The sequence below is a fragment of the Pseudomonas marvdashtae genome (assembly GCF_014268655.2).
Lineage (GTDB): Bacteria > Pseudomonadota > Gammaproteobacteria > Pseudomonadales > Pseudomonadaceae > Aquipseudomonas > Aquipseudomonas marvdashtae.
The window spans coordinates 170917-226939 of the sequence record NZ_JABWQX020000002.1 but is presented as its reverse complement, the minus strand read 5'-3'; the positions used below and the strand labels follow the sequence as shown (position 1 = coordinate 226939).

The window sequence follows — 56023 nt, the reverse complement described above, 5'->3', positions numbered from 1 at the left end:
CTTTCCGCGTTTCCGCGAAATCGCCGATAAAGTCGGTGCCTACCTGTTCGTCGACATGGCCCACGTTGCCGGTCTGGTCGCCGCGGGCGTCTATCCGAACCCCGTACCGTTCGCCGACGTTGTCACCACTACCACCCACAAGACCCTGCGCGGTCCACGTGGCGGCCTGATCCTCGCCCGTGCCAACGCCGACATCGAGAAGAAGCTGAACTCCGCTGTCTTCCCAGGCGCGCAAGGTGGTCCGCTGGAGCACGTGATCGCAGCCAAGGCGATCTGCTTCAAAGAGGCCCTGCAGCCTGAGTTCAAGACTTACCAGCAGCAAGTGGTGAAAAACGCCAAGGCCATGGCCGGTGTATTCATCGAACGCGGCTTCGACGTGGTGTCCGGTGGTACTGAGAACCACTTGTTCCTGCTGTCGCTGATCAAGCAGGACATCTCCGGCAAAGACGCCGATGCGGCGCTGGGCAAGGCGTTCATCACCGTGAACAAGAACTCGGTGCCAAACGATCCACGCTCCCCGTTCGTCACCTCGGGCCTGCGCTTCGGCACCCCGGCCGTGACCACTCGCGGCTTCAAGGAAGCCGAGTGCAAGGAACTGGCCGGCTGGATCTGCGACATCCTGGCTGACCTGAACAACGAAGCGGTGATCGACACCGTGCGTGAGAAGGTCAAGGCTATCTGCAAGAAGCTGCCGGTTTACGGCGCTTGATCTAGCCCGTCCAACCGATAAAAAAAGACCCACATCGAAAGGTGTGGGTCTTTTTTATTGGCGCAGGGAAACATGTCCAAATAACAAGCCCGCGCCCGCACGCCTGGATATAAGGCGAGCCGCGTACTTTCAGTCTGCCCACATATCTTTGGTCAAAGCAGGATTGCTTCAAAACCCGCACGGATTTTCTCTTCGGGCAGTTCATCGGCTATGAACACAATCACGCTTTCCCGAGCTTCGCCTGGCGCCCATTCGGTGTCCCAGTCGAAACCGTACAGCTTGAGTACCCCTTGGAAAACGAGTCGACGAGGTTCACCTGCGATGTTCAGTACACCCTTGTAGCGCAGCAATTGTTTGCCGTGCTCTTCCAGCAGCTGGTTCATGAACTCGCTGAGCTTGTCGATATCCAGCGCCTTGTCGGTGCGCAGCACGAGGCTGCTGATTCGATCGCCCGTGGTTGCCTTGCCAACCGGACGAAGACTGAACCCGGCGCCCAGGTCCGCGTTGAGATTGAATCCTCGGATGTCGAGCAGTTCGGCCAAGTCGATGTTGCCGTGTTCTACGACCCGGATCGGCGCCCGTCGGTTAATGCGCGTCAACCGCTCGCCAAGTGCCTTGACCTGAGCCGCATCCACCAGATCGGTCTTGCTCAGGAGCAACCGGTCGGCAAATCCGACCTGGGCCTGGGCGATGGCCTGGGTCAGGTGGATTTCGGCGTGGGCCGCGTCCACCAAGGTCAGAATGCCGTCGAGGATATAGCGCTCGCGCAGATCCTCGTCGATGAAAAAGGTCTGGGCCACGGGTGCCGGGTCGGCCAGTCCCGTGCATTCGATCACCAGGCGATCGAAGTGGATTTCCCCGCTGTCCAGCCGTTCCAGCAGTAGATAAAGGGCCTTGGTCAGGTCGGTGTGAATCGTGCAGCAGACACAACCGTTGGCCAGGGTCATGACTTGCACCGGCTCGTCACCCAGTAGCTGGGTGTCGATCCCGGCGTCGCTGAATTCGTTTTCGATCACAGCGATTTTCAGGCCGTGCTCGGCCTTGAGCAGATGGCGCAGCAAGGTGGTCTTGCCTGCACCGAGGAATCCGCTGAGGATCGTGACCGGGATGGGAGAGGACAAACTGGATCTCCTGTTCAGAAGTTAATGAAGGGGCACAAAACAACTGTGGGAGCGAACAGTTCGCTCCCACAGTCATCACCTCAACTCAACAACACTTGGGCCCACCCTTGCCACCGTAACGGGCCTCCTGGCGTTCTCGGAAGAACGCCTCGTAGTCCATCAGCGGTTTGTCCGGGTGCTTGGTTTGCATGTGCTCGACGTAGTTGTCGTAGTCGGGCATGCCGACCATCAGGCGCGCGGCCTGACCGAGGTATTTACCGAGGCGACTCAAGTCATTGAACATCGTTGCAATCCTCGATCAAGCGTCCGGCAGGGCCTGGAATGGCGCTTCTTTGTCCGTGCGTTCTTTCGTGCCCCAGGCGGCGATGCCGACCTTGAGCGCGTAGAACAGGATGCTGAAGACCACAAGCAGGAACAACACCGTCAGCGTTGCGTTGGTGTAGGCGTTGAACACCACGTGCTGCATCTGCTCGATGCTCTTGGCCGGGGCCAGGATCTGGCCGGCGGCCAGGGCATCGTTGTATTTGCGCGCCAGGGCCAGGAAGCCGATCGCCGGGTTGGCGTCGAACAGCTTGATCAGGCCCGCGGTGGTGGTGCAGATCAGCAGCCAGGCCGCCGGCAGCAGCGTGACCCAGACGTAGCGCTGGCGCTTCATCTTGATCAGCACCACGGTGGCGAGCATCAGGGCGATACCGGCCAGCATCTGGTTGGAGATGCCGAACAGCGGCCACAAGGTGTTGATGCCGCCCAGCGGATCGATCACGCCCTGGTACAGCAAGTAACCCCACAGCGCGACGCAGCCGGCGGTGGCGATCAGGTTGGCGGTCCAGGATTCGGTGCGCTTGAGGGCCGGCACGAACGAGCCCAGCAGATCCTGCAGCATGAACCGCCCGGCACGGGTGCCGGCGTCTACTGCCGTGAGGATGAACAGCGCTTCGAACAGGATCGCGAAGTGGTACCAGAACGCCATGGTGTTCTCACCCGGCAGTACCGAGTGGAGGATCTGCGCGATACCCACCGCCAGGGTCGGCGCACCGCCGGCGCGGGCCAGGATGGTGGTCTCGCCGATGTCCTTGGCCACCGCTTGCAGCGCCTCGGGGGTGATTGCAAAGCCCCAGCCGCTGATGGTTTGCGCCACGGCCACCACGTCACCGCCGACGATCGCCGCCGGGCTGTTCATGGCGAAGTACACGCCCGGCTCGATCACCGAAGCGGCGACCATCGCCATGATCGCCACGAACGACTCCATCAACATGCCGCCGTAACCGATGTAGCGGGCGTTGACTTCGTTATCCAGCATCTTCGGCGTGGTGCCGGAAGAGATCAGCGCATGGAAACCCGAGACCGCGCCGCAGGCAATGGTGATGAACAGGAACGGGAACAACCCGCCCTTCCACACCGGTCCCGTGCCGTCGGTGAACTGGGTCAGCGCCGGCATTTTCAGCTCGGGCATGGTGACCAGGATGCCGATCGCCAGGGCGATGATGGTACCGATCTTGAGGAACGTGGACAGGTAGTCCCGCGGCGCCAGGATCAGCCAGATCGGCAACACCGCAGCGACGAAGCCATAGCCGATCAGCATCCAGGTGATTTGCACGCCGGTGAAGGTGAAGGCCTTGGCCCAGACCGGGTCCGCGGCAACCTGGCCACCGAGCCAGATCGAGCCCAGCAGCAACAGCACGCCGATGAGGGAGATTTCACCGATGCGGCCCGGGCGGATGTAGCGCATATAGATGCCCATGAACATCGCGATCGGGATGGTCGCCATCACCGTGAAAATGCCCCACGGGCTCTCGGCCAGGGCCTTGACCACGATCAGCGCCAGCACCGCGAGGATGATGATCATGATCAGGAAGCAGCCGAACAGCGCGATGGTGCCGGGGATGCGGCCCATTTCCTCGCGCACCATGTCGCCCAGGGAGCGACCGTTGCGGCGGGTGGACAGGAACAGGACCATGAAGTCCTGCACCGCACCGGCCAGCACCACGCCGGCGATCAGCCAGAGCGTGCCGGGCAGATAGCCCATCTGCGCCGCCAGCACCGGCCCGACCAGCGGACCCGCGCCGGCAATGGCCGCGAAGTGGTGGCCGAAAAGAATGTGTTTGTTGGTCGGGACAAAGTCCAGGCCATCGTTGTTGAGCACGGCGGGCGTGGCCCGGCGCGCATCGAGTTGCATTACGTTGTTGGCGATGAAGAGGCTGTAGTAGCGGTAGGCGACCAGGTAAATGGCCACGGCTGCGACGACGATCCAGAGGGCGTTGATCGGCTCTCCGCGGCGCAAGGCGACGACGCCCAGGGCGCACGCCCCTACGACGGCCAGCAGTAGCCAGGGTACATGGCGTAGCAGGCTATTATTGTTGTTCATTTTTATATTCCAGCCAGGTTGGACAGAAAGACAGACAGCCGGAGTTTAGCGCTAACAGGCGTAAAGGCCATACCCCGACATTCGTCTGTCACCGGCCGGACGGGCACGATGGCCTGCCCATAGGGTCTATAGTCAGTGAATCTCCAGAGGGAATACGTAATGAGCGAACGCCGCCGCTTCGTACGAATCGAGTTCCATGCCAAGACCGAACTGAGCCAAGGGCCGTTCATCTGGCCGGTAAAGCTGCTGGATTTGTCCCTCAAGGGGCTACTGATCGAAAAGCCCGAACCCTGGCTCGGCAAACCCGAAGAGCCGTTCATGGCCGACATACATCTAAGCCCTGAAGCTGAAGTCAAGATGGAGGTCCGGTTGACTCACGACGACCATGGCCACTTGGGTTTCGTCTGCGAACACATCGACTTGGATTCCATTGCACATTTGCGCCGATTGGTAGAGCTCAACTTGGCCGACCATGACGAGCTGGAGCGGGAGCTGGGGGCGTTGATCCAGATCTGAATCAACGTGCTCCCCTTGTGTTACTCGAACAACGCATCCAACGCTTGTTCCAGCCGCGTCACGGCAATGATCTGCAACCCCGCCGGAGCTTCCTTCGGCGCGTTGCCCTTGGGCACGATGGCGCGCTTGAAGCCATGCTTGGCCGCTTCCTTGAGCCGCTCCTGACCACTAGGTACTGGTCGGACTTCGCCTGACAATCCGACTTCGCCAAACACCAGCAAATCATGGGGTAGGGGTCGATTGCGCAAGCTGGACATGACCGCCGCCATCAACGCCAGGTCAGAGGCAGTCTCCAGCACTTTGACGCCGCCCACGACGTTGAGGAAAACATCTTGGTCGTGGGTAGGAATCCCACCGTGCCGGTGCAGGACGGCCAGCAGCATGGCCAGCCGGTTCTGATCCAGGCCCAGGGTGACGCGACGTGGGTTCGCCAAGTGGCTGTCATCCACCAGTGCCTGGACTTCCACCAACATGGGCCGAGTCCCTTCCCACGTGGCCATGACAACGCTGCCTGGCACTTCTTCCTGGGCCCGCGTCAGAAAAATCGCCGAAGGGTTGGAGACTTCTTTCAGGCCTTTATCGGTCATGCCGAACACGCCCAGTTCGTTGACCGCACCGAAGCGATTCTTCACCGCCCGCAATAACCGCAGGCGACCATCGGATTCGCCTTCGAAATACAACACGGTATCAACCATGTGCTCCAGCACCCGAGGGCCTGCCAGCGCACCTTCCTTGGTGACATGCCCCACCAGGAAAATCGCCGTGCCGCTCTGCTTGGCATAACGCACCAGCAGCGCCGCGCTTTCGCGTACTTGGGACACGCCGCCCGGGGCCGATTGAAGCTGTTCGGTGAAAATCGTCTGGATCGAGTCGATCACCATGACCTTGGGTTTTTCCAGGCGGGCCGTGGCGATGATGGTTTCGATGCAGGTTTCGGTCATGACCCGCAACTGATCCTGGGGCAATCCCAGGCGCCGGGCGCGCATCGCGACCTGTTGCTGGGATTCCTCGCCGGTGACGTACAACGCCGGCATGCGCGCGGCCAGGCTGCACAAGGTTTGCAACAGGATGGTCGATTTGCCGATGCCCGGGTCACCACCGATCAGCACCACCGAGCCATCCACCAGGCCGCCGCCCAGCACCCGGTCCAATTCGCCGGAGGCCGTTGAAAAGCGCGGGATTTCTTCGACGCTGACTTCGGCCAGGGTCTTGATCTGCGCCTGTTGGCCAGCCCAACCCGTGCGCCCGGTAGGCGCCGCCGCCCCGCCGCTTTCCACCATGGTTTCGGTCAGGGTGTTCCAAGCCCCGCATTCACTGCACTGGCCGGCCCACTTGGGAAAGGTCGAGCCGCACTCGGTGCAGCCGTACATGCGCTTTGCCTTGGCCATCTGACCTCCGGGTAAAACCGCGATGATAGCCTAGCCAGGCTTCACTGCGGGGCCGGCATTCTGATTTCACCCCTGGCCAGATCCGTCGCGGTATTGCCCAACCGATCCCTGGCTTCCAGATCGGCACCCTTGGCCTTCAAGGCGTCGAGCAACTCGCCACGCTTGAACAGACCGGCATACATCGCGGCGGTCTGTCCCGCGCCATTGCGCTGGTCCGGGCTGCAATCGGTGGACAACAGACGACGCGCGATCTGCACCTCGCCCTTGAAGATGGCCCCCATCAAGGCGGTGTTGCCGCGTTTGTCTTGGGCACAGGCATCCGCACCAGCGGCCAACAACCGCTCCACGGCGCGAGCATGGCCGTGATAAGCCGCCAGGATCAATGCGGTGTAGCCCTTCTCATCCCGGGTGTCGAGGGAGTAGCCGGCCTCGATGAAGGTATCGAGCATCGGCACGTCGCCCCGTCGAGCGGCGTCAAAATAATAGGTTTGCAATTGCTCCTGTACCGCAGCCGGATCGGCAACTACAGGCAGTTCTGCCAACGCATTCAATGACCACGCCGCGAACATCGAAAAAAGCAATTTGTGCATCATGGCCTCTCCTTAATGACACAGAACTGCGGGAGCCGAGCCAACCCGACCCCCGCAAGAGGCATCAGTCGCTCAGTTTCTCGGCCAGCGCCTTGACCCGCGCCAGATCGCCTTTGGCGACACGTGCCACGCCAGTGCCGTATTCAGGATCAGCCTTGTAGAGGAACGACAGGATGATGTGCTTGCTCTCGTCATCGGTGGTCGCCAGCGAGCCACCGAAGCTTTCGATCAAATCATTGCGCTCCTTCTGGTTGAACGAACGATACAGATCGCCGGCCTGCTTGAAGTTCTGCTCACGCTGGATTTTCGCCTGCTGGGTGCTGCCGCTCAGCGCTGCCTGGCTATAACGTGCCGCTGGCTGTTCTTCCCGTGGCATCAAACGGCTCGGCTGATAATTCACGCCGGTACTGGTGCCGCCGAAATTCATCGCGCCGTCCTGGTTGCCATTGTTTACTGCAACCTTGGGAGCGTTGATCGGCAATTGCAGGGCGTTCGGCCCGACCCGGTACATTTGCGTATCGGCATATGAGAAGACCCGGCCTTGCAACAGGCGATCCTCCGAAGGCTCGATACCCGGAACCAGATTTGCCGGCGCCATCGCCACCTGTTCGGTTTCCTGGAAAACATTTGCCGGATTGCGATTCAAGACCATTTGCCCAACTTTGCGCTCAGGTACATCCGGCCAGATCTTGGTGGCGTCCAACGGGTCGAAGTCGAACGTGGACAAGTCCTGCGGCTTGAGGACTTGTACATACAAATCCCACTTTGGAAAGTCGCCCTTGTTGATGTGACTGACCAAGTCGTGGGTCATGTGGCTGTAATCCTGACCCTGAACTTTCACAACTTCTTTCGGATCGAGGTTCTTCAGCCCCTGCAAACTTTTCCAATGAAACTTTACGTAACTGACTTCGCCTTTGGCGTTGATCAGTTTGTAAGCGTGTACGCCGTTACCGTCCATCTCGCGATAACTGGCTGGCGTACCGGAGTTCGAATACAACTCGGTCAGCGTGCGGGTCGCTTCGGGGACATGGGAAAAGAAGTCGAAACGCCGGGAGTCATCATCCAAGTTAGTCCGCGGGTCGGGCTTGAACGCATGGACCATGTCGGGAAACTTGATGGCGTCGCGAATGAAAAATGTCGGGAAGTTATTGCCTACCAGATCCCAATTACCGTCCGCCGTATAGAACTTGGTGGCGAAGCCGCGAGGGTCTCGCAACGTCTCCGGCGAATGATTGCCATGCACGACGGCGGAGAAACGCACGAACACCGGCGTGACCTGGCCAGCGGCGAAGACTTTGGCCTTGGTCAGGTCGCTCAGGTCATTGGAAACCGTAAACTCGCCATGGGCACCGGTACCACGGGCGTGCACGACGCGCTCGGGGATCCGCTCACGATCGAAACGCTGCAGTTTCTGGATCAATTGCACATCCTGCAACAGCGTCGGGCCATTGGGGCCGGCGGTTTGCGAGTTCTGGTTGTCACCCACAACAGCGCCGTTGTCACGGGTGAGGGTAGCGGCGTTGACGGATAAGGAAAACAGGCTGGCGGTCAGCACAACGAGGGAATGGCGATTGGAAAAAGCGCCGAGGCCAAGGGAAGTGTTCATTGGAATTTTCCTCTGATTTTATAAAGCGCATCCATGTGCGCCTTTCAGAGGCTAGTGCTGTAAAAACCAAACCCTAAATAGAAATACCGTACCGTCTTGATAGAAAAAACGATGTAGGGAATCCGCCAAAAACCGCGTATCACGCGCGATTGGTGGCACTTTGTAAACTTTTTGCGGGGAGCCGGGTCGATAACAGGCAAGCTTTGTAAGCAGGCATGTCGAGCGAGACCCGTTTAGCTGACTTACACTGCCGGTATCAATCTCATCTGTCACAAGGAACAACTCATGGGCGTGCTAAGCGAGTTCAAGGCCTTCGCGGTCAAGGGCAATGTCGTCGACATGGCCGTCGGGATCATCATCGGTGCCGCTTTTGGCAAGATCGTTTCGTCATTTGTTGGCGATGTGGTCATGCCACCACTCGGCCTGTTGATCGGCGGAGTGGATTTCAGTGATCTGGCTATCACACTCAAGGCCGCCCAGGGCGATACGCCTGCGGTAATGCTGGCCTATGGCAAATTCATCCAAACGATGGTGGACTTCATCATCGTCGCTTTCGCCATTTTCATGGGTGTCAAGGCCATCAACCGTCTCAAGCGCGAAGAGGCCGTCGCTCCGAGCGCGCCCCCTGTTCCCTCCAAGGAAGAACAACTGCTGAGCGAGATCCGCGATCTGCTCAAGGCCCAGAACGAACGGCCCTGACCCTTCGCGCTAAAAAATGGTGTCCACGGGGCGCCATTTACCAGTAGTTTTCCACTGCCACTTGGCCCGGCCGACGGGTCAGACTCAGGCGCAACCCCCTGGTCTTTAGCAACTGGCGCGTGTCGTCGATCATTTGCGGATTGCCGCATAACATGACCCGCGAATGCTCTGGCGTCAGCGCGACGCCGGCGGCCTGTTCCAACTCGCCATTTTCAATCAGCGTGGTAATGCGTCCATTAAGGGCGCCCGGATACTGCTCACGGGTGACCGTCGCAATAAAGCGCAATTTATGGGCGTACTCAGCCAAGTAGTCTCGCCGGGCCAATCCTTCGATCAGCTCTTGATACGCCAGCTCCCGCGCTTCGCGAACGCTATAGACCAGGATAATTCGCTCGAATTTTTCCCAAACCTCAAAGTCCTGCAATATCGAGAGAAACGGCGCGACGCCCGTCCCCGTGGACAACAGCCATAAATCGCGACCGTCGACAAAACGGTCCAATGTCAGGTAACCGAAGGCTTGGCGGTCGACCAGCAAACTGTCCCCCGGCTTCAAGCGGCTAAGCTCGCTGGTGAACTCACCGTCCGGCACCACGATGGAAAAGAACTCGAGAAATTCGTCGAACGGCGAAGACACCATGGAATAGGCGCGCCAGACGGTAGAACCGTCCGGCTTGACGACACCCAGCCGGGCAAACTGACCGGCCCGGAAACGAAAGCCACGATCCCGAGTGGTCCGCAATGTAAACAAGTGCGACGTCAACGGTTGCACATCGATCAGCGTCTGGCGGGTGAACTTTTCCGTATTGTCGGTCATGAGGCACTCCAATAAGACAAGAACACCAGTGTCCCGCAAAGTAAGCCCATTAACCACCGGCGACGAATGATAGCGTAGCGCCACACTTTCAAAACCTGGCACGGCAAACTTCTACAAAACAAGAATGGTTGTATCGGAAAGCAACTAGCAAAAGGCCTTTCTCAATAACCAAACTCCTAATACAACCGAAAAAAATCTAACTGCATGTTAGGAATAGTCCTACACTCATTTTCGCGTGACCGAATTGGATCCACGTTCCTTAATTCACCCCAAGGAGAGCGCAATGGACGTGTGGAAGGATACGCAACTACGGAAGCTATCGTGTGAAAAGGACTTGCAACGAGCTTATCGCCTGGCACTGGATTTCTTCAATTTTCAGGGGTTTGAATATTGCGCCTTTGTTGCGCATTCGACTCTGCCTGATCAACCTGCCAGCAAGATAAACCTCAATAATTACCCTTATGGGTGGGAAAGACTTTATGAACGAAATGGGTATGCCTCCACCGACCCAATAATAGCTCATTGCAATCAATCCTCAGTGCCCGTTCTGTGGAGCGAGCAAGTTTTTTCCGAGGCCCCGCAGTTATGGCGAGAACTCAATCGGCAAGGCCTCAAACATGGCTGGACCCAAGCGGTTCATGACGAATACGGCGCCCATTATAGTTTGTTCAGTCTTGCCAGGACCCATTGCCGTATCGATGCCGATGAGCATTACGGAAATCTTGGCTATGCCATTTTTGCCAGCCAAAGGTTGCATGCATTGGCGGGCAAGAAGCTGTCTGGCGCAATGGCGCCGCCACAGGTCTGTCATCTCTCGCCCCGAGAGATAGAAGTGTTGAGATGGTCCGCCGAAGGCAAGACCGCGTCGGAAGTTGGCAGGATCCTATGCCTTTCCGAACGCACCGTGAATTTCCATGTATGCAGCTGCATGCGAAAACTGAACGTGACCAACAAGATCTCGGCGGTGGCCAAAGCGGCCCACATCCATATGATTTAGGGAGCGAAGCACGATCGCCTACCTGAAAAACCCACGAGTAATACCTGACAAAAAAACGTACCATTTACGGCCCACTTGAATGATGACGTGCGAAGCGCGCGATGCAGTTCATTCAGGCGGTCCCGCTGACAAGCCTGCCCCAGGGCAGCGGGACATCCGTTGATTTGCCAGAGTCCCAGCCATGCCCTTGCTCGACAGCCCCTTCGCCCAACTCGACCTGATCCGCCAGCCCGAACAGCCGAACGAACCACTGCAAGCCTTTGATGCGGCCGATGAATACCTGCTTGCGTTTCTGGCTGAACAACAGCCGAGCGCCGAGTCCCGAGTGTTAGTACTCAATGATGGCTTCGGCGCCCTCGCGGCCAGCCTGGTGGGCAAGGTCAAGGTCACCAGCAGCGGCGACTCGTTCCTGGCACTGCAGGCGCTGGAAAAAAACCTGGTGCGCAACAACCTGCCCTTCGACGCGATACCGATCGTACCAGCCAGCGAAGCGCTGACAGGCCCCTTTGACCGAGTCCTGATCAAAGTCCCTAAAACCCTGGCGCTACTGGAAGAGCAACTGATCCGGCTACAAGGGCACCTGGCCCCAGGCGCGCAAGTCATTGCAGCCGCCATGGTCAAGCATTTGCCACGGGCCGCAGGCGACCTGCTGGAACGCTACATCGGGACGGTGCAGGCCTCCCTGGCGGTAAAAAAGGCCCGTCTGTTGATTGCCACGCCTCAAGCCATGACGCCAGCCGTCTCCCCCTATCCCACTCGTTACTGGCTGGACGAGCCGAAGATCGAATTGCTCAACCATGCCAACGTGTTCTGTCGTGAAGGACTGGACATCGGTACTCGCGCCTTCCTGCCGCACTTGCCAAAAAACCTCGGCACAGCCCGCGTCGCGGACCTGGGCTGCGGCAACGGTGTGCTGGCAATCGCCAGCGCGTTGCACAACCCCGAGGCTCACTACACGTTAGTGGACGAGTCGTACATGGCCATCCAATCGGCCACGGAAAACTGGCAAGCCGCCCTGGGCCAGCGCGAAGTGACCCTGCGGGCCGGCGATGGGCTCGCCGGACAAGAGCCGCAATCGCTGGATGTGGTGCTGTGCAACCCCCCGTTCCACCAGCAGCAGGTTGTGGGCGATTTCCTCGCCTGGAGGATGTTCCAGCAAGCTCGCGAAGCGTTGGTGGTCGGCGGCGCCCTGTACATCGTCGGCAACCGTCACCTGGGCTACCACAGCAAGCTGGCGCGGCTGTTCCGCGGCGTCGAGCAGGTCGCGGCGACGCCGAAATTCGTGATTCTAAAAGCCCGTAGATAATTCATCCAAAAAAAAGCCCTCCCTTTTCAGGAGGGCGTAAACCGTGCCGCAAGGCAACGGGATGGGAAGTCAGTGGGTGGTCAGGCCCGCGGCGTTCATGAACATCCGCATCAAGCTGGCCACGATAAACAGTGCCAGCACGCTACCGGTCCAAATCATTACCAGCCAACCGAGCCGCTGCCATAACGGCTTGCGTTCGGCGGCCTCGATGTCTTTCAAGTCAGGCTTGGCCATCCTCGGCACCTCGCAGGTCGGTCAATGGTAGCCATCGTCATGGGTCACCTTGCCCCGGAACACGTAGTAGCTCCAGAAGGTGTACACCAGGATCAACGGAATGATGAACAGCGTGCCAACCAGCATGAAACCCTGGCTCTGTGGCGGTGACGCGGCGTCCCAGATCGAGATGGACGGCGGCACGATGTTCGGCCACAAGCTGATGCCCAAACCGCTGTAGCCGAGGAAGATCAGCACCAGGGTCAGGATGAACGGCGTGTAGTTGGCGTTCCGGGCCACGGCGCGGAACAATCCGTACATCGTGACCAGCACAAGGATCGGCACCGGCAGGAACCAGAACAGGTTCGGCAAGGTGAACCAGCGCGCCGCGATGTCGGCGTGGGCCAGCGGCGTCCAGATGCTGACGACACCAATCACGGCCAGCACCACGAATGCCAGTGGCCTCGCCAGGTCGTGCATCTGCTCTTGCAGCTTGCCTTCGGTCTTCATGATCAGCCAGGTGCAGCCGAGCAAGGCATAGGCGGCAATCAGCGCGAGACCGCAGAACATCGTGAACGGCGTGAACCAATCCAGCGAGCCGCCGGCAAATTGGCGATTGACCACCTCGAAACCATCGATGAAGGCCCCCAGCGCGACGCCCTGGAAGAAGGTAGCCGTCAGCGAACCACCGATGAACGCCTTGTCCCACAGGTGCCGCTTCTCGGCCTTGGCCTTGAAGCGGAACTCGAAGGCCACGCCGCGGAAAATCAGGCCGATGAGCATCAGGATCAACGGCAGGTACAACGCCGAAAGCACCACCGAATAAGCCAGCGGAAACGCCCCGAACAGCCCGGCACCGCCGAGCACCAGCCAGGTTTCGTTACCGTCCCAGACCGGCGCGACGGTATTCATCATTACATCGCGATCACGCTCGCCCTTGACGAAGGGAAAGAGGATGCCGATACCCAGGTCGAAGCCGTCCATGATCACGTACATCATGATGCCGAAGATGATGACCACGGCCCAGATCAGCGGAAGATCAATACCCATGACTCAATTCCCCTTGTGCGAGCTGTCGTTGTGGTCCACTTCGTCGTCGCCTTCGTTGGCTGCCGACAATGGACGGGCCGGGGTGCGTTTCTGGCCCGGGCCACCGTCGCTCGGCTCGGCTTCGTGGGCCACCGGGCCCTTGCGTACCAGGCGCAACATGTAGCTCAGCCCCGCACCGAACAGCGCGAAATACACCACCACAAACATGACGAGGGTGAAGCTCATCTGCGCAAAGCTGTGGCCAGACGACGCATCGGCCGTGCGCATCAGCCCGTAGACCACCCACGGCTGTCGCCCGATCTCCGTGGTGAACCAGCCGGCCAGGATCGCGACCAGGCCTGACGGCCCCATCCACAGCACCAGGTGAAGGAACGGCCGGGATTGGTAGATCCGGTCCTTGCGGCGCAGCCAGAGGCTGCACAGGCCGGTGAAAATCATCAGCAGCCCCAGGCCAACCATGACCCGGAACGACCAGAACACGATGGTCGAATTTGGCCGGTCCTCGGGCGGAAACTCCTTGAGAGCCGGCACTTGATCGGTCAACGAGTGAGTCAGGATCAGGCTGCCCAAGTAGGGAATTTCCACCGCGTATTTGGTTTCCTCCGCCTTCATGTCCGGCCAGCCGAACAGGATCAGCGGCGTGGGCTCATCGCCAACGTTTTCCCAGTGACCTTCGATCGCGGCGATTTTCGCCGGTTGATGCTTGAGCGTGTTGAGGCCATGGAAGTCACCGATGACCGCCTGCACCGGCGCCACCAGCAAGGCCATCCACATCGCCATCGAGAGCATGCGGCGAATGGCCGGATTGTCGCGCCCGCGCAGCAGATGCCAGGCCGCCGAGGAACCGACGAAGAACGCCGTGGCGACGAATGCCGCGACGGACATGTGCAACAGACGATAAGGAAACGACGGATTGAACACCACCGCCAGCCAGTCCACCGGAATCACCCGGCCGTCGATGATTTCGTAGCCCTGCGGGGTTTGCATCCAGCTGTTGGAAGACAGGATCCAGAAGGTCGAGATCAGCGTGCCGATCGCCACCATGACCGTGGAGAAGAAGTGCAGACCACGGCCCACGCGGTTCCAGCCGAACAGCATGACACCGAGGAAACCCGCTTCAAGGAAGAACGCCGTGAGCACCTCATAGGTGAGCAGCGGCCCGGTGACTGCACCGGCAAAGTCCGAAAAACGGCTCCAGTTGGTGCCGAACTGATAGGCCATGACCAGCCCGGACACCACGCCCATGCCGAAGTTGACGGCGAAGATCTTCGACCAGAAGTGGTACAGGTCGCGGTACGTATCGTCGCGCGTCTTGAGCCACAAGCCTTCGAGTACCGCCAGGTAGCTCGCCAGGCCGATGGTGATGGCCGGGAACAGGATGTGGAACGAAATGGTGAACGCGAACTGGATTCGGGCGAGATCGAGCGCCTCCAAACCGAACATAAGTCTTCCTCTGTCAGGTAAAACCGGCTGCGGGCGGGGCTTGCATCACAGCCCCCAGGGATATGGAGTGCGATGCTTTTCAAATCGTTCTTTTTTTAGAACCGTCACGACGCAGGATTCTGGCCAGGTGGCCCCCAGCGCAACGCCTGGGCAGGCATTGATCTGGATCAAGCAATGTTCAAAGAGTAGTCGCATATTTGCCGATGGACGGCGTGGTCTTTTGTCGCGTGACAGGTTGTCTCAGTGCCGAAACCCTACCCAGACTCTTGAGTTTTGAGGCGTGCAGTGTTGTGGCGAGGGGATTTAGCGAAACGTCGCACCGCCCCGCTGGGGCGCGAAGCGGCCCCTAGCTTTTGCGAGCGCTGCGCACTCGAGCGGGGATAAATCCCCTCGCCACAAAAAAATCGGCACCATGGGTAAGATCGATGTTTGGCTAACTATTTTCCCAGCCATCGCAACTTCCAGTTACAGCTCGGTGATAATCTCCAAGCCTTCATCACCGGACCTGTCTTAGATGCCCAGCCAAGCGCCGCTGCTGCTCCGTCACCATCGTCCCTTCATCGCCTTCTGGCTGGCCCGGATATTCACCGCCAGCGGCTTCCAGATGCTCACCGTGGCCATCGGTTGGAACCTCTACCAACTGACCGGCAACGTTTTGGACCTGGGCCTGGTCGGGCTGGTGGAGTTCGCGCCACGGGTATTGTTCATGCTGCACACTGGGCATGTGGCGGATCGATACGACAGGCGCAAGGTCGCTGCGATCTGCCAGTCGTTGCAGGCGATGATCGCCCTGGCCCTGGTGGTCGGTAGCGCCACTGACAACGTCACGCGGGAGATGATCTTCATCCTCGCCTTCCTGCTGGGCGCCGCCCGCTCCTTCGAGATGCCGACCACCCAGGCGCTGCTGCCGAGTATCGTGCCGGCCGCGCTGTTTCCCCGCGCCGTCGCCGCCGCGCAATCGGCCCAGCAGTCCGCGACCATCGTCGCCCCAGCCCTTGGCGGCTTGCTCTACGCCTTCGGCAGCGTCTGGGTCTATGGGCCGACCGTGCTGCTCTACATCATCGCCTGCTGCCTGATGCTCAACCTGCCGGCCCGGCAAACGCCGCTGAACAAAGGCAAGGCAACCTTGGATTCGTTGCTGGCCGGTATTCGTTTCATCCGCAGCCGCCAGGACATCCTCGGGGCGATTTCCCTGGACTTGTTCGCCGTGCTACTGGGCGGCGCCACGGCGTTGCTGCCGGTGTTCGCCAAGGACATCCTGCTCACCGGTCCCTGGGGCCTGGGCCTGTTGCGCTCGGCACCGGCGGTGGGCGCCTTGCTGATGTCGCTGTGGCTGGCGCGGTTTGCCGTGGAACGCAAGGTCGGCCGGGTGATGTTCACCGCAGTGGGAATATTCGGCGTCGCCACGATTGCCTTCGGCCTCTCCACCTCATTCTGGTTTTCCTTGGCGGTGCTGGTGGTGCTGGGCGCGGCGGACATGATCAGCATGGTGATCCGCGCCTCCTTCGTGCAACTGGAAACCCCGGACGAAATGCGCGGTCGCGTGAGCGCGGTGAACGGGCTGTTCATCGGCGCCTCGAACCAGTTGGGCGAATTCGAGTCCGGCCTGACCGCCCACTGGTTCGGCACGGTGCCGGCGGTGGTCATGGGCGGTATCGGCACGCTGCTGGTGACCGGGACCTGGATCAAACTGTTCCCGACCCTGGCCAACCGTGACCGCATGCACGAACCGGTTGAGGAAGCGAAAGCCTAGAGCAGCTTGTCGAGGGTGATCGGGAAGTCCCTGACCCGTTTTCCGGTGGCGTGATAAATCGCATTCGCCACCGCCGCCGGTACGCCGACGATGCCGATCTCTCCGACGCCTTTGGAGCCGAGGGCGTTGACGATGTCATCCTGTTCCTCGACGAAAATCACCTCGATATCGCCGATGTCGGCGTTGACCGGCACATGGTATTCGGACAGGTTGTGGTTCATGTGCCGGCCCAAGGCGTGATCGGTCAGGGTTTCTTCATGCAACGCCATGCCGACGCCCCAGACCACGCCGCCGAGGATCTGGCTCCGAGCGGTCTTCGGATTGATCACCCGGCCAGCCGCAATGGCGCTGACCACACGGTTGATTTTGACCGTGCCCAAGTCTTCATCCACCAGCACCTCAACAAACACCGCCGAATGCGTGGCGGTGGCGTAGGCCTGGCGTTTTTCATCAGGCTCGGCGGTGACTTGCACTTGCAACGGTGTCTCGCCGCTTTTTTGCGCCAGTTCCGCCAAAGCGACGCGGGCCTCCCCCATGCGCAGTTCACCGTCAACGAATGTCACTTGCTCGAGGGTTGCGCCGCTGAAAGCTGGACAGCTCTGTCGCGCTACGGCCAGGAGCTTTTCTCGCAGCGCCTCACAGGCCTGCTTGACCGCCGTGCCCACCGACGAAACAGTGAACGAGCCGCCCTGCAACGGCGCGGTCGGCAGCGACGAGTCGCCGAGGACGAAGGTGACGTCATCGAAGGAAACCCCTGACGCCTCGGCGGCAATCTGGGTCATGACGGTGTAGGTGCCCGTGCCGATGTCAGTGGTGGCGCTGCTGACCGTCAACTTGCCGTTGGCGTCCAGCGACGCTCGGGCGCTGGCCTTCTGTTGCATGGCTTCCCACACACCCCCGGCCATGCCCCAGCCCACCAATTGCCGGCCTTCGCGCATGCTGCGCGGTTCCGGGTTGCGCTTGTCCCAGCCAAAACGAGCGGCGCCCTCGGCGTAGCATTCGCGCAACGCCTTGCTGGAATAGGGCTTGCCCTCGTTCTCGTTGCGCTCGGCATAGTTGATCAAGCGCAATTGAACCGGATCCATCGCCAGGGCATAGGCCAACTCATCCATGGCGCATTCGAGGCCGATCAAACCAAGGGCGGCGCCCGGAGCACGCATGTCCAACGGCGTATAAACATCCAATGGCGCCAGTTTGTAAGTCAGCGTCACGTTATCGCAGTGATAGAGCATGCCGCTCCACTCCACCACGTGTTCGGTGAAGTCCTCGAAGCGCGAGGTCTGGCCAACGGCGCTGTGTGCCACGGCGAGCAACCGTCCGTTGGCGGCCGCGCCCAGTTGCACGCGCTGGAACGTCCGCGGCCGGTAACCGAAGGTAAACATCTGTTGGCGCGTCAGGCTGATGCGCACCGAGCGTTTCAGCGACAGCGCCGCCATTACCGCAAGCGGCAACTGATACTGCGGGCGCAATCCGGAGCCGAACGCACCGCCGACAAACGCGGCAAATACACGTATCTGGTCCTGCTCCAGTCCGAACACCTTCTGCACATACGCCTGACAGTTCTGCGTGCCTTGGGTTTTATCGTGGATATGCAGGCAGCCGTTGGGTTGGTACAGCACGGTGCAAGCATGAGGCTCCATCGGGTTGTGATGCTCGATCGGCGTGCTGTAGGACACATCCACGCTGAGGGCCGCGCTGGCGTATTCGCCCTGAAAATTCCCACGAGGCTTGGGCAGCTCGGCCGGTGCCGGATGGGCTTCGTTTTGCACGATCGTCAGATCGGTCTGGTGATCGGCAACTTCATATTCGATTTCAACCAGTGAACCGGCGTAGCGAGCCAGCTCCAGGTTTTGCGCGACCACCAACGCCAGCGGCTGGCCGCTGTAGAGAATCTGCTCGTTGTACAACGGCCGGAACGGCGACCCTTCGGCCGCGTCGGCATCCTGGTAGGGCTCGTCGTAGCTGGCAATCCGGGGGCGATTGGTGTGATCGATCACCGCGACCACACCGGGCAAGGCCAACGCTTTGCTGGCATCGATCCGCAACACGCGGCCGCGGGCGATGCTGCCGGACACCACGCTGCCGTGCAGCAAGCCGTCTTCGCGGTACTCACCGGCATAACGGGCCTGGCCCGTGACTTTGAGCAGGCCGTCGACTCGGTCCAAGGGTTGGCCTATGGATTTGCTCAACGTATTCATCGGGCGGTGCCTCCCATCAGTGCGGCATCGCTCAAGGCGCGAACAATAGCCCGGCGCGCCAACTTGACCTTGAAGCCGTTGTGTTCCAGCGGCTCGGCGTTTTGCAGCAGTGCATCGGCGGCGGCCGTGAATGTTTCGCGGCTGACGGTCTGGCCCGTCAGCCAATTCTCCACCGCCCGGTCTCGCCAAGGTTTGTGAGCCACCCCGCCGAGGGCAAGGCGAGCCTGGCGAATCACCGGCCCGTCCAGTTCCAGCGCCGCCGCCACTGACACCAGCGCAAAGGCATAGGAGGCCCGGTCACGGATCTTCAAGTAGTGGCTGTGTTCGACGAAACCTGCTGCAGGCAACTCGATGTAGGTGATCAGCTCGTCATCGGCCAGTTGATTGTCCCGCTCAGGGGCGTCGCCCGGCAGACGATGAAAGTCGGCGAACTCGATGGTCCGCGCCCCACCCCGGCCCAATACATGGACCACCGCGTCCAGCGCCGCCAGGGCCACGCACATGTCTGAGGGATGGGTCGCGACACATTGGTCACTCGCCCCGAGGATCGCGTGGATCCGGTTCAGGCCATTCCTGGCCGGGCAGCCGCTGCCGGGCCGCCGCTTGTTGCAGGGCACGTTGGCGTCGTAGAAGTAATAGCAACGGGTGCGTTGCAACAGGTTGCCGCCGGTGCTGGCCATGTTGCGCAATTGTGGCGAGGCGCCTGCCAGGATGGCTTGGGAAAGCAACGGGTAACGCCGTTCGATCCAAGGATGCCAGGCCAGGTCGGCATTGCTCACCAGCGCGCCGATCATGACCCCGCCGGAGGGGGTTTCGCTGAGGTCCGCCAACGGCAGTCCGGTGATATCGATCAGGTGTTGGGGACGGGTGAGGTTTTCCTTCATCAAGTCCAGCAAATTAGTGCCGCCAGCGATGAAACGTGAGGTCGCGCTCGACAGATCGACGGCAGCCTGCAAGGTGTCGGGTTTACTGTAGCGGAAGGGATTCATTGCGCATCTCCCGGTTGCTGGCAGAGCGGCAGTGCTTCTTCAATGGCGTCGCGAATGTTGTTGTACGCACCGCATCGGCAGAGATTGCCGCTCATCAGCTCGCTGATCTCACCACCGGTCTGTGCCCGCCCTTCGTTGGCCAGGCCCACTGCCGAACAGATCTGCCCGGGCGTACAGTAGCCGCACTGGAACGCGTCATGCTTGATGAACGCGCGCTGCATCGGATGCAACTCATCGCCATTGGCCAAGCCCTCGACCGTGGTCAACTCGGCACCGTCACACATCACCGCCAGGGTCAGGCAGGCGTTGATCCGCTTGCCATCACGCAACACCGTGCAGGCGCCGCATTGGCCGTGGTCGCAACCTTTCTTGCTGCCCACCAGATCAAGCTGCTCGCGCAAAAGGTCCAGCAACGTGGTCCAGGGCAACACCTGCAGCTCGCGCACCTGGCCATTGAGTGTCAGACGGATTGGATGACTGGCGTAGGACGCCTGCGTCGCTTCGGACAGGGTCGCGCTCATGGAACACCTCACGGTTGGTCGTACACGCGGCGTTTTGGGAAACCGCCGTCATAAGGGGTACGACTTCAGGGTGGGGTGAGCGTTCAAGGCAATTGAATGACGAAACGCCTCTCAGGCCAGCAACTCAGCGGCCACCACGCTCCTTACACCCTTGCCGCTGAGTTGCTCCACGAGCGTCAAGGCAAACGCCACGGCGGCTGCCGAGCCTTGGGCGGTGATGCAGTTGCCATCCACGACCACCGGCTGATCGACGAAACTGCACCCCGACAGTTGCTGGCTCACAGTGGGCAGGCAGGTCATGCGGCGCTGGCGCAGGACACCGAAAGCCTGAAGCACCAGTGCCGGCGCTTCGGCGATGGCGGCAAAGAATCGCCCGGCGGCGGCCTGGTCCTTGATCAACTGCTGCAACGGCTGATGGGCCGCCAGATGTTGCGCGCCGATGATGCCGCCCGGCAGCACAATCAAGTCGAAGTCCTGGACCAGCAGGTCTACCAACATGCCATCGGCGGTCAAACGCGTGCCCCGTGCGCAGGTGAACATGCGGCGGCCCTCGATACTTGCCACCACCACTTCGAGCTGCGCCCGACGCAACACGTCGATCAGCGTCACCGTCTGCAAGTCGTCGACGCCTTCGGCCACGGCAATCAGGGCTCGGGGGATCTTGGTTCCAGGAATCATGGGCACTCTCCGCAGGGTGATTCCTGAAGACTAGCCAGCTTTGCCGGACCGTGTCAGGCGAAGCGCGTCCAGAACGTCGTCATTTGATGTACAGCTGGGTCGACATCCGGTTGCCCGGTGCGTTGATCGACACATTGCTGAAGCTGAAAGTGCCTTCCTGCTTGCCCTTCAGGTCGAAGACATAGAGGTAGCCGACCACCTTGGTCCTGGCCGAACAATCGTTCAGGTTGCCATTGCTGAATGCACACACCGGCGAGCGGGTGCCGTCGACCTCGAAGCCATCCAGCGTGACGTGAGGCTGATGGCCGTAGCCGACTTCCAACACGTAGACCTTGATATTCGGGCCACCGTGATCGCAGCGGGTCCGTTCCTGCTGCGCGACGATGTCCTCGAAGCCGCAGGCCGGCGATTCGACCTTGAGCACCTTGACCTCGCTCAGCGGCGGCGCCGACGCGGCGTGTGCGGCCGCCACGGACAGCCCCAGGCCCAAGGCCCAGCCCCATGTCCATACCCATGCGATTTTCTTCATGCGATACATACCGACCTCCCGGAATCGCGCGCAGTATGGCCCAATAATTGCCTCGGCACATCTCGGTACATCTCGGTACATCGAGGATCGCAGCCACATCGCCGCGCTGCTATGATGCGCGGCTTTTTCCGACCCGCAGAAAATCCCGGGCGCCATTGGCGGCCTGTGCTTTGCTGTTGAGGTCGATACATTCACGGCGCCGCGCGCGCCACGGGGAGCAGACATGCTGGAAAGGCTGTTTCAACTCAAGGCACACAACACCAACGTGCGGACCGAGATCCTGGCGGGCGTCACGACCTTCCTGGCCATGGCCTACATCCTGTTCGTCAACCCGAGCATCCTCGGCGAAACCGGCATGGACAAGGGTGCAGTGTTCGTCGCCACCTGCCTGGCGGCAGCCATTGGCTCGGCGGTCATGGGCCTGATCGCCAACTACCCGATCGCCCTTGCGCCGGGCATGGGCCTGAACGCCTTCTTCACCTACACCGTGGTCCTGCACATGGGCCATACCTGGCAAGTGGCGCTGGGTGCGGTATTCATCTCCGCCGTGCTGTTCTTCCTGCTGTCGATCTTTCGCATCCGCGAGTGGATCATCAACAGCATCCCGCTGCCGCTGCGCTCGGCCATCGCCGCCGGTATCGGCCTGTTCCTGGCGCTGATCGCCCTGAACAACGCCGGCATCGTGGTTAAGAACCCGGCGACCATGGTCGGCCTTGGCGACCTGAAGCAACCGGCGCCGATCCTCGCGACCCTGGGTTTTGTCCTGATCGTCGCCCTGGAAGCACTCAAAGTGCGCGGCGCGGTGTTGATTGGCATCCTGGCGGTCACCGTCGTCTCGATCCTGATGGGCTTCACGCCGTTCGGCGGCATCATTTCCGCGCCGCCGTCCTTGGCCCCGACCTTCCTGCAACTGGATATCAAGGGCGCCCTGGACATCGGCCTGGTGAGCGTGATTTTCGCGTTCCTGTTTGTCGATCTGTTCGATAACTCCGGCACCCTGATCGGCGTCGCCAAGCGCGCCGGCCTGATGGGCAAGGACGGCCACATGCCGAAGATGGGCCGCGCACTGATTGCCGACAGCACCGCCGCCATGGCCGGTTCGCTGCTGGGAACCTCGACCACCACCAGCTATATCGAGTCGGCGGCGGGCGTCAGCGCCGGCGGCCGCACCGGCTTGACCGCCATCGTCGTGGCGATCCTGTTTTTGCTGGCGCTGTTCTTCTCGCCGCTGGCCGCCAGCGTTCCGGCCTTCGCCACCGCACCGGCCCTGCTGTTCGTAGCGGTGCTGATGACCTCGGGCCTGGCGGAAATCGACTGGGACGACATCACCGTTGCCGCCCCGGTGGTCGTCACGGCCCTGGCGATGCCGTTCACGTATTCCATCGCCAACGGCATCGCTTTCGGTTTCATCGCCTGGACTGCCATCAAACTGGTGTCTGGCCGTGGCCGTGAGCTGAACCCGGCCCTGGTCATCCTGTCGATTCTGTTCGTTATCAAGTTGGGTTGGTTCAACGCATGACTTTTGATTCCCAGGCCTACGCCGCCCAGTTGCAGGACAAGGTCGCCCGTTTGCGCGACCTGCTGGCGCCATTCGATGCACCCGAGCCTGCGGTGTTCGATTCGCCGTTGAAGAATTTCCGCCTGCGGGCCGAGTTCCGCCTCTGGCGCGAAGCCGGCGAACGGCACTACGCAATGTTCTCCCAGGACGACAAGCGCACGCCGATCCTCATCGAGGAGTTTCCCATTGCCAGCCTGCGCATCAACCAGTTGATGCCGCAGCTCAAGGCCGCCTGGCAAGCCAGTGCGCCACTGAGCCATAAGCTGTTCCAGGTGGAGTTCCTGACCACCCTCGCCGGCGATGGGATGATCACCCTGTGTTACCACCGCCCGCTGGACGAGCACTGGCACGCGGCCGCGTCGAAACTGACGGCCGACCTGGGCGTCAGCATCATTGGCCGCTCCAAGGGCAAGCGGGAAGTGATCGGCCACGACTACGTGGTGGAGAAACTCGACGTCGGCGGCCGCACCTTCAGCTATCGCCAACCCGAAGGCGCCTTCACCCAGCCCAACGGCACGGTGAACCAGAAGATGCTCAACTGGGCCTATGAAGCGTTGGGCGATCGCAGCGACGATTTGCTGGAGTTGTACTGCGGCAACGGCAATTTCACCCTGCCCCTGGCCACCCGAGTGCGCAAAGTCCTGGCCACCGAAATCAGCAAGACCTCGGTGAACGCCGCGCTGAGCAACCTCAGCGAAAACGCGGTGGACAACGTCACGCTGGTGCGCCTGTCCGCCGAAGAATTGACCGAAGCCTTGAACGACGTCCGGCCGTTCCGTCGCCTGCACGGCATCGATCTGAAAAGCTACGAATTCGGCAGCGTCTTCGTCGACCCGCCGCGCGCCGGCATGGACCCGGACACCTGCGAGCTGAGCCGGCGTTTCGACAACATCCTCTACATTTCCTGCAACCCTGACACCCTCGCCGCGAACATCGCGCAGTTGAACGATACGCACCGCATCACCCGCTGCGCGTTGTTCGATCAATTCCCCTGGACCCATCACATGGAGTCCGGGGTGTTGTTGACTCGACGCTGAGTCGTCCCTTTCGGGGTGAAGGGATTACCCTGTGGCGAGGGGATTTATCCCCGCTGGGCTGCGAAGCGGCCCTCTGCTCTGTCTTGTCTGGCCTCTTGCGAGTGCTGCGCACTCGAGCGGGGATAAATCCCCTCGCCACAACAGCCCTCCCCTGACACAGGTCATGTTCGATCATCGAACACATATTGACCGATGTCGGCTGCTTTATTTGACCAAATTAACCATCTAGTACAATTTATCTCCACAAGCTGAAACCCAGCCCACACCAACAATAAAAATGTGGAGAAATTGCGATGCCTCCAATCGTTCTGGTGCTCAACGGCCCGAACCTGAACCTGCTCGGCACTCGCGAGCCGGCGACCTACGGACACGAAACCCTGGCGGATATTTCTGCCTTATGCGGCCGCGCCGCCGAAGAGTTCGGCCTGGCCGTGGAGTTTCGCCAAACCAACCAGGAAGGGGAGCTGATCGACTGGATTCATGGCGCCCGCGGCCGATGTGCCGGCATCATCATCAATCCCGCAGCCTGGACTCATACCTCCGTCGCTATCCGCGACGCCTTGGTCGCCAGTGAAGTCCCGGCAATCGAAGTGCACCTGTCCAACGTCCACGCCCGGGAAACGTTCCGTCATCACTCTTTTGTCTCATCGGTGGCCATCGGCGTGATGTGCGGGTTCGGCAGCCACGGCTATCGCCTGGCCCTGGAACATTTCAGTCAGCGGTTGAAGGGTTGATGCGCATGTCGAAAATCACTGTGCTGGCCGGCCTGATCGGCGCGGGTATCCAGGCGTCTCGCACGCCGGCGCTGCATGAGCACGAAGGCGATGCCCAAGGCATGCGTTACCTGTATCGATTGATCGACCTTGATGCGCTGAAGCTCGACAGCAGCGCCCTGCCCGACTTGTTGATAGCCGCCGAACGCATGAGTTTTACCGGCCTGAACATCACCTTCCCATGCAAACAGGCGGTCATCCCATTGCTGGACGAGCTGTCGCCCGAAGCCCGCGGAATCGGCGCGGTGAATACCGTGGTGCTCAAAAACGGCAAACGCATCGGCCACAATACCGATTGCCTGGGATTTGCCGAGGGCTTTCGTCGTGGCCTGGGCGACGTTTCGCGCCGCCACGTCGTCCAGATGGGGGCCGGCGGTGCAGGTGCAGCAGTCGCCCACGCGCTGTTGGCGGAAGGCGTGGGGACACTGAGCATTTTTGATGTCGAGGCCAGCCGTGCCGAGGCACTGGCGAACAATCTGAATCAACAGTTCGGCGCCAGTCGCGCCCGGGCCGGCCAGGATCTGGCCAGTGCAATGGTCGAGGCCGATGGGTTGGTGAATACCACGCCGATGGGCATGGCGAAACTGCCGGGCATGCCAGTGCCGGTCGAGCTGTTGCGAAGCGAATTGTGGGTGGCGGAAATCGTCTATTTCCCACTGGAGACCGAACTGCTGCGCAACGCCCGGGCCTTGGGTTGCCGCACGCTGGATGGCGGCACCATGGCGGTGTTCCAGGCAGTCAAGGCGTTCGAGCTGTTCAGCGGCGTGGCACCGGATGCCCAGCGGATGCTGACGCACTTCCAGAGCATGAATCACTGAAAACCCGTGGGGGCCTGCTCGCCCCCACGAGGTTCAGGCTTGCAGATACCGCAACACCGACTCGCAAACCATCTGCCGATGGCGCTGCTTGATCACTTCGTCCGACAGATCAATCTGAAAGATCTCACCGAATGTCTGGCGGTTGGACACCCGGTAAAAGCAGAACGAACTGATCAGCAGATGTACATCCAGCGGCTCGAGGCCCGCACGGAACACGCCCTCTTCGGCGCCGCGACGCAGAATCACGCCAAGGGAATCGAGGATGGTATTGGTCATCGCCTTGATCGTACCGGACTGCTTGACGTATTCGGCGTTGTGGATGTTTTCGATGCAGACGATGCGCACGAAATCCACGTTGCGGTCGTGGTGGTCAAAGGTGAACTCCACCAGGCGGCGGATCGCATCGACCGGCGCCAGCTCCGCCAGGTGCAGGCGGCTCTCGGTGGTACGGATATCTCCGTAGAGTTTTTCCAGCACCTCGACGTACAGCTGTTCCTTGCTGCCGAAGTAGTAATAGATCATGCGCTTGGAGGTGTGGATGCGCTCGGCGATGGCGTCGACCCGCGCGCCGGCCAGCCCTTGCTGGACGAACTCGACGATGGCTTCCTGAAGAATGTTTTCCCGGGTTTTCTCCGGGTTGTTCTTGCGACTCTTGCGCGGCGCGGCGACAGGTTCTTCGACGACTGCGGAAAGCTCTGGATTCATAGTCATTGCGGGCTCACGGCCATCACTGCACAGGTTGGCGATTATGGGCCGCACCGCGCAGCGAAGGAAGCCACGGCGTTGCCCATTGCCGCCGCGTTTACTATTTCCCTACAACTTGGCGTGCCGCACCCCACCGCTGCGGGACTTGGCCATCGCTGCCAGCCGCACCGCGACGTTGGCCGCGCCGTAACCGGCATAGCCGTTCTTGCGCTGGATGATCTCGAAGAAAAACCGCCCTTCGAACGGTTCGGTGTAGACGTGGAAAAACTCGCCACCCTGAGCGTCGCGGTCGTACAACACGTTGAAATACGCCAGTTCGCTGAGAAACTCATCGTCGAAATCGAAACGCGCCGCCAAGTCGTCATAGTAGTTCAACGGAATGTCCAGCAACGGCACGCCCGCCTCCTTGGCGCGGCTGACTTGGGCGAAGATGTCATCGCAATCGAAGGCGATGTGATGCACACCGGAACCACGATAACTCGACAGCGCATGTGAAATCGCAGTGTTACGGTTTTCGGAAATATTCAACGGCAAACGAATCGAACTGCAACGGCTGCGCAACGCACGGCTTTTGACCAGGCCGTAGGGATCGGGCAGCACCACTTCGTCGTCAGCCTCGAAATCCAGCAGGCTCTTGTAGAACAGTACCCAACTGTCGAGGCTATCGGCCGGCAGCGCCATCGCCATGTGATCGATGCGCTTGAGCCCGGCGCCGATCACCGCACCCGGTTGCAGGTTGAAATCGGTGCCATAGACATCGGCATCCTGATCCACCAGGTAGATCAGGCTGCCGTCCGGCGCACGCACCGCCGCGAGTTCCAGCTCATTGGGCCCTACCAGGCCGCGATAAGGCTGGCCCTTGTAGGCGACAGCCCGCTCCAAGGCAGAAGCGCTGTCCTGAACCCGCACCGCCGTCGCGCATAGCGACGGGCCGTGGGCTTCGAAAAAGTTGTGGGCGAAAGAATACGGTTCGCTGTTGAGGATCAGGTTGATATCGCCCTGGCGCAACAGACTGACGTTCTTGGAGCGATGCTGTCCCGCCTTGACGAACCCCAACTGCTCCAGCCAATGGGAGAGCTTGGCGCCGAGGTTGTCGTCCACCGCGAATTCCAAGAACTCGATGCCCTTGTATTCACTGGCTGGCGGTGTCGTGAACAGGATATCGCTGTTTTGAACAGGCGCTTCTTCGGCCAGCCGCTGACGGGTTTTTTCCTCCAGGTACAGCAGCGACCGCAAACCGTCGGCAGCGTTGGCCCTTGGCGGCGCGGCGCGAAATCCGTCGTTGAAGATCTCCAGCGACAGCGGCCCGGTGTAGCCGCTCTTGATGATCGGTGCCAGGAAGCCCGGCAGGTCGAACTCGCCCTGCCCCGGGAAGCAACGGAAATGCCGGCTCCATTCCAAGACGTCCATCGCCAGGATGGGCGCGTCGGCCATTTGCACGAAGAAAATCTTCTCGCCAGGGATCTCGGCAATGGCGCTCGGGTCGCCTTTGAGGGACAAGGTGTGGAAGCTGTCGAGCAATACGCCAAGGCTCGGATGATCGGCCTGGCGCACGATGTTCCAGACCTGTTGATAAGTATTCACGTGCCGGCCCCAGGCCAATGCCTCATAACCGATGCGCAAGCCCCGCGCGCCGGCCCGCTCGGCCAGTAGCCGCAAGTCATCAATCAGGATTTGCTCATCGCCAACGCTATCGGCTGAGGCGTTGCTGCACACCAGCACGAGATCGGTGCCCAGCTCCTGCATCAGGTCGAATTTGCGCTCGGCCCGCTCCAGGTTGCGCGCCAGGCGTTCGCGACGGCAGCCTTCAAAGTCGCGAAACGGCTGGAACAAGGTGATGGCAATGCCCAAGTCGGCACACATTTGCCTGATTTCCCGAGGGCTGCCGTCGTAATAGAGAAGGTCGTTCTCGAAAATCTCCACCCCGTCGAAACCGGCGGCGGCAATGGCTTCGAGTTTTTCCGGCAGGGTACCGCTCAACGAAACGGTGGCAATGGAACGCTGCATGAATTCGGCTCCCGGGACAGGCGTCGGCTACAAAAATGCGCCGCTTTTTAAAAGAGTCAGCCGATTATTGGGCTGTCGGTTTCTTTGAGCAATTCAATATGTACCACCCAGTTAGTTTTTTGGGCGATTATCGAACACAATGCCCGATTAACGAATTGACGATTTTTTAGCCACTGCGCACCATCGACCCCACATTGACGCCGGCTTGAACTGCCGTCTCAATGGCAAACCCAGACCACACCATAAGAATTTCAAGAACGGGTGCACCTATGATTCCTTCCCAAAGTTCCCGCCTGGTCCCCGGCCTGGGTGCCTCCACCGAAAGCGTCGGCGACAAGATCCGTGGCGCCATGGCGGTGGGCAAGACCCGTTGGGGCATGCTCGCCCTGGTGTTTTTTGCCACCACCCTGAATTACATCGACCGCGCCGCACTGGGCGTCATGCAGCCCATTCTTGCCAAGGAGATGAGTTGGACGGCGATGGATTACGCCAACATCAATTTCTGGTTCCAGGTCGGCTATGCCATCGGCTTCGTGTTGCAGGGTCGGCTGATCGATCGGGTTGGCGTCAAGCGCGTGTTCTTCTGCGCCGTGCTGCTCTGGAGCCTGGCGACCGGCGCCCATGGCCTGGCCACCTCTGCGGTGGGCTTCATGGTCTGTCGTTTCATCCTCGGCCTGACCGAAGCAGCCAACTACCCGGCCTGCGTGAAGACCACGCGGCTGTGGTTCCCGGCTGGCGAACGCGCCGTGGCCACCGGTATTTTCAACGCCGGAACCAACGTCGGCGCAATGTTCACGCCGATGCTGTTGCCGCTGATCCTGCACGTGTGGGGCTGGCAGGCCGCGTTCCTGTGCATGGCCGCGCTGGGCGGGATCTGGTTGCTGTTCTGGGGTCTGAAATACTTCAACCCGGAAGATCACCCGAGCGTAAAACAGTCAGAACTGGACTACATCCAGGCCCAGGATGAACCGGACCAGGCCCGCGTGCCGTTCTCCCGGATCCTGCGCATGCGCGGCACCTGGGCATTCGCCCTGGCCTACTCGATCACCGCGCCGGTGTTCTGGTTCTACCTGTACTGGCTGCCGCCATTCTTGAACCAGCAATACAACCTGGGCATCAACGTGACCCAGATGGGCATCCCGCTGATCATCATTTACCTCACCGCCGACTTCGGCAGTGTCGGCGGCGGGATTTTGTCTTCGTTCCTGATTGGCCGCGGGGTCAATCCGATCAAGGCACGGCTGCTCTCCATGCTGCTGTTTGCCTGCTGCATCGTCGGCGTGATCATGGCCGCCGGCTCCAGCAGCCTCTGGGTAGCGGTGTTTGCCATTTCCCTGGCAATCGGCGCGCACCAGGCCTGGACCGCGAACATCTGGAGCCTGGTCATGGATTACACGCCCAAGCACATGATGAGTACGGTGTTCGGCTTCGGCGGCATGTGCGCGGCCATCGGCGGGATGTTCATGACCCAGTTGGTGGGGCACATCCTGACGATCACGAATAACAACTACACCGTGCTGTTCACCCTGATTCCGGCCATGTATTTCATCGCGCTGATCTGGATGTACTTCATGGCGCCGCGCAAGGTTCCTACCTTGGAAAACTGATACTGGGACCAGCTCCGGGCAACCCAGCCGAGCACATTTGTGGCGAGGGGATTTATCCCCGCTGGGCTGCGCAGCAGCCCCCAAAACAGAGGAATGCGGTGAGCCAGACACGCCGCAATCTCAGTTCTTGGGGCTGCTCCGCAGCCCAACGGGGATAAATCCCCTCGCCACAGGTGTTAACCATGTCCGCGGGCCAAACAGGGACTTATGTAGCGGTTACTTGCGCCGCTGCTGCCACGCCGCGGCCAATCCACTCAGACAGATCAGCACAATGCCGACAATCGTAGTCACGGTCGGCGTATGGCTGAACAACAACCAGCCCAGCAGCCCGGCGAAGACAATCTGGCAATACCCGAACGGCGCCAGCAGCGCCGGGGCGGCAAAGCGGAACGCCTGGGTCAGCATCAGGTGCGCGGTCATCCCGCACGCACCCAGCGCCAGCATCATCACCCCGTGCGTCAGGCTCGGCACTTGCCAGAAGAACGGCACCAGCGCGCTCATCACCAATGTATTGCACAGGCCGGCGAAAAAGTTGCTGGTGGTCGGGCTGTCGATCTCGCTGAGCTTGCGCGTCAGCAACTGGTAGAAGCAGAAAAACAGCGCCGAACAAAACGGCAACAACACCGCCGGCGTGAACAGATCACCCCCGGGGTGAACGATGATCAGCACCCCGATAAACCCGAAGATCACCGCAATCCATTGACCCCGGGTGACGTGCTCGCCAAGCAGGGGCACCGACAACGCGGTGACCAGCACGGGCGCGAGGAAGTTGACCGCCGTCGCCTCCGCCAGCGGGATGTACATCAGCGCGGTGGTGAAGAACAAACTGGTGCCCAACAGGCACAACGCCCGCGCCAACTGCCACAACGGGCGCTTGGTACGCAGCACGCGCAGCCCCGAGCGCGGCAGGAAAATTCCCGCCATCAACAAGGTGTGCACGACATAACGTGCCCAGACCACCATGACGATCGGATAGAACCCCGAGAGGTATTTGGACAACGCGTCATGACTGGAAAACAGGAACGTTGCGACCAGAATAAGCACGATGCCCTTGAAAGCCTGATTGACGCCGGAGAGCGGAGTGCTGATGGTCATAGGGAAACCTGCCTTGCTTGATGTAAAGGTCGTGATGCGCGGTGCAGTTATTGGGCCAGCGAGGGTTCCGATAGTTCTGGATCCGAAGTGTAATGAAAAATCCGCAGCCAGGCAGGGTTCGGCTCAGTGCTGAACCAAAGTCCGCGTCGGTTGCCTGACAGCTCAGGCACGGCGCGCACCTTGCGCCCCTAAAGACTAGACTGCGCCATAGCGGTCATCTCTTCGCACGCTCATTCAGAGGATTTCCCACATGTTATGGAAAAAAGGTCGCCGCAGTGACAACGTGGTGGACGCCCGTGGTGACGGTGGGGGCGGCGGCGGGATGCGCTTTGGTGGCGGCAAGGGATTGAGCCTGACGGCGATCATCCTGATTGTCGGCATCGGTTGGGTCACCGGCCAGGACCCCATGCAAATCCTCGGGCAACTCGCCGGGCAGATGGACCAGGGCTCGGCCCCTGCCTCGTCGCAAACGCGCCAGGCGCCACCGGCCAACGATGAACAGGCCGAGTTCGTGCGCTCCATCCTCGGCGATACCGAAGACACCTGGGGCCAGGTGTTCCAGCAAGCGGGGCGCCAGTACCAGCAACCGAAGCTGGTGTTGTTCAGTGGTCGGGTCAATTCGGCGTGCGGCCAAGCGTCCTCGGCGACCGGTCCTTTCTATTGCCCGGCAGACCGGCAGGTCTACCTGGACATGAGTTTCTTCAAGGAAATGTCCCAGCGTTTCTCCGCCGCTGGCGATTTTGCCCAGGCCTACGTCATCGCCCACGAAATAGGGCACCACGTGCAGACGCTGCTCGGTGTGTCGGCAAAAATCCAGGAAGCCCGCCAACAAGGCCGGCAAATGGAAGGCGACGGTGGCTTGCTGGTGCGCCAGGAATTGCAGGCCGACTGCCTGGCCGGCGTCTGGGCCAACCACGCGCAAAAACGCCTGAACTGGCTTGAGCCAGGGGACATCGAAGAGGCCCTGAACGCCGCCAACGCGATCGGCGACGATCGGCTGCAGCAGCAAGGCCAGGGCCGCGTAGTGCCGGACTCCTTCACCCACGGTACTTCGGCGCAACGGGTTCGCTGGTTCAAGACCGGTTTCGCCCAAGGCCAGGTGAGCCAATGCGACACGTTCGCGGCGAAAACCTTGTAATGAGGTGGGCGGCGTTGCTCGGGTTGATGCTGTGCTGCGTGGCACAGGCAGACGAACACGGTGTAAACGCCATCGCCCAGGGACGGCTGCAATTCAAGGGCGGCGCGATGGCCGTCGCCGTGAGCCCGCCGCCTTCTTCGATCCAACGGGTGCTGATCATCCTCCATGGTCGGCTGCGCAATGCCGACACTTACTTGCACAGCGCTGAAAAAGCCGCCGCGCAGGCCGGTCAATCGATGACGACCTTGATCATCGCCCCGCAGTTTCTCAACGAACACGATGTGGCGCGCCATCAATTGCCTGCCGACATCCTGCGCTGGCAGGGCAATGAGTGGATGGCGGGAGGCCAATCCACGGGGCCGGATCCGGTCAGCTCATTCCAGGTGCTGGACGACATCGTCGCGCGGGTCAGCGACCGGCAACAGTTCCCCGAAGTGAAGGACATCGTCATCGCCGGTCATTCCGGCGGCGCCCAAGTGGTGCAGCGTTATGCCCTGCTCGCCCATGGCCCATCCCGTATTGCGCCACGCTTTGTCGTCGCCAACCCATCGTCCTACGCCTACCTCGATGCGCAGCGCCCGATGGCGTTCGACCCTGCCAGTTGCCCGACCTTCAACCGTTGGAAATATGGCCTGGAAAACCTGCCGGCCTATGCGAGCGGCCAGACGGCGGCCCAGGTTGAAGACCGTTACATCAAGCGCGACATTGTCTATCTGCTGGGGCAACAGGACATCGACCCGCAACACCCGGCGCTGGACAAAGGCTGTGAAGCTCAAACCCAGGGTGCGTATCGACTGCTGCGTGGCAAGTTCTTTTTCGACTACCTGAGCCGGCGTCATCCGCAAGGATTGAACCAGCGGCTCGTCGAAGTGCCCGGCGTCGGCCACGATGGGAATGGAATGTTCAATTCACCCGAGGGGCTGAAGGCATTGTTTGGTCAGTGAACCCTCGCGAATCTGCCCGCGAGAAAGATCCGCCCTTCAAGCGAGCATCCGTCGCAGTTCCCCACAATCGCGCGCATGCCAGTCCGTCAGTTCGGGCCACGGGTTGTCTGGCAGATTGACCAGCACCGTCCGCGCACCCGCCGCACGGCCGCAGTCCAGATCGAAACGATAGTCGCCGACCATGACCATCGTCTCCGGCGCCACGCTCCAGGCTTCGGCCAGTTTCAACAGGCCACCGGGATGAGGCTTGGGCGGCGCTTCGTCGCGACCCAGCACGTCCTCCACGGCAAAACAATCCGCCAGGCCGATGGCCTCAAGGGTGACGTGGGCCAGCTCGCGGGCGTTGCGGGTCAGGATGCCCAGGCGATAACCACGCCCGGCCAACTCGCGCACCAACTCGACCGCACCGGGCGCTGGCTTGGACCCCAGGGCCAGGTCCCGCTCATGTTCCAGCAGCCAGGCATGCTTGGCCGCCGCTTCCTCTGCCGGCAATGCCGCCAGATGCGTGAGGATGTCGTCTTCGGCCGGGATCGCCAGGGCCACGCGGATCGCGGCGAAATCATGCACGGCGATGGTCAGCGTGCCGTCCATGTCGAACACCCAATGCCGCACATCGGACAGGCTCATGCCCAATCCTTGCGATGGCGGATCAAGCCTTCCTGGGTCACCGAAGCCACCAATTGCCCGGCGCGATTGAACACGCTGCCCCGAGAGAATCCACGGGAATTGCCGGCCCATGGGCTGTCCATGGCGTAGAGCAGCCAGTCATCGGCGCGCAGGTCGGCATGGAACCACAACGCGTGATCGAGGCTGGCGACTTGCATGTCTTTCTGCCAGACCGATTTGCCGTGTGGCAGCATCGAGGTGGTCAACAGGCCGAAATCCGACGCGTAGGCCAGCAGGTATTTATGCAGCGCCGGCGAATCCGCCAGGGCGCCGTCGGCACGAAACCACACGTATTTGACCGGATCGGCCGGCTGCGGGTTGTAAGGATCTTTTTCCGTGACCGGGCGCACCTCGATCGGCTTGGGGCACAGCAGTTTTTCACGCATGTGCTCGGGCAACAGGTGCGCCCGCTGCTGGGTCAGCTCAAGCTCCGAGGGCAAGTTCTCCGGCCCGACGACTTGCGGCATGGTGCTTTGATGTTCAAAGCCTTGCTCGTCGTACTGGAACGAGGCGCTGCAGGTGAAGATCGGGTTGCCCTTCTGGATCGCCGTGACCCGACGGGTGCTGAAGCTGCCGCCGTCACGCACGCGATCGACTTGATAGACCACCGGCAACGCCGCATCGCCCGGGCGCAGGAAGTAACCGTGCATCGAGTGCACATGGCGCGCCTCTTCCACGGTCTGGCTCGCCGCCGACAACGACTGGCCCAACACCTGGCCGCCGAACAACTGGCGGAACCCCAAGTCCTGGCTGCGACCGCGAAACAGGTTCTCCTCGATCGGTTCCAGGGTCAGCAGGTCGACCAGATCTTCCAACACGTGGCTCATTCAGACTTTCCTCACAACAGCACAAAACCGCGCAGGCGGCGCTGCGGCGGCGGATCGATGATTGGCCCGGGCCATTGTGGCGGGCATTGTAGACGTCCGTGTCGGCTAACCGTGCAGGGTCTGCAGCCACTGCTCGCGGTTGATTCGGTAGAGCACATGGTGACGCAATGGATGGCCGACCGCGAGCTTTGGATGCTCGAAGTCATCCGCCGGGTCGTGCAGCATGCCAATGGCCTGCATGACTTTTTGCGACGGCAAGTTATCCACAGCGGTGAACGCCACGACTTCCTCCAGCCCCAGGCGGTCGAACGCGCAGCGCAACGCGGTCCACGCGGCCTCGCTGGCATAACCCAGGCCCCAGTGCTCCCGGGCCAGGCGCCAGCCGATCTGGACCGCGGGGGTGAAATGCGCGTCGAACCCGACCACGCCCAACCCGGTGAAGCCAATGAAGGCACCGGTGTCCTTGCGCTCCAGCGCCCACAAGCCAAAACCGTGCTCGGCGAAATGCCCGCGCACCCGGCCGATCAGCGCGGCGCTTTCCAGGCGGCTCAACGGTGCCGGAAAATAACGCATCACTTGGGGATCGGCAGACATCGCCGCAAACGCCGGCAAATCATTGTCGCTCCACTGTCGCAGTATCAGCCGTGCGCTTTCCAGTTCCAGTATCGGCTCCATTTTCACTCCCTTTCCATGCCCAGAGTTTACATCGCTGGTAGGATCCGTCACTCGATCGCCACTGAAAACACCATGCCGCTGCCGCTGATCTACCACGAAGACTACAGCCCCGAATTTCCCCCGGAGCACCGTTTCCCCATGGACAAGTTTCGCCTGCTGCGCGACCACTTGGTGGACAGCGGCCTGACCCGGGACGCGGACCTGTTGCGTCCGGCGCTGTGCCCGCCGGAGATTCTCGCCCTGGCCCACGATCGCGCTTATATCGAACGCTATATGGGCGGCGAGTTGTCCCGCGAAGACCAACGGCGCCTTGGCCTGCCCTGGAGCGAAGCCTTGGCCCGGCGAACGGTGCGCGCCGTCGGCGGTTCACTGCTCGCCGCCGAGCAAGCGCTTGAGCATGGGCTGGCCTGTCACCTGGCCGGCGGTACGCATCACGCCCACTACGACCACCCGGCGGGCTTTTGCATCTTCAACGACCTGGCGGTGATCAGCCGCTACTTCCTGGCCAGTGGCCGGGTCTCGCGGGTGTTGATTTTCGATTGTGATGTGCATCAGGGCGACGGTACGGCTCGAATACTCCATGACACCCCGGACGCCGTGACAGTTTCCTTGCACTGCGAAAAGAATTTTCCTGCACGCAAGGCGCATAGCGATTGGGACATTCCCCTGCCGATGGGCATGGGTGACGACGCGTACCTGCGCGTCGTCGATGACGCCCTCAACTACCTGCTGCCGCTCTACCAGCCGGACCTGGTGCTGTATGACGCCGGGGTCGACGTTCACAAGGACGATGCCCTCGGTTACCTGAAGTTGACCGACGAAGGCCTCGCTGCCCGCGATGAAAGCGTGATGCGCCATTGCCTGGGGCGGGACATCCCGGTAGTCGGCGTGATCGGCGGTGGCTACAGCAAGGACCGCAAAGCCTTGGCCCGCCGTCACGGGATCTTGCACCACAGCGCACAAAAGGTCTGGGTGTCATCAGGCTGTCACTGAAACCTGCGCTTTACCCACAATGGCTGTGGAATGGCCTGTGGATAACCTGAGCGAAACGGCTTACAGCCTGTGTTGCCTCTAGTCCGCGCCGGACTGGTTGTTTTTTGATCAACCCAAGCTCCGATGCTCCCGGAAGAACCGGTGCTGCTAGAATGCTGCGCCTATTCCAGCCCCAAAGTTCAAATCATGACCTCGACTGCCCAAGCTTCTTCTCCCAACGTCGCCATCATCGGCGGTGGCCCCGCCGGTCTGATGGCGGCCGAGGTGTTGAGCCAGGCCGGCATCCAGGTCGACCTGTACGACGGCATGCCGTCCGTGGGTAGGAAGTTTTTGCTGGCCGGTGTCGGCGGGATGAACATTACCCACTCGGAAGCGTTCCCGGCGTTCCTGTCCCGCTACGGCGAGCGCGCGCCGAACGTCGCCCCGCTGTTGAGGGCGTTCGGGGCGGATGAGTTGTGCACATGGATTCACGGCCTCGGCATCGAGACCTTTGTCGGCAGCTCGGGGCGGGTATTCCCTACGGACATGAAAGCCGCGCCGCTCTTGCGCGCCTGGCTCAAACGCTTGCGCGATGCCGGCGTGGCGATCCACACGCGCCATCGCTGGCTCGGTTGGAACACCGACGGCAGCCTGCGTATCGCCAGTCCAGACGGTGAAAAGTCGCTGCGGCCCAACGCAACGTTGCTGGCATTGGGCGGCGGCAGCTGGTCACGCCTGGGATCCGACGGTGCCTGGATGCTGCCGCTGGAACAGCGCGGTATTGCCCTGGCGGCCTTGCAGCCGAGCAACTGCGGATTCGACGTGCCGGCCTGGAGCGATCTTCTGATCGGCAAATACGCCGGCGCCCCGCTCAAGAACATCGCCATTGGTCTCAACGACGACGTGCCGCGCCTCGGCGAATGCGTCATCACCGCCACCGGCCTGGAAGGCAGTCTGATCTATGCACTGTCGGCGCGGATTCGGGAGGCTATCAACCAGCATGGACAGGCCACTGTTCATCTGGATCTGCTGCCTGGCAGGCCTGTGGACAAAATTCTTCAAGCGCTGGGCAAACCGCGCGGCTCACGCTCGATGGCCAAGCACTTGCACGGCCAGCTGGGGATCGATGGGGTCAAAGCGGCGTTGTTGCGAGAACTCACGTCGGCCGATTGTTTCACCGACATGGCGCGGCTGGCCCAGGCGATCAAGGCCTTGCCCGTTACCCTGGTGAAAACCCGCCCGCTGGACGAAGCCATCAGCAGCGCCGGAGGCGTGACCTTCGAAGCCTTGGATGAGCGGCTGATGCTCAGGCAACTTCCCGGGGTTTTCTGCGCGGGGGAAATGCTCGATTGGGAAGCGCCGACCGGGGGTTATTTGCTCACAGCGTGCTTTGCCAGTGGCCGGGCGGCGGGATTGGGGATGGTGGAATTCCTGAGGCAGTGATCGTTCCCGCGTTCGGCTTTTGGGACGCAGAGCGTCCCGGGCTGCATTCCCACGCGGAGCGTGGGAATGATCAGCGTCAGGGTTTCTTCTTACGCGGCCCAGTATTGAACACCGGCACTTTTCGCACAGGCTTCACCGAAGGTTCGACCGGTCCCGCGTCGCCACTGTCCACCCACTTGCCCAGGTTGCGCTTGCTGCCGCTGCCTTGGGTTTTCGGTTTCTTCGGCTTTTTCGGTTTCTTCACAACCTGGCCGCTGGCATCGGTGTCCGGCACGCGGTGTTCAGGCTCGAAGTCGTGTTCCATCTGCCGGGGCAATGTCTGACGGGTCAGGGTTTCGATGGCTGACAGCAGGTTCACTTCATCGGCGCAGACCAGGGAAATCGCCTGCCCGGTGGCGCCCGCCCGTCCCGTGCGACCAATGCGGTGGATGTAGTCCTCGGCAACGATTGGCAAATCGAAGTTCACCACCAGCGGCAAATCCTCGATATCCAGCCCGCGTGCGGCAACGTCGGTCGCCACCAGGATTTGCACTTCGCTTGCCTTGAAGCGGTCCAGCGCACGTTGGCGGGTGGCCTGGGGTTTGTCGCCATGGATGCCATCGGCGTTGACGCCCAGCCCTTGGAGTTTTTCCACCAACGCATCGACGCCGTTGCGGGTCTTGGCGAACACCAGTACTTGCTTCCACTTGTGCTTGCGCATCAGGTGGACGAACAGTTCCGGCTTGCGTTTCTTGTCGACCGTCACCACCCACTGCTTGACCGTGTTTGCCGCCACGTTGCGCGGGCTCACTTCGATGCTCAGCGGGTCGTTGAGCATCTGCCCGGCCAGCAGGCGGATCGCGTCGGAAAACGTCGCCGAGAACAGCAGCGTCTGGCGCTTCTTCGGCAGTGCCTTGTAGATGTTTGCCAACTCTTCGGAGAAACCCAGGTCGAGCATGCGGTCGGCTTCGTCCAGCACCAGGGTCTGCAACTGGTTGAACTTCAGTGCGTTCTGGCGAAACAGATCGAGCAAGCGCCCTGGCGTGGCAACCAGCAGGTCGACACCTTTGCGCAACTTCATCATCTGTGGGTTGATGCTGACGCCACCGTACACGGCGTAGGTGCTCAGCGGCAGGTTCTGCGCATACTGGCGCACGCTTTCATGAACCTGCTCGGCCAGCTCGCGGGTCGGCACCAGGATCAGCGCCCGTACTGAATTGGCCGTGACCTTTGGCCCTTCGGTGGCCAACAGCTGCAACAGCGGCACGGCGAAACCGGCGGTCTTGCCGGTGCCGGTCTGGGCCGCGGCCATCAGGTCGCGACCAGCGAGCACCGCCGGCATGGCTTCGGCCTGGACCGGCGTCGGCGTCTGGTAGCCGAGCGTCTCGAGGGCGCGCAGCAGGGGTTCGATCAGGCCAAGGGTGGCGAAAGTCATGGAGATACCGTAGGAAAAATCAGCGCAAGGTGTGCAATGCGCGGCAGTTTACCCTAAATCAGGATTCGGCCGGTGCAGGCTTGGGCTTGCGCCACTGCGGCAAGCCGATCAACACCACGGCGCTGATGATCACCAGCATCGCCAAGGCCTCCTCGACGCCGATGGTTTCTCCGGCGAAGACGATCCCCAGCAACACCGCCACCGCCGGGTTGACGTAGGCATAGCTGGTGGCCGCTGCCGGACGCACGTGCTTGAGCAGGTACATGTAGGCGTTGAAGGCGATGATCGAGCCGAAACCGATCAGATAGACCAGCGCGAACCAGCCTTCCAGCGGCGGCATGTGATCCAGGTGCTCGCCGCTGGCGAAGCTGGCGATCAACAGCACCACGCCGGCGACCAGCATTTCCACGGCACTGGCCATCGCCCCGGCCGGTAACGGCAAGTGTCTGCTCAATACCGAGCCAAAGGCCCAGGAAGCCGCCGCGAAGACCAGCAAAGCCGCCCCCAACGGGCTCGATTGCAAGTTGGAACCCAGGTTGAGCATGGCGATGCCGATCAATCCCAACACAATCCCTGCCCATTCCAGACGGGTATTACGTGCGCCCCAGAAATAGCCGCAGAGCAAGGTAAACAAAGGCACCGTCGCCACGGCCAACGCCGCCACCCCAGACGCCACGCCCATGTGCTCGGCGACACTCACCGCACCGTTGCCGAACGTCAGCAGCAGCACGCCAATGAGTGCCCCGGCTTTCCATTGCACCCAGGTCGGTGCCGGCGCCCCACGCCAACGCAGGAATCCGTACATCAGCGACCCGGCGATCACGAAACGAATCCCGGCCAGCAGCAAGGGCGGCCAATGCTCGACGCCGATGCGAATCACCAGGTAGGTCGAACCCCAGATGACGTACAAGGCGAAGAAGGCAGCGATCAACGGCAACGGAAAACGACGTGGGCCAGGCATGTTCAACTCGAAGTCAGGACGATGAGAACCGTTCATTCTAGAAAGGCGACAGGCAGAAAATAAGCTACAAAACCTGTTTATCCGAGCCATACACTTTTCAAGACCCGGAGATGTTGATCGTCCCCACGCTCTGCGTCCCTAAAAAACCGGACGCAGAGCGTCCTATGAGGCATTCCCACGCGGAGCGTGGGAATGATCGACGATCAAGGGTGATGAGGTGTGTTCAGAACCCGCGATGGCGCTTGAGATGCTCGTTGATCTTCGCCGCTGGCACTTTCTGCAGACTGCATAGCAGATCATGGGACAACGCCCGCAACCCATGCTTGTGTCGCAGTTCCAAAGCCAGGTGCGCGGTGAGGTTGGCGGCCATTTCGGCGTCGGCCATGGCCCGGTGAGCCTGGCCGGTGTGGGGCAAACCGGCGAAGACATTGAGCGTGCCGAGCTTGTGGTTGGGTGCCGCCGGCATCAAGCGCCGGGCCAGCAACAATGAACAGGCGAAATTCTGCAGACGGGTACGTTTTATCCGCCCGAGTTCGAAGTCCCAGAACTTCTGGTCGAAAGCGGCGTTATGGGCCAGCAACGGCGTGGTGCCGACGAACTCGTTGACCTCGTTCATCACCCGCTCGGCCGACGGTGCGCTACGCAGCATGGCATTGCTGATGCCGGTCAGTTGCTCGATAAACGCCGGGACGCGGACGCCGGCATTCATCAGGCTCTGGTAGCGGTCGACGATCCGCCCCTGCTCCAGCATGACCACGGCAATTTCCGTGGCCCGGCAGCTGCTGCTCGGGGTGATGCCGGTGGTTTCAAAGTCGATGACTGCGATGCGTTCCAAACCTGTGGGGCTCCTTGAGGATCAGTTCTTGAGCAGCAATGCGCCTTCGATGGGCACGTAGCGGCTGGCGGCGCGGATCAGCGAGTTGGCGGTCAACCCCGGCACGCCGTAGGCCACCGCTTGCACGCCGTGCTTGCTGATGATGCGCTCGAGCAGCATGTCGAAATCGCCATCGCCGGAGGCCAGCACCACTTCATCGACGTGGTCGGCGGCGTCCATGATGTCGAGGGTGATACCCACGTCCCAGTCGCCCTTGGCCGAGCCGTCGCTGCGCTGGATGTAGGGCTTTAGCTTCACGATGAAACCCAGGTTGCGCAGGATCTGCTGGAATTGCTGCTGCTTGCTGTCGCCGCGATCGATCGCATAGGCATAGGCTTCGACAATCTGCCCCTGCTTGCTGACATCAGCCCACAACGCCGCATAGTTGAAATGACAGCCGTAGGCTTGGCGCACGGTGTAGTAGAGGTTTTGGACATCGGCGAACACTGCGATTTTTTTCACCGCGTTTCCTCATGAATGCACACACGCGCAGGCCACCCGGCCCGAAAAGTTGCCCAGTATGCCAGCCTCGAGGAACGTTCCGCGAATAATCGGCCCGAGGCGCCAGGGCGCCCCGGACGAATGGCGGGTCAGACGAAGGAATCGTCGTCGCCGAAGAAGGACGAATCGTCGCTGTAGTCCGCGTCGCTGAAGCCGCCCGGGGCGTTGTCGACGCTACCGCTGTCGGCCACCCGCTGGTCATCGCCCCAGCCAGCGTCGCCGCTATTGGCGCTGTCGTTGACGGGCTGTGCCGGTTCTTCCCTGAGAATCTCGACGATCTCCTGGGGTTGATTGCTGTGGAACAGGCTGCTGATGCCTTGGGCCAGCATCACACCGCCGGCCACGCCCGCTGCGGTTTTCAGCGCGCCGCCCAGGAAACTGCCGGCCGCTGGAGCTTGCTGTTGCGGCGCGCCATAGTTGCCCGGCGCCGCGCCAAAGCCTTGCTGGGCCGGCGAATTGAAAGCAGGCCGTGCCGGTTCGCGCCAACCACTACCGCTGGAAGCCGGCACGCTGGCCGGACGCGAATCGCGGCTGCTGCCGCCGAAAATACTTGAGAGAAAACCACCACCGCCGCTGGGTGCCGCAGTCTGGCTACGGGCCTGCTGCAACTCGGCCTGCAATTGCTCGACCTGCTGGGCGAGCTGCTTGTTCTGCTCATCGAGGCGCTTGATCGCCGCCTCCTGCACCAGGATCGCCTGGGCCATGAAATAGCCCGCCGCAGGCTGGTTGGCCAAGTGCTCCTTGATCCGCGCCTCGGCCTGGGCGTCGCGCGGGGCTGAATCCTTTTCGGCCTGTTGCAGCCGTGAAAACAGTCCATCGATCAGGGTTTGTTCTTCGCTGTTCATGGCGACCTCATCAGATTGCCGGATAAAAAAACCGAGCCGGTCCGCAAAAGACCGGTGCCGGTCAGTAATGGGGACCACCGGGAAGCTTTCAATGGTCTTTACCTGATGTTTACGTTTGTTTATGCGCTCACCTGATGGGTAAAGTGTCGGACCGCTTTTTCTGAACTGCGATACCGACTCATGAATCCGTTAGAAGTACTGCGCGACTCCTTGTATTTTTTCAAACGCCACCTGGGCCGGATCGCCCAGCTGTGCCTGCCGTTGGTGATACTTGAAGCGGTGCTGCAACAAGGGGTGGACAGCGCCTTCGGGGCCGAAGGGTTTTCCGGCTACAGCGTAATCGTCGGTCTGTTGGTGTACCCGCTGTACACCGCCGCGTTGATTCTGTACCTGGATGCTCGCAGTCGCGGCGAAGCCCCGCTTGCTCGAGACCTGCTCGCGGCCGCCCTCCTCCAATGGCCACGCTTTGCCTTGCTGACGGCCCTCAACACGCTGTTGATCCTGGTTGGCATCTCCCTGTATTTCCTGCCGGGCCTGTGGTTGATGGTGGTCCTGGCTTTCGGTGAATACCTGCTGGTGCTGCGGGGCCTGGCACCGCTGGCCGCCATGAAGGAAAGCCTGCGCATGAGTCGCGGACATTTCTGGCGAATCCTGTTGTGCATTTTGTCGGTGATGGTGCCGCTGTGGCTGCTCAAGGGCGCCAGCGTCTCGGTGTACCCTGAGCCCCAGAATCCGTTGATCAGTTTGCTGATAGACAGCGTCCACAGTTTCCTGCAACTGTTTACCACGGTGGTGCTGTTCCGAATGTTCATGTTGATTGCAGAAAAACCCGAGCCATGACCCGTCTGCTGCGATACACCTTGCTAGGCCTGTTGTTGCTCGTCGGCATTGCGGCCTTTTCCATCTATGGCCTGACCTGGCGCCCCCAGGCCCGGGAGGCGCTGCCGGTCAGTTGCGCCGCGAATGCCGCGCCGCTGGTGCCTGGACAGGCGTTGAAGGTGATGACCTGGAACGTCCAGTTCCTCGCCGGCAAGCGCTACGTGTTCTGGCACGACCTGGCCCAGGGCGACGATGAAAGCCCGACCCTGGAAGACATGGCCTTCAGCCTCGACGAAGTCGCACGGGTCATTCGCGACGAGCAACCGGACGTGGTGTTGCTCCAGGAACTGGACAACGGCGCCAAGGCCAGCGACTACCAGGATCAGCTCAAGCTGTTGCAGGAGCGTCTGGCCGACCTGTATCCCTGCGGAACCAGCGCCTTCGACTGGAAGGCCGACTTTATCCCCAACCCGCGCATCTTCGGCAGCGTTGGCCGGCAGTTGGCGACGCTGAGCCGCTACCGCGTCGACCATGCCGAGCGAGTGCAATTGCCGGTGGCCGAGGCGAACTTCATCAGCCGTCAGTTCCAGCCAAAAAATGCTCTGCTGATCAGCTATCTGCCCCTAAGCGACGGCGGGCAACTGGCAGTGCTCAATACGCACCTGGAACGGGCCGCGCAACCGGATGACACCGCCCTGGCCCAAGTCAATGCCGTATCCAAGGCCCTGGACAAGCTCGAGTCCGCCGGCACCCCTTGGTTGATCGGCGGCGATTTCAATCTGTTGCCCCTTGGCCAATATCGGCGCCTTCCGGCCGAACAGCGCTCGCCTTATTCCGCCGACAGCGAGCTACACCTGTTGTGGGATAAATATCCGATGATTCCCACCAACAACGAGGCCAGCGGCATCGACCGCGCACACTGGTTGACTCACTACCCGAACGACCCCGGCCTCAACGGCCCCGACCGGACCGTCGACTACCTGTTCTACAGCCCGCGCCTCAAGCGGGTCGAAGCCCAGGTCCGACAGGACGACACGTTGCGTATTTCCGATCATTTGCCGGTGATCGCGCGGTTTCTGTTGCCGGCGGCACCCTGAGAAGCGCTACAGCGTTACCGACGACGCTGCCGCGGGTCGTCGTCAGTCCTCGAAGAGGCCATACAATGGCCTCGTTAGCGGGTTCGTATACAACACGGCTATCAGGGACGTGTCCCGACCGTCGCCTCCTGCACCGTCCACGGCTTGACCTGCTCGCTGAGCGTCAGTCCAAGACCTGGCCGAGTGGGCACGAGCATCCGCCCGTCACGGGTTTCCAGACGCTCATTGAACAGCGGCTCGAGCCATTCGAAATGCTCGACCCAGGGTTCGGTCGGGTACGTCGCCGCCAAGTGGACGTGTAGCTCCATGGCGAAATGCGGCGCCAGCATCAAGCCGGCCTGCTCGGCCATCGCCGCCACCTTCAGATACGGCGTGATCCCCCCCACGCGTGGCGCGTCGGGCATCAGGAAGTCGGCACCGCGCAGTTTGATGAATTCGGCGTGCTCGGCAACGCTGGTCAGCATTTCACCGGTCGCAATCGGCGTATCGAATTGTTGCGCCAATGCGGCGTGGCCCTCGGCGTCGTAACAATCGAGCGGTTCTTCGATCCAGATCAGGTTGTACGCTTCAAATTGACGACACATGCGCTGGGCTGTCGGGCGATCCCATTGTTGGTTGGCGTCGACCATCAGCGGGAAGTCGTCGCCCAAGTGTCTGCGCACCGTGCTCACCCGCTGGATATCAATGGCGCAGTCCGGCTGTCCGACTTTCAACTTGATGCCGCCGATACCTTTTTCACGAGACAGGTCGGTGTTCTTCATCAGTTGATCCAGCGGCGTGTGCAGGAAGCCTCCCGAGGTGTTGTAGCAGCGCACTGAATCGCGCTGGGCGCCGAGCAGGCGCGCCAGGGACAAATTCGCCCGCTTGGCTTTCAAATCCCACAACGCCACGTCGAACGCACCGATGGCCTGCGTCGACAGGCCGCTACGCCCCACGGAGGCGCCGGCCCAGCACAACTTGGTCCAGAGCTTGGCGATGTCGCTTGGGTTTTCGCCAATCAACGCCGGTGCTATTTCCTGGGCGTGGGCGAACTGCCCAGGCCCACCGGCGCGTTTCGAATAGCTGAAGCCAAGGCCGCGATGCCCGTCGATGGTTTCAATCTCAGCGAAAAGGATGGCGATTTCGGTCATCGGCTTTTGCCGGCCGGTGAGCACCTTGGCATCGCTGATGGGATTGGCCAGCGGCAAGATCACCGAAGAGACGCGGACCCAGGCGATACGGTCGCCGTCGGAGGATCCATTGGTTTTCTCTAATGCAGACATGCGCGTACTCCTTGGTTGCTTCGATTAAATTCCACCGTGTTCAGGATGATGATTGCGCAATCATCTCAACGTTTGAAAAAGGGGCTTCGTTCGACGGTACGCAAGCCCCTCAGGCGGAATACTACATTGATTGCGCAATCATTCAAGCAACAACAGGCCACGTGGACGCATGCATACTTAGGTAGTGGCTCGGTCAATCAGCGTGAAACCCGTGTCGATGCGCACGTCTTTCAAGGACGAAGGGTTGTCGAATCGGTCAAGCAGCGCCTCGGCGACCTGTAAGCCGATTTTCTTGCCATCGACGCTGACGGTGGACAACGCGGGGTAGACATGGGCAGCGCTGCTCAAATCGCCAAACCCCATGACGGCAAGGTCGCCGGGCACGTTCAAGCCTTGGCTTGCGGCTTCGGCCAGGACGCCTTGAGCCACCGTGTCCGAGCTGCACACCACGATGTCGGGGCGTTTCGACAGGTCCAATAACCGCCGCAGCCCTTCCCGCCCGATCTCAAGGGTGGCGGGCGGTGCGAGGACTTCCATCGGCACCTGCTCGATGCCCTGGCGCTTCAGTTCGGCGACAAGACTGTTGCAACGACGCAGGCCACGGGGGTCGCTGATGGTCACCACGGAGAAACGCTTGTAACCCTTTTTCAGCAGATGACGCGCCGTCTCCTCCCCGACCTTTTCATGGGAAAAGCCAACCAGCATGTCCAAGGGGTTTTCACTCAAGTCCCAGGCTTCAACCACTGGGATACCTGCCTGGGCGAGTCGCAGACGGCTTGATTCGGTGTGAAGCGTACCGGTCAGCACGATGCCATCCGGGCGGCGGCCAAGAACGGCCTCCAGCAGTTTTTCTTCCTGCTCCGGGCTATAGCCGGTAAGCCCCACCAGGGTTTGATAGCCCGCCTGGGCCAGGCGGTCCATCAGCGATTGCACGGTGTCGGCAAAAATGGAGTTGGCGATGGTTGGCAGGAAAATCGCCACCAGGCGGCTCTTGCTGCTCGCCAAGCCACCGGCCAGCATATTCGGCACATAGCCCGATTGGCGCACTGCTTCGCGGACCTTGTCCCGGGTGTTCTCGCTCACCAGTTCCGGTCGGTGCAAGGCCCTGGAAACTGTCATTGGCGACACGCCCGCGATCCTGGCCACGTCGATCAACGTCAAGCTGGGCGTTGCTGGTTTTTTTGCCATGGATTTTTCCGAAGCATTGAGTGTGCATTGGGCAATTTGCGAGCGCGTAAATCTAACATCCGCCACCGCGCCCTGGCCCGCGGTGTTTTATTTTCGCGGTTTGGCCCGCGCGGTTGCCTCCGCCACCAGCGGGTCGTCCGGCCAGTAATGCTTGGGATAGCGCCCCTTGAGATCTTTTTTCACCTCGGCATAGGTGCTGCGCCAGAAGTTCGCCAGATCCTGCGTCACTTGCACCGGTCGACGCGCCGGCGATAACAGGTGCAGCTTGACCACCTGCCGCCCACCGGCGATACGTGGGGTGTCGGCCAGGCCAAACAGCTCCTGCAAGCGTACCGCGAGGACCGGCGGATGCTCGCTGTAATCCAGGCGAATCGATGAGCCCGAGGGCACGCTTAAATGGTGGGGCGCCAGTTCGTCCAAACGCTGCGGCAAAGGCCAGGGCAACAGGTTGCGTACGATGCTCGACAGATCCAGGTTGGCAAAATGACTGAGGCGCGAGACCCGTCCCAGGTAGGGCATCAACCAATGCTCGAGACTGTCCAGCAACGCCGTGTCACTGACGTCCGGCCATTCGCTCTCGCCTTTGGCCTCCCTATCGAGCCGGCGCAGCAGCGCCACCCGCGCCTGCCATTGGCGCAGCTCTGGCGTCCATGGCAGCAGCTCTAGCCCCTTGCGCCGCACCAGGTTGACCAGGGCCTGATTACGGGCGGATTCATCCAGGCCGGTCAGCGGTTCGCGGCTGAGTACCAGTTCGCCGACCTTGCGCTGGCGCTCCGCCCGCAGCACGCCTTCGCGCTCGTCCCAATCGAGTTGATCCACGGTGCGCACTTGCTCGGCCAGCACCGAATCGAAAAGCGCCGGATCGAAGTCCGTGGCAAGGTAGATTCGCTCTTCGCGCTGGCCCTGGCGACTGCCCAAATCGGCGATCACCAGCCACGCTTGTTTCATCAGGCTGTCAGCTTCGGCGAACAGCGCCGCACGGCCGTTGGCCAGGCGATACTCCGCGCCGCCGGGCCGGCGCTGCTGGGCGACGCGGTCCGGATACGCCAACGCCAGCAAAGCGCCGAGCCAGCGCGGATGATCAGGATCGGTCACCGCCTCTTCGGCCTTGCCCCGCAGGTAGCCGCGATATTGCCGGGCCAACTGCCGGGCCCGTTGCACCCCACCCTGAGCGCCCCGCGCGGCGCGCTCTTCGCCGCAAAGCAAGGCCAGGCGACTGTGCAGGTCCGCGCCGGCACCGCGCAGAATGTCGCGCTCGCCCAACAGCGCGGCGACGTTACAGGCCATGTCTGCCAGGCCCAGCGCCTGGCCGCGCAACAACAGATGGGCGATACGCGGGTGGGCCGGCAGTTCGGCCATGGCCTGGCCGTGGCGGGTCAGTTGTTCGCCCTCCAGCGCGCCCAGGCGTTGCAGCAGGTCTTGGGCCTGGGCATAAGCGGCGGTCGGCGGAACATCGAGCCAGACCAATTGCTGCGGCGTCACGCCCCAGCGCCCCAGCTGCAGGGCCAACCCGGCCAGGTCCGCCGACAGAATTTCCGCGCTGCCGTAAGCAGCCAATTGCTCATGCTGGTCTTCGGACCACAACCGATAACACACACCCGGCTCCAGTCGCCCGGCCCGACCGGCGCGCTGGGTGGCGCTGGCGCGGGAGATGCGCTGGGTGTCGAGGCGAGTCATGCCGCTGCCCGGATCGAAACGCGGTACGCGGGCAAGTCCGGCATCCACCACCACCCGCACGCCGTTGATGGTCAGGCTGGTCTCGGCGATGTTAGTGGCAAGGACGACTTTGCGTTGGCCGGGCGGTGCCGGGTCGATGGCGGCACGCTGGGCGGCGAGGTCCAGCTCACCGTGCAACGGGCACAGCAACACATTGCCGCCCTCGCCCAGCGCCTCGGCCAGTTGTTGATGGACCCGGCGAATCTCCGCCTGCCCGGGCAAGAACACCAGTACGCTGCCAGTCTCGTCGTGCAAAGCTTCGAGCACGGTCTGCACCAGCCGCGGCTCGATGAATTCGCCGGGCTGGAAGGGCCGTCCCCAGCGCACCGTCACCGGGAACATGCGGCCTTCGCTGCGCAGGATCGGCGCGTTATCCAACAACCCGGCCAGGCGCTCGCCTTCCAGGGTGGCGGACATCAACAGAATCTTCAGCGGCTGGTCTTCACGAAACAACTCGCGGCCGTTGAGGCTCAAGGCCAAGGCGAGGTCGGCATCGAGGCTGCGTTCGTGGAACTCATCGAAAATCAACAGCCCCACGCCCTCCAGCGCCGGATCATCCTGCAAACGGCGAGTCAGGATGCCTTCGGTGACCACTTCGATGCGGGTCTTGGGGCCGACTTTGCTGTCGAGACGAATCCGGTAGCCGACCGTTTCGCCGACTTTCTCTCCCAACTCACTGGCCAGCCGTTCGGCCGCCGCCCGTGCCGCCAGGCGCCGGGGTTCGAGCATCAGAATGGTTTGCCCGGCCAGCCACGTTTCGTTCAACAAGGCCAGGGGAACACGGGTGGTTTTACCGGCACCGGGGGGCGCTTCGAGCACCGCTTCGTGGCGCAAGGCCAAGGCTTGGCGCAGCGCGGGTAAAACTTCATCGATCGGCAAAGAAATCATGCTGGCTCCAAAACAGAGGGCCGAGTATAACGGCGAACTGTTTAGCGTGGTCTGGACTCCAACCAGCAACGCCCTTACCTGCTCAGGAGATTGCTATGCGTATTCCCTTTCGCGTGATCGGCGGCGTCCTGGTCGCCAGCCTGCTGACCCAGATCAGCGCCTGTGGCTCGATCTTCTACCCGGACCGTCGCGGCCAGATCGACGGCAAGATCGACCCGGCTATTGCCGCGCTCGACGCCGTCGGCCTGCTGTTCTACATCATTCCCGGCCTGATCGCCTTTGCGGTGGACTTCGCCACCGGCGCGATCTACTTCGAGCCGGGCAGAAGCGTGCAGATCGAGCCAGAGAAACTCAAGCCGGCCATCAACCCCGACGGCACGATCAATAACCAAAAGCTGCAAGCCATCCTGGAAAGCGAGCTGGGCCGCAGCTTCCCGTTGGACGATCCGCGCCTGATCCAGCACAAGGGCAACGTGCAACAACTGGCCACGCTCGGTCTCGTACCTGCCGCATAAAAGGCGCAACCCAAGGAAGACCGCGCCATGACCACCAGCACCGAACACGCTCGCCTGCTACGCCTGGCCACCCGGGCGTCGGTGGCCGTGGCGTTCATCCTGATCGTTGCCAAGGCGCTGGCCTGGTGGCTAAGCGGTTCGGTGAGCATGCTCGCCGGCCTGACCGATTCGACGCTGGACGGCGTCACCTCGCTGCTCAATCTGCTGGCGGTGCATTACGCGCTACGCCCCGCCGACGATGACCATCGCTACGGCCATGGCAAGGCTGAGTCCTTGGCCGGCATGGCCCAGGCGCTGTTCATTGGCGGCAGTGCGGTGTTGATCGCCTTGCAGGCCTTCGAGCGTCTGAAAGCGCCGGTGCCAGTCGAGGCGCCGTGGCTCAGCGTCGGCGTGATCGTGTTTTCCCTGGCGCTGACCTTGGCGCTGCTGGCCTTGCAGCATCGAGTCGTGCGCGCCACCGGCTCCAACGCCGTGCGCGCCGACTCCCTGCATTACCGCTCGGACCTGCTGCTCAACGGCAGCATCCTGGTTGCGCTGATCCTGGCCGGCTTCGGCTGGTATCAGCTTGATGCCTGGTTCGGCCTGGGCATCGCCGCCTACATTCTGTGGAGCGCCGTGCAGATCGCCCGGGAGAGCTTCGCCGTGCTGATGGATGAAGAACTGCCGCCGGACGTCAGCCAGCACATGCTGGAACTGGCCTGCGCGGTACCCGGCGTGGTCGGTGCGCATGACCTGCGTACGCGGATCTCCGGGAACCATTGGTTTGTGCAATTGCATCTGGAATTGCCGGGGGAACTGACCTTGTCAGTCGCCCATGGCATCAGCGACCAAGCCGCCGATGCGATCCATCGCGCCTATCCGAAGGCCGAAGTGCTGGTGCATGCCGATCCGTTGGAGGTGGTGAAGCGAACCAGCACTTGATGTCCGAACCCGTGGCGAGGGAGCTTGCTCCCGCTCGGTTGCGCAGCGACCGTAAAAATCCTGGGCCTGCTGCGCAGTCCAGCGGGAGCAAGCTCCCTCGCCACAAGAGCGGCATCCTGCCTGCCGCCAGAACTCAGTACGTCACCTGATACCCACGACTGCTCAAGCAACTGCCTTGCGCCTGGCGATAGGTCTGTACCACTTCCGGTGCCGGTGGGTAGGTGTAGTTGCGCGGATCGAATCCGCTCTGCTGCACCGCCCAGCGATAACAGTCGTAGCCATCCTGATTGACCTGCTCGGGCGACTGGCCGTTGGCCGGATAAGCCACCACATCAAAGCTGTTGCCCTGGGGTTGCGGCTGCGGGTTGGCGACCGGTGCCTCGACCACGACGTAATCCTGAGTATTGGCTTCGTAGATGTAATAGGCGCCGGCCGCGAGGAAGAACAGCGAGCTGCCGATCCAGACCTCGCGGGCATAATCGGGCAGGTAGCGGGTGCGAATGCCCCGTGGCGGCTGCACCACGACATAACGCGGTCCTTGCGGACGATACCAATAACCGCCGGAGTAGAAATAATCGTGGCCGCGATAAGGCACGCGGTAGTTGCGATCCGGGAATCGGTCGATTACATAACCCGGGCGATACTGCGGCCCAGGCCCCCAGCCGTTGCCATGCCCGCCCGGCCGACCAGGCCATTGCTGGTCGGGACGGCCGTCATGGCCGGGGCGTGGGTTCGGGTAGCCATCGTTGCGACGGGGAATATCGCGGTAGTAGCCCGGTTGCGGCTCGCGAGTCTGGGTCACGTTATCGGGCCGGCCCTGGATCGGCAGGTTATTGCCGGGTTGCTGCTGCGGCTTGACCTCGAACTGACGGCTGTTGTCGCCCCGAATGATCTCATTGCTCTGCGGACGCGGCTGGCCCGAGTAACCCTGGCCGTTGCCGCCGCGCCCGTCCTGCCCGCGACCGCCTTCCGGCCCACCACGGTTTTGTTGATCGTCGGCCACTCCCTGCGCACTGACACTTGCCCACAACAGACCAACACCTGCCAAACGCCAGATGCGCGACTTCATGAAATTCCTCACAACGGTTCGGGGCCTGATGATGAGACTGGAAAAGCCCAGGCCGGTTCTGCGACAGGTTATCAGCCACGGGGTTTATTTCGCAGGCATTAAAAAAGGGAGGCCCGTCGGCCTCCCTTTGAGAATCTAGTCCGTGCGCGACGCTTTTGGCATCGGCTCACCTCACGCCGTCTTCTGGACAGTGTGCAGCTCGGGGGTCTGCCAGTACCGGTGGGTACTGCGACCGCAGCCGGCCGGATTGGGCGGGCTGCACTGGACTGTTTGTCCGAGCAGTGATCTTGGTGGTAAGCATAGGCCCGAGGTGCCGACAGATGATTGCGAAGATTGCTTGAATAAACACTACTTGCGCAATTTTTACCCTTGGATGGATAATCTTCCGCAATTAACCGGATAAAGGCCCGCTCGATGAGCAAACTCGACCGCTACGACCTCAGTATTCTGGCGGAATTGCAGCGCGACGCGCGTATCTCCAACCAGGAATTGGCCGAACGCATCGGCCTGTCGCCCTCCCCTTGCTCACGGCGGGTCAAGCAACTGGAGGACGACGGCTACATCTCGCGCCAGGTCGCCTTGCTCGATCGCAAGATGCTCGGCCTTAGCCTGACTGCCTACGTACTGATCGGCATGGACCGCCACACCCCCGAGCGTTTCGAAAACTTCGAAGCCGCGATACGTAATCTGCCGCAAGTGTTGGAATGCAGCTTGGTGACCGGCATGGATGCGGACTACCAGCTCAAGGTAGTCGTGCCGGACATGGACCATTACCAGAAACTGTTGCTGGGGCACCTGACGCGGATCGATGGCGTCACCAGCGTGCGTTCGAGTTTTGTGCTGAACCAAGTGCTCAACAGCACCGAACTGCCGCTCACCCACCTGCGAAGCTGACCGCTTTTGTGGCGAGCGATGAACAGCTGCGACACACCGCCGCAGGCCAGTCCTGCACCCCGGCCCCATGCCGTATACTCGGCCCGCCTTTTCAATCCCGCCCCGCCGGAGTGCCCCGATGGATCCTGCTGTTTTCGAAGAGTGGATGATGACCGGCCTGGTCAGCATCCTGATCATTTTCATGGGTTTTATCGTTTGGGACCTGGCGAAGAAATCCAAGGCAGGGCGTTTTGGCTCGTTCATTCTGTTTTTTGTACTGGGCCTTGGCGTGGCAGCCTTCATCATCAAGAGCGTGGTGATCGGCCTGATCGAATCCGGCACGTTATAAGCGCGCCGGCACTTCCTTCCACTGGCCCTGATCAAGCCCTTCGATCGTCCAGTCGCCGATCCTGACCCGCACCAGGCGCAACGTCGGCAAGCCGACCGCCGCGGTCATGCGCCGCACCTGGCGGTTGCGTCCCTCACGGATGACCAGCTCCAGCCAACTCGTCGGCACGCTTTTGCGAAAGCGCACCGGCGGGTTGCGCGGCCACAATTGCGGCTCGTCCAGTTGGCGGGCCTGCGCCGGCAACGTCATGCCGTCGTTCAACTCCACGCCGTCGCGCAGGCGCTGCAACTGTTCGGCGCTGGGTTCGCCCTCTACTTGCACCCAATAGGTCTTGGCCAACTTATGCTTGGGGTCGGCAATACGCGCCTGCAATTGTCCATCGTTGGTCAGTAGCAACAGACCTTCGCTGTCACGGTCCAGCCGTCCGGCCGGATAGATGCCGGGCACGTCGATAAAATCCTTGAGGGTCGCCCGCCCTTCGCCGTCGCTGAATTGCGTCAGGACATCGAAGGGTTTGTTGAACAGGATCAGCTTCGGCTCGGCCGGCGGGGCCTTGGCCACACGGCGCGGCGCGGCGGCTGGAAGCTTCGCGCCAGGACGACGGGAAGCAGGGCGTGGAGGACGGGGCATGGCGGCAACAACATCTAACGGTCAGGGCCGACCATGCTAGTGGCCCGACCGTTAAATGACCACCGTTCAGAACGGCATCAGCGGAACGGCGGCTCGTCGAAGCTGCGCAGTTTGCGCGAGTGCAAAGAATTGAGCTCGGTACGCAACAGGTCCAGCGCCGCGATCCCGATCTTGAGGTGCTGGTTGACCGCCCGCTCATAGAACGCGTTGGCCGAGCCCGGCAGCTTGATCTCGCTGTGCAGCGGCTTGTCCGAGACGCACAGCAACGTGCCATAAGGCACCCGCAAACGGTAACCCTGTGCGGCGATGGTGCCGCTTTCCATGTCCACCGCCACCGCGCGGGACAGGTTGATCAACGGACGTTCCTGAGCCCAGCGCAATTCCCAGTTGCGGTCGTCATAGGTCAGCACAGTGCCGGTGCGCAGACGCTTCTTCAGCTCGTCGCCCTTTTCCCCGGTGACGTTGGCTGCCGCTTGTTGCAAGGCCATCTGCACTTCGGCCAAGGCCGGAATCGGAATATTCGGCGGCACCACCCGGTCGAGAATGCCATCGCGACGCATGTAGGCGTGGGCCAGCACGTAGTCGCCGATGGTCTGGGACTGCCGCAGCCCGCCACAGTGACCGATCATCAACCAGCAATGCGGGCGCAGCACGGCCAGGTGGTCGGTGATGTTCTTGGCGTTGGACGGGCCGACGCCGATATTCACCAGGGTCACGCCGTGACCGTCGCTGGCCTGCAAGTGATACGCCGGCATCTGGTAGCGATGCCAGACCACGCCGGCGGCGATGGCGGAGGCTTCGCCGTGGTCCATGTTCTTGTCGATGATCACGTTGCCCGGCAAGACCATGCGCACGAAACGCGGGTCGCTGCGCAACTGCTCCAGACCGTGGACGATGAATTGATCCACATAGCGATGATAGTTGGTCAGCAGGATCCACGGCTGCACATGGCGCCAGTCACTGCCGGTGTAATGCACCAATCGGCGAAGGGAGAAATCCACCCGCGCGGCGTCGAACAGCGCCAGGGGCAATGGGTCGGTGTTTTCCCAATCGTACAAGCCGTCGGCGATGCCATCGGTGGCGGCCGACAAGTCGGTGCTGGGGAAAACCCGCGCCAGCACGGCGGCGGTTACGCCCGAACCGGCCAGCTCATCGCCCTGCTCCACCACGTACGGATAAGGAATGTTCTGCTCGCTGACGCCCACCTCGACGGTGACGGTAAAGTCATGCATCAGTGGAACCAGCTGTTCCAGAAGATATTTGCGGAACGCGGCCGGGTGAGTGACGGTGACGCTGTAGGTGCCGGGCAACTGGACCTTGGCGTAGGCGCGCGTGGTCTGCGGGACTTCGCCATGGCAATGGTAGGTCAGGCGCAGGGCCGGGTAGCGAAACAACGCCCGTTGCTCGGCGTCCGGCTCGATGCGGTCCTTGAGGTAGCGCTTGAGCGCCTGGTTCAGCGCGCTGGTCGCACGCTCGTGCAGGGCCGCCAGCCGGTCCACGGCTTGCTCGGCGGTTTGAACGACAATAAACGCTTCGGTCACGATCAGCTTCCTGTGTTCTGACTTGCAGGCCTTCATCTTGCCTGCATCGTGGTCCGACGGGAACAGTGGCGTATTGGGCGCTATCACTTCACAGCGTCACGGTGGCTCCTAAAACGCTTGGGGCGTTGACCGGGCGACGATGGCCTCGACATTCAAGCCACGCGGCAAGGCACCGTAGACCCGGCCACCACAACCAAGGCGACTGGCGATGAACGCATCGCTGACGTCACCGTTGCCCGCCTCGAGCAGCAGCTTGGCTTGCAGGCCGACAGCGATGTCCTCGGTCAATTGTCGGGCGCGGTACTGGATGTCGTCGGTGTCCTTGAAGGCCACCTGCAACTGGTGGATGTGCCCGGCCAGACGCTTGTCGCCGTGGCCGTCGCCCAATTCGCTGAACAAGACCTCCAGCACACCGGGCTCTTTGGACAGGGCTCGTAGCACGTCCAGGCACTGCACGTTGCCCGAACCTTCCCACGTCGAGTTGACCGGCGCTTCGCGGTAAAGGCGCGGCAGGATGCTGTCTTCGACGTAGCCGGCGCCGCCCATGCATTCGGCGGCTTCGTTGATCATCGCGGGGGCCCGCTTGCAGATCCAATACTTGCCCACCGCCGTCACCAGCCGGGCGAACTTGGCCTCGTGCTCATCGCTCAGATGGTCCAGCGCCCGGCCCATGCGCAGGCTCAAGGCCAACGCCGCTTCGCTTTCCAGCGCCAGGTCGGCGAGCACGTTTTGCATCAGCGGCTGTTCGCTCAACAATTTGCCACCGACGTTGCGGTGCGCGCAGTGATGACTGGCCTGGGTCAACGCCTG

At 61.5% G+C, this 56023-nt stretch carries 54 protein-coding genes (2 of these 54 running past the window's edge); 21 read left to right on the top strand and 33 right to left on the bottom strand.

Going from position 1 to position 56023, the window contains the following annotated elements; genetic code table 11:
• Positions 1-709: the 3' portion of a serine hydroxymethyltransferase gene (gene glyA, locus HU742_RS20780; protein WP_186645267.1), read on the top strand. Its footprint begins 545 nt before the window's first position; 709 of the gene's 1254 nt are visible here — the last part of the coding sequence; its start codon lies beyond the left edge, outside the window; the stop codon is at positions 707-709.
• A 152-nt stretch (positions 710-861) separates the two neighbouring features.
• Here the strand turns inward: glyA and yjiA are convergent, their stop codons facing one another.
• From yjiA to HU742_RS20765, 3 genes are all read right to left on the bottom strand, one after another.
• The gene (gene yjiA, locus HU742_RS20775) at positions 862-1830 is read right to left on the bottom strand and encodes a GTPase (RefSeq protein WP_186641746.1); all 969 of its coding nucleotides are present in this window, start codon (positions 1828-1830) and stop codon (positions 862-864) included.
• Positions 1831-1915: 85 nt separating this feature from the next.
• Positions 1916-2113, bottom strand: a complete 198-nt coding sequence (locus HU742_RS20770; protein ID WP_003201656.1) for a YbdD/YjiX family protein — start codon at positions 2111-2113, stop codon at positions 1916-1918.
• Positions 2114-2128: 15 nt separating this feature from the next.
• Entirely contained in the window at positions 2129-4195 is a 2067-nt protein-coding gene (locus tag HU742_RS20765; RefSeq protein ID WP_217828403.1) for a carbon starvation CstA family protein, read from the bottom strand.
• 159 nt (positions 4196-4354) lie between these two features.
• Here HU742_RS20765 and HU742_RS20760 point away from each other — a divergent pair, with 159 nt between their 5' ends.
• Entirely contained in the window at positions 4355-4711 is a 357-nt protein-coding gene (locus tag HU742_RS20760) for a PilZ domain-containing protein (protein ID WP_186638748.1), read from the top strand.
• Positions 4712-4731: 20 nt separating this feature from the next.
• Here the strand turns inward: HU742_RS20760 and radA are convergent, their stop codons facing one another.
• The 3 genes from radA to katB all read right to left on the bottom strand — a co-directional run bounded on the left by radA (position 4732) and on the right by katB (position 8295).
• Positions 4732-6099, bottom strand: a complete 1368-nt coding sequence (gene radA / locus HU742_RS20755; protein ID WP_186638742.1) for a DNA repair protein RadA — start codon at positions 6097-6099, stop codon at positions 4732-4734.
• 41 nt (positions 6100-6140) lie between these two features.
• Entirely contained in the window at positions 6141-6689 is a 549-nt protein-coding gene (locus HU742_RS20750) for an ankyrin repeat domain-containing protein (protein ID WP_437179905.1), read from the bottom strand.
• Positions 6690-6753: 64 nt separating this feature from the next.
• Positions 6754-8295 carry a catalase KatB gene (gene katB, locus HU742_RS20745; RefSeq protein ID WP_186638740.1) on the bottom strand — a complete coding sequence of 514 codons (1542 nt, stop codon included), beginning with the start codon at positions 8293-8295 and terminating at the stop codon, positions 6754-6756.
• Positions 8296-8580: 285 nt separating this feature from the next.
• Here katB and mscL point away from each other — a divergent pair, with 285 nt between their 5' ends.
• A complete protein-coding gene (gene mscL, locus HU742_RS20740) occupies positions 8581-8994 on the top strand; it encodes a large-conductance mechanosensitive channel protein MscL (protein ID WP_186638739.1) in 414 nt (137 codons plus the stop codon).
• A gap of 37 nt (positions 8995-9031) precedes the next feature.
• On the opposite strand, the gene HU742_RS20735 is transcribed toward mscL, so the two are convergent.
• The gene (locus HU742_RS20735) at positions 9032-9808 is read right to left on the bottom strand and encodes a ferredoxin--NADP reductase (RefSeq protein ID WP_186638738.1); all 777 of its coding nucleotides are present in this window, start codon (positions 9806-9808) and stop codon (positions 9032-9034) included.
• Between the two features lie 283 nt (positions 9809-10091).
• Here HU742_RS20735 and HU742_RS20730 point away from each other — a divergent pair, with 283 nt between their 5' ends.
• Complete coding sequence (locus tag HU742_RS20730; protein ID WP_186644252.1) at positions 10092-10805, top strand: autoinducer binding domain-containing protein; 714 nt, start codon at positions 10092-10094, stop codon at positions 10803-10805.
• A gap of 181 nt (positions 10806-10986) precedes the next feature.
• A complete protein-coding gene (locus HU742_RS20725) occupies positions 10987-12111 on the top strand; it encodes a methyltransferase (protein WP_186644253.1) in 1125 nt (374 codons plus the stop codon).
• Positions 12112-12180: 69 nt separating this feature from the next.
• On the opposite strand, the gene HU742_RS20720 is transcribed toward HU742_RS20725, so the two are convergent.
• From HU742_RS20720 to HU742_RS20710, 3 genes are read right to left on the bottom strand one after another with little or no spacing between them, the layout of a single operon-like run.
• The gene (locus HU742_RS20720) at positions 12181-12345 is read right to left on the bottom strand and encodes a DUF2474 domain-containing protein (RefSeq protein WP_186610888.1); all 165 of its coding nucleotides are present in this window, start codon (positions 12343-12345) and stop codon (positions 12181-12183) included.
• 21 nt (positions 12346-12366) lie between these two features.
• On the bottom strand, positions 12367-13374 hold the full coding sequence (gene cydB / locus HU742_RS20715; protein WP_186644254.1) for a cytochrome d ubiquinol oxidase subunit II: 1008 nt from the start codon (positions 13372-13374) through the stop codon (positions 12367-12369).
• A gap of 3 nt (positions 13375-13377) precedes the next feature.
• Entirely contained in the window at positions 13378-14817 is a 1440-nt protein-coding gene (locus tag HU742_RS20710) for a cytochrome ubiquinol oxidase subunit I (RefSeq protein WP_186638735.1), read from the bottom strand.
• 514 nt (positions 14818-15331) lie between these two features.
• Between HU742_RS20710 and HU742_RS20705 the strand changes: the two genes are divergently transcribed.
• Positions 15332-16570, top strand: a complete 1239-nt coding sequence (locus HU742_RS20705) for an MFS transporter (RefSeq protein ID WP_186644255.1) — start codon at positions 15332-15334, stop codon at positions 16568-16570.
• Here the strand turns inward: HU742_RS20705 and HU742_RS20700 are convergent.
• The 5 genes from HU742_RS20700 to HU742_RS20680 form a co-directional block, all read right to left on the bottom strand.
• Entirely contained in the window at positions 16567-18768 is a 2202-nt protein-coding gene (locus HU742_RS20700) for a xanthine dehydrogenase family protein molybdopterin-binding subunit (protein ID WP_186644256.1), read from the bottom strand. The genes HU742_RS20705 and HU742_RS20700 overlap by 4 nt on opposite strands.
• Complete coding sequence (locus HU742_RS20695; RefSeq protein WP_186638729.1) at positions 18765-19757, bottom strand: FAD binding domain-containing protein; 993 nt, start codon at positions 19755-19757, stop codon at positions 18765-18767. The genes HU742_RS20700 and HU742_RS20695 overlap by 4 nt, the downstream gene beginning before the upstream one ends.
• Entirely contained in the window at positions 19754-20278 is a 525-nt protein-coding gene (locus HU742_RS20690) for a (2Fe-2S)-binding protein (RefSeq protein WP_186644257.1), read from the bottom strand. Before HU742_RS20690 ends, HU742_RS20695 begins: the two co-directional genes overlap by 4 nt.
• Positions 20279-20389: 111 nt before the next feature.
• Positions 20390-20956 (bottom strand): DJ-1 family glyoxalase III, encoded by a 567-nt coding sequence (locus tag HU742_RS20685; RefSeq protein ID WP_186638725.1) that lies wholly within the window; start codon positions 20954-20956, stop codon positions 20390-20392.
• A 79-nt stretch (positions 20957-21035) separates the two neighbouring features.
• Complete coding sequence (locus HU742_RS20680) at positions 21036-21494, bottom strand: DUF4879 domain-containing protein (protein ID WP_186644258.1); 459 nt, start codon at positions 21492-21494, stop codon at positions 21036-21038.
• Positions 21495-21708: 214 nt separating this feature from the next.
• Here HU742_RS20680 and HU742_RS20675 point away from each other — a divergent pair, with 214 nt between their 5' ends.
• The 4 genes from HU742_RS20675 (at position 21709) to HU742_RS20660 (ending at position 25671) form a co-directional block, all read left to right on the top strand.
• Positions 21709-23004 carry an NCS2 family permease gene (locus tag HU742_RS20675; protein WP_186638721.1) on the top strand — a complete coding sequence of 432 codons (1296 nt, stop codon included), beginning with the start codon at positions 21709-21711 and terminating at the stop codon, positions 23002-23004.
• Complete coding sequence (gene trmA, locus HU742_RS20670; RefSeq protein ID WP_186644259.1) at positions 23001-24080, top strand: tRNA (uridine(54)-C5)-methyltransferase TrmA; 1080 nt, start codon at positions 23001-23003, stop codon at positions 24078-24080. The genes HU742_RS20675 and trmA overlap by 4 nt, the downstream gene beginning before the upstream one ends.
• Positions 24081-24373: 293 nt before the next feature.
• Positions 24374-24814: a type II 3-dehydroquinate dehydratase gene (gene aroQ / locus HU742_RS20665; protein WP_186638717.1), complete on the top strand. Its 441-nt coding sequence runs from the start codon at positions 24374-24376 to the stop codon at positions 24812-24814.
• 5 nt (positions 24815-24819) lie between these two features.
• Positions 24820-25671, top strand: a complete 852-nt coding sequence (locus tag HU742_RS20660; protein WP_186644261.1) for a shikimate dehydrogenase — start codon at positions 24820-24822, stop codon at positions 25669-25671.
• A 33-nt stretch (positions 25672-25704) separates the two neighbouring features.
• Here HU742_RS20660 and HU742_RS20655 read toward each other — a convergent pair whose 3' ends face one another.
• Positions 25705-26382 carry a TetR/AcrR family transcriptional regulator gene (locus HU742_RS20655; RefSeq protein WP_186610867.1) on the bottom strand — a complete coding sequence of 226 codons (678 nt, stop codon included), beginning with the start codon at positions 26380-26382 and terminating at the stop codon, positions 25705-25707.
• A 102-nt stretch (positions 26383-26484) separates the two neighbouring features.
• Complete coding sequence (gene quiC, locus HU742_RS20650; protein WP_186638714.1) at positions 26485-28383, bottom strand: 3-dehydroshikimate dehydratase QuiC; 1899 nt, start codon at positions 28381-28383, stop codon at positions 26485-26487.
• 269 nt (positions 28384-28652) lie between these two features.
• Between quiC and HU742_RS20645 the strand changes: the two genes are divergently transcribed.
• Positions 28653-29990, top strand: a complete 1338-nt coding sequence (locus HU742_RS20645; protein ID WP_186644262.1) for an MFS transporter — start codon at positions 28653-28655, stop codon at positions 29988-29990.
• Positions 29991-30206: 216 nt separating this feature from the next.
• Here HU742_RS20645 and HU742_RS20640 read toward each other — a convergent pair whose 3' ends face one another.
• The gene (locus tag HU742_RS20640) at positions 30207-31085 is read right to left on the bottom strand and encodes a DMT family transporter (RefSeq protein ID WP_186638710.1); all 879 of its coding nucleotides are present in this window, start codon (positions 31083-31085) and stop codon (positions 30207-30209) included.
• Between the two features lie 250 nt (positions 31086-31335).
• Between HU742_RS20640 and ypfJ the strand changes: the two genes are divergently transcribed.
• The gene (ypfJ, locus tag HU742_RS20635) at positions 31336-32223 is read left to right on the top strand and encodes a KPN_02809 family neutral zinc metallopeptidase (protein ID WP_186638708.1); all 888 of its coding nucleotides are present in this window, start codon (positions 31336-31338) and stop codon (positions 32221-32223) included.
• The gene (locus HU742_RS20630) at positions 32223-33167 is read left to right on the top strand and encodes an alpha/beta hydrolase (protein WP_186644348.1); all 945 of its coding nucleotides are present in this window, start codon (positions 32223-32225) and stop codon (positions 33165-33167) included. Before ypfJ ends, HU742_RS20630 begins: the two co-directional genes overlap by 1 nt.
• 36 nt (positions 33168-33203) lie before the next feature.
• Here HU742_RS20630 and HU742_RS20625 read toward each other — a convergent pair whose 3' ends face one another.
• The 3 genes from HU742_RS20625 to HU742_RS20615 form a co-directional block, all read right to left on the bottom strand.
• Complete coding sequence (locus tag HU742_RS20625) at positions 33204-33794, bottom strand: HAD family hydrolase (protein ID WP_186644263.1); 591 nt, start codon at positions 33792-33794, stop codon at positions 33204-33206.
• Positions 33791-34660, bottom strand: coding sequence for an acyl-CoA thioesterase II (gene tesB, locus HU742_RS20620; RefSeq protein WP_024780306.1), 870 nt, complete (start codon positions 34658-34660; stop codon positions 33791-33793). The genes HU742_RS20625 and tesB overlap by 4 nt, the downstream gene beginning before the upstream one ends.
• Positions 34661-34765: 105 nt before the next feature.
• Entirely contained in the window at positions 34766-35335 is a 570-nt protein-coding gene (locus HU742_RS20615; protein WP_186644264.1) for a GNAT family N-acetyltransferase, read from the bottom strand.
• A gap of 72 nt (positions 35336-35407) precedes the next feature.
• On the opposite strand from HU742_RS20615, the gene HU742_RS20610 reads away from it, so the two are divergent.
• Together HU742_RS20610 and HU742_RS20605 are read left to right on the top strand one after the other, a co-directional pair.
• The gene (locus tag HU742_RS20610; RefSeq protein WP_186638702.1) at positions 35408-36328 is read left to right on the top strand and encodes a histone deacetylase family protein; all 921 of its coding nucleotides are present in this window, start codon (positions 35408-35410) and stop codon (positions 36326-36328) included.
• Positions 36329-36514: 186 nt separating this feature from the next.
• Positions 36515-37750, top strand: a complete 1236-nt coding sequence (locus HU742_RS20605) for a TIGR03862 family flavoprotein (RefSeq protein ID WP_186644265.1) — start codon at positions 36515-36517, stop codon at positions 37748-37750.
• A 76-nt stretch (positions 37751-37826) separates the two neighbouring features.
• Here the strand turns inward: HU742_RS20605 and rhlE1 are convergent, their stop codons facing one another.
• The 5 genes from rhlE1 to HU742_RS20580 all read right to left on the bottom strand — a co-directional run bounded on the left by rhlE1 (position 37827) and on the right by HU742_RS20580 (position 42345).
• On the bottom strand, positions 37827-39164 hold the full coding sequence (rhlE1, locus tag HU742_RS20600; RefSeq protein WP_186644266.1) for an RNA helicase RhlE1: 1338 nt from the start codon (positions 39162-39164) through the stop codon (positions 37827-37829).
• 58 nt (positions 39165-39222) lie between these two features.
• A complete protein-coding gene (gene yedA, locus HU742_RS20595) occupies positions 39223-40125 on the bottom strand; it encodes a drug/metabolite exporter YedA (protein ID WP_186644267.1) in 903 nt (300 codons plus the stop codon).
• Positions 40126-40348: 223 nt separating this feature from the next.
• Complete coding sequence (locus tag HU742_RS20590) at positions 40349-40960, bottom strand: 3'-5' exonuclease (RefSeq protein WP_186638694.1); 612 nt, start codon at positions 40958-40960, stop codon at positions 40349-40351.
• A 21-nt stretch (positions 40961-40981) separates the two neighbouring features.
• Positions 40982-41461, bottom strand: coding sequence for a LabA-like NYN domain-containing protein (locus HU742_RS20585; protein ID WP_008012653.1), 480 nt, complete (start codon positions 41459-41461; stop codon positions 40982-40984).
• A gap of 128 nt (positions 41462-41589) precedes the next feature.
• Entirely contained in the window at positions 41590-42345 is a 756-nt protein-coding gene (locus HU742_RS20580; protein WP_186638691.1) for a DUF2076 domain-containing protein, read from the bottom strand.
• A gap of 180 nt (positions 42346-42525) precedes the next feature.
• Here HU742_RS20580 and HU742_RS20575 point away from each other — a divergent pair, with 180 nt between their 5' ends.
• Positions 42526-43185 carry a hypothetical protein gene (locus HU742_RS20575; protein ID WP_186638689.1) on the top strand — a complete coding sequence of 220 codons (660 nt, stop codon included), beginning with the start codon at positions 42526-42528 and terminating at the stop codon, positions 43183-43185.
• Positions 43182-44261: an endonuclease/exonuclease/phosphatase family protein gene (locus HU742_RS20570; RefSeq protein WP_186644268.1), complete on the top strand. Its 1080-nt coding sequence runs from the start codon at positions 43182-43184 to the stop codon at positions 44259-44261. Before HU742_RS20575 ends, HU742_RS20570 begins: the two co-directional genes overlap by 4 nt.
• Positions 44262-44362: 101 nt before the next feature.
• On the opposite strand, the gene HU742_RS20565 is transcribed toward HU742_RS20570, so the two are convergent.
• From HU742_RS20565 to hrpB, 3 genes are all read right to left on the bottom strand, one after another.
• The gene (locus HU742_RS20565; protein WP_186644270.1) at positions 44363-45523 is read right to left on the bottom strand and encodes an L-talarate/galactarate dehydratase; all 1161 of its coding nucleotides are present in this window, start codon (positions 45521-45523) and stop codon (positions 44363-44365) included.
• Positions 45524-45700: 177 nt separating this feature from the next.
• Positions 45701-46711: a LacI family DNA-binding transcriptional regulator gene (locus tag HU742_RS20560; protein WP_186644272.1), complete on the bottom strand. Its 1011-nt coding sequence runs from the start codon at positions 46709-46711 to the stop codon at positions 45701-45703.
• An 87-nt stretch (positions 46712-46798) separates the two neighbouring features.
• Complete coding sequence (hrpB, locus tag HU742_RS20555) at positions 46799-49315, bottom strand: ATP-dependent helicase HrpB (RefSeq protein WP_186644274.1); 2517 nt, start codon at positions 49313-49315, stop codon at positions 46799-46801.
• Between the two features lie 95 nt (positions 49316-49410).
• Between hrpB and pmcY the strand changes: the two genes are divergently transcribed.
• Both pmcY and HU742_RS20545 read left to right on the top strand, forming a co-directional pair.
• Complete coding sequence (pmcY, locus tag HU742_RS20550; protein ID WP_186638679.1) at positions 49411-49830, top strand: periplasmic Zn2+ metallochaperone PmcY; 420 nt, start codon at positions 49411-49413, stop codon at positions 49828-49830.
• Between the two features lie 27 nt (positions 49831-49857).
• A complete protein-coding gene (locus HU742_RS20545; RefSeq protein ID WP_186644276.1) occupies positions 49858-50751 on the top strand; it encodes a cation diffusion facilitator family transporter in 894 nt (297 codons plus the stop codon).
• 133 nt (positions 50752-50884) lie between these two features.
• Here HU742_RS20545 and HU742_RS20540 read toward each other — a convergent pair whose 3' ends face one another.
• A complete protein-coding gene (locus HU742_RS20540) occupies positions 50885-51820 on the bottom strand; it encodes a DUF6515 family protein (RefSeq protein ID WP_186644278.1) in 936 nt (311 codons plus the stop codon).
• Between the two features lie 414 nt (positions 51821-52234).
• Here HU742_RS20540 and HU742_RS20535 point away from each other — a divergent pair, with 414 nt between their 5' ends.
• Both HU742_RS20535 and HU742_RS20530 read left to right on the top strand, forming a co-directional pair.
• Positions 52235-52714 (top strand): Lrp/AsnC family transcriptional regulator, encoded by a 480-nt coding sequence (locus HU742_RS20535; RefSeq protein ID WP_135847313.1) that lies wholly within the window; start codon positions 52235-52237, stop codon positions 52712-52714.
• Between the two features lie 118 nt (positions 52715-52832).
• Positions 52833-53042 (top strand): DUF2788 domain-containing protein, encoded by a 210-nt coding sequence (locus HU742_RS20530; protein ID WP_039594082.1) that lies wholly within the window; start codon positions 52833-52835, stop codon positions 53040-53042.
• Here the strand turns inward: HU742_RS20530 and HU742_RS20525 are convergent.
• The 3 genes from HU742_RS20525 to HU742_RS20515 form a co-directional block, all read right to left on the bottom strand.
• Positions 53037-53603 (bottom strand): pseudouridine synthase, encoded by a 567-nt coding sequence (locus HU742_RS20525; RefSeq protein ID WP_186638756.1) that lies wholly within the window; start codon positions 53601-53603, stop codon positions 53037-53039. The two genes, HU742_RS20530 and HU742_RS20525, sit on opposite strands and share 6 nt — an antisense overlap.
• Positions 53604-53749: 146 nt before the next feature.
• Positions 53750-55249 carry an AMP nucleosidase gene (gene amn / locus HU742_RS20520; RefSeq protein WP_186610902.1) on the bottom strand — a complete coding sequence of 500 codons (1500 nt, stop codon included), beginning with the start codon at positions 55247-55249 and terminating at the stop codon, positions 53750-53752.
• 72 nt (positions 55250-55321) lie between these two features.
• Positions 55322-56023, bottom strand: partial view of an acyl-CoA dehydrogenase family protein gene (locus HU742_RS20515; RefSeq protein WP_186644280.1) — the 3' portion only. 948 nt of this gene lie beyond the right edge of the window; only the last 702 of its 1650 coding nucleotides appear in the window; the start codon falls outside the window, past its right edge — the gene reads right to left on this strand; its stop codon occupies positions 55322-55324.

Excerpts from the sequence above, each read along its gene's own strand:
- HU742_RS20770 (WP_003201656.1), bottom strand. The coding sequence starts at position 2,113 with ATGTTCAATGACTTGAGTCGCCTCGGTAAATACCTCGGTCAGGCCGCG.
- HU742_RS20765 (WP_217828403.1), bottom strand. The coding sequence starts at position 4,195 with ATGAACAACAATAATAGCCTGCTACGCCATGTACCCTGGCTACTGCTG.
- HU742_RS20760 (WP_186638748.1), top strand. The coding sequence starts at position 4,355 with ATGAGCGAACGCCGCCGCTTCGTACGAATCGAGTTCCATGCCAAGACC.
- radA (WP_186638742.1), bottom strand. The coding sequence starts at position 6,099 with ATGGCCAAGGCAAAGCGCATGTACGGCTGCACCGAGTGCGGCTCGACC.
- HU742_RS20750 (WP_437179905.1), bottom strand. The coding sequence starts at position 6,689 with ATGCACAAATTGCTTTTTTCGATGTTCGCGGCGTGGTCATTGAATGCG.
- katB (WP_186638740.1), bottom strand. The coding sequence starts at position 8,295 with ATGAACACTTCCCTTGGCCTCGGCGCTTTTTCCAATCGCCATTCCCTC.
- mscL (WP_186638739.1), top strand. The coding sequence starts at position 8,581 with ATGGGCGTGCTAAGCGAGTTCAAGGCCTTCGCGGTCAAGGGCAATGTC.
- HU742_RS20735 (WP_186638738.1), bottom strand. The coding sequence starts at position 9,808 with ATGACCGACAATACGGAAAAGTTCACCCGCCAGACGCTGATCGATGTG.
- HU742_RS20730 (WP_186644252.1), top strand. The coding sequence starts at position 10,092 with ATGGACGTGTGGAAGGATACGCAACTACGGAAGCTATCGTGTGAAAAG.
- HU742_RS20725 (WP_186644253.1), top strand. The coding sequence starts at position 10,987 with ATGCCCTTGCTCGACAGCCCCTTCGCCCAACTCGACCTGATCCGCCAG.
- HU742_RS20720 (WP_186610888.1), bottom strand. The coding sequence starts at position 12,345 with ATGGCCAAGCCTGACTTGAAAGACATCGAGGCCGCCGAACGCAAGCCG.
- cydB (WP_186644254.1), bottom strand. The coding sequence starts at position 13,374 with ATGGGTATTGATCTTCCGCTGATCTGGGCCGTGGTCATCATCTTCGGC.
- HU742_RS20710 (WP_186638735.1), bottom strand. The coding sequence starts at position 14,817 with ATGTTCGGTTTGGAGGCGCTCGATCTCGCCCGAATCCAGTTCGCGTTC.
- HU742_RS20705 (WP_186644255.1), top strand. The coding sequence starts at position 15,332 with ATGCCCAGCCAAGCGCCGCTGCTGCTCCGTCACCATCGTCCCTTCATC.
- HU742_RS20700 (WP_186644256.1), bottom strand. The coding sequence starts at position 18,768 with ATGAATACGTTGAGCAAATCCATAGGCCAACCCTTGGACCGAGTCGAC.
- HU742_RS20695 (WP_186638729.1), bottom strand. The coding sequence starts at position 19,757 with ATGAATCCCTTCCGCTACAGTAAACCCGACACCTTGCAGGCTGCCGTC.
- HU742_RS20690 (WP_186644257.1), bottom strand. The coding sequence starts at position 20,278 with ATGAGCGCGACCCTGTCCGAAGCGACGCAGGCGTCCTACGCCAGTCAT.
- HU742_RS20685 (WP_186638725.1), bottom strand. The coding sequence starts at position 20,956 with ATGATTCCTGGAACCAAGATCCCCCGAGCCCTGATTGCCGTGGCCGAA.
- HU742_RS20680 (WP_186644258.1), bottom strand. The coding sequence starts at position 21,494 with ATGTATCGCATGAAGAAAATCGCATGGGTATGGACATGGGGCTGGGCC.
- HU742_RS20675 (WP_186638721.1), top strand. The coding sequence starts at position 21,709 with ATGCTGGAAAGGCTGTTTCAACTCAAGGCACACAACACCAACGTGCGG.
- trmA (WP_186644259.1), top strand. The coding sequence starts at position 23,001 with ATGACTTTTGATTCCCAGGCCTACGCCGCCCAGTTGCAGGACAAGGTC.
- aroQ (WP_186638717.1), top strand. The coding sequence starts at position 24,374 with ATGCCTCCAATCGTTCTGGTGCTCAACGGCCCGAACCTGAACCTGCTC.
- HU742_RS20660 (WP_186644261.1), top strand. The coding sequence starts at position 24,820 with ATGTCGAAAATCACTGTGCTGGCCGGCCTGATCGGCGCGGGTATCCAG.
- HU742_RS20655 (WP_186610867.1), bottom strand. The coding sequence starts at position 26,382 with ATGACTATGAATCCAGAGCTTTCCGCAGTCGTCGAAGAACCTGTCGCC.
- quiC (WP_186638714.1), bottom strand. The coding sequence starts at position 28,383 with ATGCAGCGTTCCATTGCCACCGTTTCGTTGAGCGGTACCCTGCCGGAA.
- HU742_RS20645 (WP_186644262.1), top strand. The coding sequence starts at position 28,653 with ATGATTCCTTCCCAAAGTTCCCGCCTGGTCCCCGGCCTGGGTGCCTCC.
- HU742_RS20640 (WP_186638710.1), bottom strand. The coding sequence starts at position 31,085 with ATGACCATCAGCACTCCGCTCTCCGGCGTCAATCAGGCTTTCAAGGGC.
- ypfJ (WP_186638708.1), top strand. The coding sequence starts at position 31,336 with ATGTTATGGAAAAAAGGTCGCCGCAGTGACAACGTGGTGGACGCCCGT.
- HU742_RS20630 (WP_186644348.1), top strand. The coding sequence starts at position 32,223 with ATGAGGTGGGCGGCGTTGCTCGGGTTGATGCTGTGCTGCGTGGCACAG.
- HU742_RS20625 (WP_186644263.1), bottom strand. The coding sequence starts at position 33,794 with ATGAGCCTGTCCGATGTGCGGCATTGGGTGTTCGACATGGACGGCACG.
- tesB (WP_024780306.1), bottom strand. The coding sequence starts at position 34,660 with ATGAGCCACGTGTTGGAAGATCTGGTCGACCTGCTGACCCTGGAACCG.
- HU742_RS20615 (WP_186644264.1), bottom strand. The coding sequence starts at position 35,335 with ATGGAGCCGATACTGGAACTGGAAAGCGCACGGCTGATACTGCGACAG.
- HU742_RS20610 (WP_186638702.1), top strand. The coding sequence starts at position 35,408 with ATGCCGCTGCCGCTGATCTACCACGAAGACTACAGCCCCGAATTTCCC.
- HU742_RS20605 (WP_186644265.1), top strand. The coding sequence starts at position 36,515 with ATGACCTCGACTGCCCAAGCTTCTTCTCCCAACGTCGCCATCATCGGC.
- rhlE1 (WP_186644266.1), bottom strand. The coding sequence starts at position 39,164 with ATGACTTTCGCCACCCTTGGCCTGATCGAACCCCTGCTGCGCGCCCTC.
- yedA (WP_186644267.1), bottom strand. The coding sequence starts at position 40,125 with ATGCCTGGCCCACGTCGTTTTCCGTTGCCGTTGATCGCTGCCTTCTTC.
- HU742_RS20580 (WP_186638691.1), bottom strand. The coding sequence starts at position 42,345 with ATGAACAGCGAAGAACAAACCCTGATCGATGGACTGTTTTCACGGCTG.
- HU742_RS20575 (WP_186638689.1), top strand. The coding sequence starts at position 42,526 with ATGAATCCGTTAGAAGTACTGCGCGACTCCTTGTATTTTTTCAAACGC.
- HU742_RS20570 (WP_186644268.1), top strand. The coding sequence starts at position 43,182 with ATGACCCGTCTGCTGCGATACACCTTGCTAGGCCTGTTGTTGCTCGTC.
- HU742_RS20565 (WP_186644270.1), bottom strand. The coding sequence starts at position 45,523 with ATGTCTGCATTAGAGAAAACCAATGGATCCTCCGACGGCGACCGTATC.
- HU742_RS20560 (WP_186644272.1), bottom strand. The coding sequence starts at position 46,711 with ATGGCAAAAAAACCAGCAACGCCCAGCTTGACGTTGATCGACGTGGCC.
- hrpB (WP_186644274.1), bottom strand. The coding sequence starts at position 49,315 with ATGATTTCTTTGCCGATCGATGAAGTTTTACCCGCGCTGCGCCAAGCC.
- pmcY (WP_186638679.1), top strand. The coding sequence starts at position 49,411 with ATGCGTATTCCCTTTCGCGTGATCGGCGGCGTCCTGGTCGCCAGCCTG.
- HU742_RS20545 (WP_186644276.1), top strand. The coding sequence starts at position 49,858 with ATGACCACCAGCACCGAACACGCTCGCCTGCTACGCCTGGCCACCCGG.
- HU742_RS20540 (WP_186644278.1), bottom strand. The coding sequence starts at position 51,820 with ATGAAGTCGCGCATCTGGCGTTTGGCAGGTGTTGGTCTGTTGTGGGCA.
- HU742_RS20535 (WP_135847313.1), top strand. The coding sequence starts at position 52,235 with ATGAGCAAACTCGACCGCTACGACCTCAGTATTCTGGCGGAATTGCAG.
- HU742_RS20530 (WP_039594082.1), top strand. The coding sequence starts at position 52,833 with ATGGATCCTGCTGTTTTCGAAGAGTGGATGATGACCGGCCTGGTCAGC.
- amn (WP_186610902.1), bottom strand. The coding sequence starts at position 55,249 with ATGAAGGCCTGCAAGTCAGAACACAGGAAGCTGATCGTGACCGAAGCG.